This window comes from Rothia sp. HMSC036D11 (assembly GCF_001814205.1).
GTDB classification, from domain to species: Bacteria; Actinomycetota; Actinomycetes; order Actinomycetales; family Micrococcaceae; genus Rothia; species Rothia dentocariosa.
The window spans coordinates 217,554-274,224 of sequence record NZ_KV815278.1 but is presented as its reverse complement, the minus strand read 5'-3'; the positions used below and the strand labels follow the sequence as shown (position 1 = coordinate 274,224).

General features: G+C 57.9%; 57 protein-coding genes (1 of these 57 running past the window's edge). 10 read left to right on the top strand and 47 right to left on the bottom strand.

The annotated features are described in order from the left end of the window. Positions 1 to 434, bottom strand: the beginning of a protein-coding gene (locus HMPREF2958_RS03425) for a ribonuclease H family protein (protein ID WP_070696622.1). The gene continues 898 nt to the left of window position 1, outside the view; only the first 434 of its 1,332 coding nucleotides appear in the window; the start codon lies at positions 432 to 434; the stop codon falls past the left edge of the window. 114 nt (positions 435 to 548) lie between these two features. Here HMPREF2958_RS03425 and HMPREF2958_RS03420 point away from each other — a divergent pair, with 114 nt between their 5' ends. Further along, positions 549 to 1,607: a 4'-phosphopantetheinyl transferase family protein gene (locus tag HMPREF2958_RS03420; RefSeq protein ID WP_070696619.1), complete on the top strand. Its 1,059-nt coding sequence runs from the start codon at positions 549 to 551 to the stop codon at positions 1,605 to 1,607. Here HMPREF2958_RS03420 and HMPREF2958_RS03415 read toward each other — a convergent pair. The 5 genes from HMPREF2958_RS03415 to HMPREF2958_RS03395 form a co-directional block, all read right to left on the bottom strand. Then, on the bottom strand, positions 1,570 to 2,700 hold the full coding sequence (locus tag HMPREF2958_RS03415) for an isochorismate synthase (protein ID WP_070696616.1): 1,131 nt from the start codon (positions 2,698 to 2,700) through the stop codon (positions 1,570 to 1,572). The genes HMPREF2958_RS03420 and HMPREF2958_RS03415 overlap by 38 nt on opposite strands. Before the next feature lie 21 nt (positions 2,701 to 2,721). Beyond that, the gene (locus HMPREF2958_RS03410) at positions 2,722 to 3,489 is read right to left on the bottom strand and encodes an SDR family oxidoreductase (RefSeq protein WP_070696612.1); all 768 of its coding nucleotides are present in this window, start codon (positions 3,487 to 3,489) and stop codon (positions 2,722 to 2,724) included. Continuing rightward, positions 3,486 to 4,184 carry an isochorismatase family protein gene (locus tag HMPREF2958_RS03405; protein ID WP_070696609.1) on the bottom strand — a complete coding sequence of 233 codons (699 nt, stop codon included), beginning with the start codon at positions 4,182 to 4,184 and terminating at the stop codon, positions 3,486 to 3,488. The genes HMPREF2958_RS03410 and HMPREF2958_RS03405 overlap by 4 nt, the downstream gene beginning before the upstream one ends. A gap of 210 nt (positions 4,185 to 4,394) precedes the next feature. Then, entirely contained in the window at positions 4,395 to 5,801 is a 1,407-nt protein-coding gene (locus HMPREF2958_RS03400; protein WP_070696605.1) for an FAD-dependent oxidoreductase, read from the bottom strand. Between the two features lie 245 nt (positions 5,802 to 6,046). Beyond that, the gene (locus tag HMPREF2958_RS03395) at positions 6,047 to 6,676 is read right to left on the bottom strand and encodes an NAD(P)-dependent oxidoreductase (protein ID WP_070696602.1); all 630 of its coding nucleotides are present in this window, start codon (positions 6,674 to 6,676) and stop codon (positions 6,047 to 6,049) included. A gap of 111 nt (positions 6,677 to 6,787) precedes the next feature. On the opposite strand from HMPREF2958_RS03395, the gene HMPREF2958_RS03390 reads away from it, so the two are divergent. Continuing rightward, positions 6,788 to 7,135 (top strand): winged helix-turn-helix transcriptional regulator, encoded by a 348-nt coding sequence (locus HMPREF2958_RS03390; RefSeq protein WP_070696599.1) that lies wholly within the window; start codon positions 6,788 to 6,790, stop codon positions 7,133 to 7,135. Positions 7,136 to 7,217: 82 nt separating this feature from the next. On the opposite strand, the gene HMPREF2958_RS03385 is transcribed toward HMPREF2958_RS03390, so the two are convergent. Then, positions 7,218 to 7,520, bottom strand: a complete 303-nt coding sequence (locus HMPREF2958_RS03385; RefSeq protein WP_070696596.1) for a HigA family addiction module antitoxin — start codon at positions 7,518 to 7,520, stop codon at positions 7,218 to 7,220. 228 nt (positions 7,521 to 7,748) lie between these two features. Here HMPREF2958_RS03385 and HMPREF2958_RS03380 point away from each other — a divergent pair, with 228 nt between their 5' ends. Both HMPREF2958_RS03380 and HMPREF2958_RS10970 read left to right on the top strand, forming a co-directional pair. Continuing rightward, positions 7,749 to 8,279, top strand: a complete 531-nt coding sequence (locus HMPREF2958_RS03380) for a mycothiol transferase (RefSeq protein WP_070696593.1) — start codon at positions 7,749 to 7,751, stop codon at positions 8,277 to 8,279. A gap of 91 nt (positions 8,280 to 8,370) precedes the next feature. Next, positions 8,371 to 8,511, top strand: a complete 141-nt coding sequence (locus HMPREF2958_RS10970) for a hypothetical protein (protein ID WP_168165961.1) — start codon at positions 8,371 to 8,373, stop codon at positions 8,509 to 8,511. Here the strand turns inward: HMPREF2958_RS10970 and HMPREF2958_RS03375 are convergent, their stop codons facing one another. The 4 genes from HMPREF2958_RS03375 to HMPREF2958_RS03360 form a co-directional block, all read right to left on the bottom strand. Beyond that, positions 8,512 to 9,510, bottom strand: coding sequence for an AbiH family protein (locus HMPREF2958_RS03375; protein ID WP_070696589.1), 999 nt, complete (start codon positions 9,508 to 9,510; stop codon positions 8,512 to 8,514). A gap of 162 nt (positions 9,511 to 9,672) precedes the next feature. Continuing rightward, positions 9,673 to 11,175, bottom strand: a complete 1,503-nt coding sequence (locus HMPREF2958_RS03370; RefSeq protein ID WP_070696586.1) for a hypothetical protein — start codon at positions 11,173 to 11,175, stop codon at positions 9,673 to 9,675. Positions 11,176 to 11,562: 387 nt separating this feature from the next. After that, positions 11,563 to 11,982 (bottom strand): cupin domain-containing protein, encoded by a 420-nt coding sequence (locus HMPREF2958_RS03365; RefSeq protein ID WP_070696583.1) that lies wholly within the window; start codon positions 11,980 to 11,982, stop codon positions 11,563 to 11,565. Positions 11,983 to 12,367: 385 nt separating this feature from the next. Further along, the gene (locus HMPREF2958_RS03360; protein ID WP_004005581.1) at positions 12,368 to 12,787 is read right to left on the bottom strand and encodes a cupin domain-containing protein; all 420 of its coding nucleotides are present in this window, start codon (positions 12,785 to 12,787) and stop codon (positions 12,368 to 12,370) included. A gap of 273 nt (positions 12,788 to 13,060) precedes the next feature. Between HMPREF2958_RS03360 and HMPREF2958_RS03355 the strand changes: the two genes are divergently transcribed. Continuing rightward, entirely contained in the window at positions 13,061 to 14,443 is a 1,383-nt protein-coding gene (locus tag HMPREF2958_RS03355) for an MFS transporter (protein WP_246828007.1), read from the top strand. A gap of 171 nt (positions 14,444 to 14,614) precedes the next feature. Here HMPREF2958_RS03355 and rlmC read toward each other — a convergent pair whose 3' ends face one another. From rlmC to HMPREF2958_RS03330, 5 genes are all read right to left on the bottom strand, one after another. Next, positions 14,615 to 15,745: a 23S rRNA (uracil(747)-C(5))-methyltransferase RlmC gene (gene rlmC / locus HMPREF2958_RS03350; protein ID WP_070696578.1), complete on the bottom strand. Its 1,131-nt coding sequence runs from the start codon at positions 15,743 to 15,745 to the stop codon at positions 14,615 to 14,617. A gap of 61 nt (positions 15,746 to 15,806) precedes the next feature. Beyond that, positions 15,807 to 16,187 carry a hypothetical protein gene (locus tag HMPREF2958_RS10965; RefSeq protein ID WP_168165960.1) on the bottom strand — a complete coding sequence of 127 codons (381 nt, stop codon included), beginning with the start codon at positions 16,185 to 16,187 and terminating at the stop codon, positions 15,807 to 15,809. A 253-nt stretch (positions 16,188 to 16,440) separates the two neighbouring features. After that, positions 16,441 to 18,063 carry a chaperonin GroEL gene (groL, locus tag HMPREF2958_RS03340; protein ID WP_048754150.1) on the bottom strand — a complete coding sequence of 541 codons (1,623 nt, stop codon included), beginning with the start codon at positions 18,061 to 18,063 and terminating at the stop codon, positions 16,441 to 16,443. Positions 18,064 to 18,435: 372 nt separating this feature from the next. Then, complete coding sequence (locus tag HMPREF2958_RS03335) at positions 18,436 to 18,987, bottom strand: LytR C-terminal domain-containing protein (RefSeq protein WP_004005590.1); 552 nt, start codon at positions 18,985 to 18,987, stop codon at positions 18,436 to 18,438. Positions 18,988 to 19,128: 141 nt separating this feature from the next. After that, entirely contained in the window at positions 19,129 to 19,521 is a 393-nt protein-coding gene (locus tag HMPREF2958_RS03330; protein WP_070696570.1) for a DUF3263 domain-containing protein, read from the bottom strand. 101 nt (positions 19,522 to 19,622) lie between these two features. Between HMPREF2958_RS03330 and HMPREF2958_RS03325 the strand changes: the two genes are divergently transcribed. Continuing rightward, on the top strand, positions 19,623 to 20,297 hold the full coding sequence (locus HMPREF2958_RS03325; protein WP_070696567.1) for a uracil-DNA glycosylase: 675 nt from the start codon (positions 19,623 to 19,625) through the stop codon (positions 20,295 to 20,297). Positions 20,298 to 20,404: 107 nt separating this feature from the next. Here the strand turns inward: HMPREF2958_RS03325 and HMPREF2958_RS03320 are convergent, their stop codons facing one another. The 9 genes from HMPREF2958_RS03320 to HMPREF2958_RS03280 form a co-directional block, all read right to left on the bottom strand. Further along, positions 20,405 to 22,489 carry a threonine/serine exporter family protein gene (locus HMPREF2958_RS03320; RefSeq protein ID WP_070448850.1) on the bottom strand — a complete coding sequence of 695 codons (2,085 nt, stop codon included), beginning with the start codon at positions 22,487 to 22,489 and terminating at the stop codon, positions 20,405 to 20,407. A gap of 71 nt (positions 22,490 to 22,560) precedes the next feature. Then, positions 22,561 to 23,661, bottom strand: coding sequence for a lipid II:glycine glycyltransferase FemX (locus HMPREF2958_RS03315; protein WP_070448847.1), 1,101 nt, complete (start codon positions 23,659 to 23,661; stop codon positions 22,561 to 22,563). Positions 23,662 to 24,012: 351 nt separating this feature from the next. Then, complete coding sequence (locus HMPREF2958_RS03310; RefSeq protein ID WP_013397859.1) at positions 24,013 to 24,291, bottom strand: HPr family phosphocarrier protein; 279 nt, start codon at positions 24,289 to 24,291, stop codon at positions 24,013 to 24,015. A gap of 189 nt (positions 24,292 to 24,480) precedes the next feature. Next, complete coding sequence (gene ptsP, locus HMPREF2958_RS03305; protein WP_004005598.1) at positions 24,481 to 26,175, bottom strand: phosphoenolpyruvate--protein phosphotransferase; 1,695 nt, start codon at positions 26,173 to 26,175, stop codon at positions 24,481 to 24,483. 41 nt (positions 26,176 to 26,216) lie between these two features. After that, complete coding sequence (locus tag HMPREF2958_RS03300; RefSeq protein ID WP_070696562.1) at positions 26,217 to 28,289, bottom strand: PTS fructose transporter subunit IIABC; 2,073 nt, start codon at positions 28,287 to 28,289, stop codon at positions 26,217 to 26,219. A 139-nt stretch (positions 28,290 to 28,428) separates the two neighbouring features. Next, on the bottom strand, positions 28,429 to 29,379 hold the full coding sequence (locus tag HMPREF2958_RS03295; protein ID WP_070696559.1) for a 1-phosphofructokinase family hexose kinase: 951 nt from the start codon (positions 29,377 to 29,379) through the stop codon (positions 28,429 to 28,431). Next, positions 29,376 to 30,167 carry a DeoR/GlpR family DNA-binding transcription regulator gene (locus HMPREF2958_RS03290; protein WP_070696556.1) on the bottom strand — a complete coding sequence of 264 codons (792 nt, stop codon included), beginning with the start codon at positions 30,165 to 30,167 and terminating at the stop codon, positions 29,376 to 29,378. Before HMPREF2958_RS03290 ends, HMPREF2958_RS03295 begins: the two co-directional genes overlap by 4 nt. A gap of 434 nt (positions 30,168 to 30,601) precedes the next feature. Beyond that, positions 30,602 to 31,042, bottom strand: coding sequence for a VanZ family protein (locus tag HMPREF2958_RS03285; protein ID WP_371441427.1), 441 nt, complete (start codon positions 31,040 to 31,042; stop codon positions 30,602 to 30,604). A gap of 10 nt (positions 31,043 to 31,052) precedes the next feature. Continuing rightward, entirely contained in the window at positions 31,053 to 32,369 is a 1,317-nt protein-coding gene (locus tag HMPREF2958_RS03280; RefSeq protein ID WP_083313693.1) for a histidine phosphatase family protein, read from the bottom strand. A 112-nt stretch (positions 32,370 to 32,481) separates the two neighbouring features. Between HMPREF2958_RS03280 and HMPREF2958_RS03275 the strand changes: the two genes are divergently transcribed. Together HMPREF2958_RS03275 and HMPREF2958_RS03270 are read left to right on the top strand one after the other, a co-directional pair. Beyond that, on the top strand, positions 32,482 to 33,528 hold the full coding sequence (locus HMPREF2958_RS03275; RefSeq protein WP_070696550.1) for an ABC transporter ATP-binding protein: 1,047 nt from the start codon (positions 32,482 to 32,484) through the stop codon (positions 33,526 to 33,528). 2 nt (positions 33,529 to 33,530) lie between these two features. Next, positions 33,531 to 34,958, top strand: a complete 1,428-nt coding sequence (locus HMPREF2958_RS03270; protein WP_070696547.1) for an FtsX-like permease family protein — start codon at positions 33,531 to 33,533, stop codon at positions 34,956 to 34,958. A gap of 70 nt (positions 34,959 to 35,028) precedes the next feature. On the opposite strand, the gene HMPREF2958_RS03265 is transcribed toward HMPREF2958_RS03270, so the two are convergent. Together HMPREF2958_RS03265 and HMPREF2958_RS03260 are read right to left on the bottom strand one after the other, a co-directional pair. Then, the gene (locus HMPREF2958_RS03265; protein ID WP_070696544.1) at positions 35,029 to 35,448 is read right to left on the bottom strand and encodes a type II toxin-antitoxin system VapC family toxin; all 420 of its coding nucleotides are present in this window, start codon (positions 35,446 to 35,448) and stop codon (positions 35,029 to 35,031) included. Between the two features lie 3 nt (positions 35,449 to 35,451). Then, on the bottom strand, positions 35,452 to 35,757 hold the full coding sequence (locus HMPREF2958_RS03260; protein WP_070696541.1) for a type II toxin-antitoxin system Phd/YefM family antitoxin: 306 nt from the start codon (positions 35,755 to 35,757) through the stop codon (positions 35,452 to 35,454). Positions 35,758 to 35,922: 165 nt separating this feature from the next. Here HMPREF2958_RS03260 and HMPREF2958_RS03255 point away from each other — a divergent pair, with 165 nt between their 5' ends. Beyond that, on the top strand, positions 35,923 to 36,681 hold the full coding sequence (locus HMPREF2958_RS03255; protein ID WP_070696538.1) for an HAD family hydrolase: 759 nt from the start codon (positions 35,923 to 35,925) through the stop codon (positions 36,679 to 36,681). Between the two features lies 1 nt (position 36,682). After that, the gene (locus HMPREF2958_RS03250; protein WP_070696534.1) at positions 36,683 to 37,510 is read left to right on the top strand and encodes a DUF1109 domain-containing protein; all 828 of its coding nucleotides are present in this window, start codon (positions 36,683 to 36,685) and stop codon (positions 37,508 to 37,510) included. A 138-nt stretch (positions 37,511 to 37,648) separates the two neighbouring features. Here HMPREF2958_RS03250 and HMPREF2958_RS03245 read toward each other — a convergent pair whose 3' ends face one another. The 20 genes from HMPREF2958_RS03245 to HMPREF2958_RS11045 all read right to left on the bottom strand — a co-directional run. After that, the gene (locus HMPREF2958_RS03245; RefSeq protein ID WP_013397874.1) at positions 37,649 to 38,356 is read right to left on the bottom strand and encodes a methionine ABC transporter permease; all 708 of its coding nucleotides are present in this window, start codon (positions 38,354 to 38,356) and stop codon (positions 37,649 to 37,651) included. Continuing rightward, complete coding sequence (locus tag HMPREF2958_RS03240; protein WP_013397875.1) at positions 38,356 to 39,480, bottom strand: methionine ABC transporter ATP-binding protein; 1,125 nt, start codon at positions 39,478 to 39,480, stop codon at positions 38,356 to 38,358. Before HMPREF2958_RS03240 ends, HMPREF2958_RS03245 begins: the two co-directional genes overlap by 1 nt. Positions 39,481 to 39,669: 189 nt before the next feature. Continuing rightward, positions 39,670 to 40,536, bottom strand: a complete 867-nt coding sequence (locus HMPREF2958_RS03235; RefSeq protein WP_013397877.1) for a MetQ/NlpA family ABC transporter substrate-binding protein — start codon at positions 40,534 to 40,536, stop codon at positions 39,670 to 39,672. Positions 40,537 to 40,816: 280 nt separating this feature from the next. Beyond that, positions 40,817 to 41,608: a 4'-phosphopantetheinyl transferase family protein gene (locus tag HMPREF2958_RS03230; RefSeq protein ID WP_141755786.1), complete on the bottom strand. Its 792-nt coding sequence runs from the start codon at positions 41,606 to 41,608 to the stop codon at positions 40,817 to 40,819. Positions 41,609 to 41,653: 45 nt separating this feature from the next. Next, on the bottom strand, positions 41,654 to 42,463 hold the full coding sequence (locus tag HMPREF2958_RS03225) for an enoyl-CoA hydratase/isomerase family protein (RefSeq protein ID WP_070696531.1): 810 nt from the start codon (positions 42,461 to 42,463) through the stop codon (positions 41,654 to 41,656). Beyond that, positions 42,456 to 42,905: a MaoC/PaaZ C-terminal domain-containing protein gene (locus HMPREF2958_RS03220; protein ID WP_070696528.1), complete on the bottom strand. Its 450-nt coding sequence runs from the start codon at positions 42,903 to 42,905 to the stop codon at positions 42,456 to 42,458. Before HMPREF2958_RS03220 ends, HMPREF2958_RS03225 begins: the two co-directional genes overlap by 8 nt. After that, positions 42,902 to 43,555, bottom strand: a complete 654-nt coding sequence (locus HMPREF2958_RS03215; RefSeq protein ID WP_070696525.1) for a biotin/lipoyl-containing protein — start codon at positions 43,553 to 43,555, stop codon at positions 42,902 to 42,904. The genes HMPREF2958_RS03220 and HMPREF2958_RS03215 overlap by 4 nt, the downstream gene beginning before the upstream one ends. Positions 43,556 to 43,566: 11 nt before the next feature. Further along, positions 43,567 to 44,646 (bottom strand): alpha-ketoacid dehydrogenase subunit beta, encoded by a 1,080-nt coding sequence (locus HMPREF2958_RS03210; RefSeq protein ID WP_070696522.1) that lies wholly within the window; start codon positions 44,644 to 44,646, stop codon positions 43,567 to 43,569. Beyond that, a complete protein-coding gene (locus HMPREF2958_RS03205; RefSeq protein ID WP_070696519.1) occupies positions 44,643 to 45,689 on the bottom strand; it encodes a thiamine pyrophosphate-dependent enzyme in 1,047 nt (348 codons plus the stop codon). Before HMPREF2958_RS03205 ends, HMPREF2958_RS03210 begins: the two co-directional genes overlap by 4 nt. Positions 45,690 to 45,815: 126 nt before the next feature. Beyond that, positions 45,816 to 46,769 (bottom strand): 3-oxoacyl-ACP synthase III family protein, encoded by a 954-nt coding sequence (locus HMPREF2958_RS03200; protein ID WP_070696516.1) that lies wholly within the window; start codon positions 46,767 to 46,769, stop codon positions 45,816 to 45,818. An 18-nt stretch (positions 46,770 to 46,787) separates the two neighbouring features. Beyond that, a complete protein-coding gene (locus HMPREF2958_RS03195; RefSeq protein ID WP_070696513.1) occupies positions 46,788 to 47,969 on the bottom strand; it encodes an AfsA-related hotdog domain-containing protein in 1,182 nt (393 codons plus the stop codon). After that, a complete protein-coding gene (locus tag HMPREF2958_RS03190) occupies positions 47,966 to 49,207 on the bottom strand; it encodes a beta-ketoacyl-[acyl-carrier-protein] synthase family protein (RefSeq protein ID WP_070696511.1) in 1,242 nt (413 codons plus the stop codon). The genes HMPREF2958_RS03195 and HMPREF2958_RS03190 overlap by 4 nt, the downstream gene beginning before the upstream one ends. Next, positions 49,204 to 49,461: an acyl carrier protein gene (locus HMPREF2958_RS03185; protein ID WP_004005620.1), complete on the bottom strand. Its 258-nt coding sequence runs from the start codon at positions 49,459 to 49,461 to the stop codon at positions 49,204 to 49,206. The genes HMPREF2958_RS03190 and HMPREF2958_RS03185 overlap by 4 nt, the downstream gene beginning before the upstream one ends. A 116-nt stretch (positions 49,462 to 49,577) precedes the next feature. After that, on the bottom strand, positions 49,578 to 50,342 hold the full coding sequence (locus HMPREF2958_RS03180) for an SDR family oxidoreductase (RefSeq protein ID WP_048754943.1): 765 nt from the start codon (positions 50,340 to 50,342) through the stop codon (positions 49,578 to 49,580). A gap of 124 nt (positions 50,343 to 50,466) precedes the next feature. Beyond that, the gene (locus HMPREF2958_RS03175; protein WP_013397889.1) at positions 50,467 to 50,967 is read right to left on the bottom strand and encodes an ester cyclase; all 501 of its coding nucleotides are present in this window, start codon (positions 50,965 to 50,967) and stop codon (positions 50,467 to 50,469) included. 39 nt (positions 50,968 to 51,006) lie between these two features. Next, positions 51,007 to 51,660: an HAD family hydrolase gene (locus HMPREF2958_RS03170; protein ID WP_246828006.1), complete on the bottom strand. Its 654-nt coding sequence runs from the start codon at positions 51,658 to 51,660 to the stop codon at positions 51,007 to 51,009. 15 nt (positions 51,661 to 51,675) lie between these two features. Further along, on the bottom strand, positions 51,676 to 52,650 hold the full coding sequence (locus tag HMPREF2958_RS03165) for an AfsA-related hotdog domain-containing protein (RefSeq protein ID WP_070696505.1): 975 nt from the start codon (positions 52,648 to 52,650) through the stop codon (positions 51,676 to 51,678). A 541-nt stretch (positions 52,651 to 53,191) separates the two neighbouring features. Then, positions 53,192 to 54,607 carry an MFS transporter gene (locus tag HMPREF2958_RS03160; protein WP_070696502.1) on the bottom strand — a complete coding sequence of 472 codons (1,416 nt, stop codon included), beginning with the start codon at positions 54,605 to 54,607 and terminating at the stop codon, positions 53,192 to 53,194. A 1,097-nt stretch (positions 54,608 to 55,704) separates the two neighbouring features. Next, entirely contained in the window at positions 55,705 to 56,064 is a 360-nt protein-coding gene (locus HMPREF2958_RS03155) for a nuclear transport factor 2 family protein (RefSeq protein WP_048754948.1), read from the bottom strand. Positions 56,065 to 56,406: 342 nt separating this feature from the next. Next, positions 56,407 to 56,671, bottom strand: a 265-nt coding sequence (locus tag HMPREF2958_RS11045) for a hypothetical protein (protein ID WP_210400878.1), incomplete at its 5' end; no start/stop codon positions are given.

Genomic DNA, 56,671 nt, shown 5'->3' with positions numbered 1-56,671 from the left:
TCTTTGAAGGCCTGTGCGGCTGCGTTCGCGCGGGAGTCTGCGGCCTCGTTCAGCTCGTGCCCAGCATGCCCTTTAACCCAGACCATCTCGTAGTCCCTGCCGGTGCTTGCGGCATCGAGCGCTTCGAGCAGGTCACGATTCTGCACGGGTTTACCGTCGGCCTTTTTCCAGCCGCGTTTCTTCCACCCGGGCATCCACTGGGTGAGGGAGTTAATCACGTACTGGCTGTCGCAGTAGATCAGAAGTTTGCTCTCGGCGCGGTGTGCGGTCGCCTCAAACAGGTCGAGAACTGCCTTGATCTCGCCCATATTGTTGGTACCGTGCTCCCAGCCCCCTGCCGCCCAGTGGTTCTCGTCAATGTACCATGCCCATCCGGCAGGCCCGGGATTACCAAGCGCGGAGCCGTCAGCCGCCGCAATAATCTGATTCTGCATGCTCTCGACTTTACCTTACACGCTCGTAAAGCGCAGAGTGTGGCGTCAGTTCATGAAGCTCTAGGTTTCGTAACGTCGCTCAGGTTCCAGGCGGCGGGCAGGTAGACTTAGGGTATGACCATCCACTCTATGTCTTCCGGGGATGCGGATGTTTCACGCACGCACATCAGTGTATTTACCCTGCCCACCCGCACCTTTACCGGTGGGTTAAGGTTCACGTGGCTTGACTATGTAGGCGAGGAAGCTCGGCGCAAGGCGGCGTCGATACACAGCCCGTCGGCCTCGGTGAGTTACCTGGCGACTGAAGCCCTCATGCGGGCCTTGGCTGCGCCTCGGCTGGGTATTTCGGGGCGGAGCGCACGCACGATCACGGTGGATCGGTCATGTCGGCTCTGCACGAGCGGTAAACCGCACGGTAAGCCGCGCATTGCGGGCGTGAATTTCAATATGTCGCAGGTTCCCTCGCTGGCGGCAGGCGGTTTTTGTGCCCAGCAGCAGGTTGTTCTCGGCATTGATCTTGAGGCGGTTCAGGCCTCACTTTTCCCGGGTTTCGCGCGGGTTGCGCTCACCGTCGATGAACGTGCCGCCTATGAGTCTCTGCCGCCAGGCCAACAGCAGGCGGCGGGAGTTGCCATCTGGACCGCGAAGGAGGCAGTACTCAAGGCAACCGGGCACGGACTAAGTGTTTCACCGCAGACGGTGCAGATTGAGTGCGATGATGCGACCTTGGCGATGGTCAGCGCATTGTGCGAACCGGCAAACCCGCTGGATGCGCCGGGCAGACAGGATCGCCCCTGCGAGCATGAGCTTTCGGTAAGTCCGCGGGTAAGTGTGCGTGCCACGCTCACTCTGCCCGAAGACTCAGATACGTCAGCAGAGGAAACGTCGGCGGGCGGTGAGGACGCCGATAAGCATCAGACCCCGAAAACCCGCGATATATCGGGCGAAAACGCCCGCGAGGGCGACGAGCGCTCGTTCTTTATCACCTGGTCGGTGCTGACGCTCAGCCCGGTAGCGCATCCAACGGCGGATACGGCGGGGCGGGCGGCGCATCCCGAACGGTTCCTTCTGGCGGTGGCAACCGAAGACACCGTTCCCGTGGTGGATGTGCACTCGGTCGCCACACCGCTGGATGTTAAGCGTCTGCTGGAACCGCCTGCGGCAGCGTATTAATACCCAGCGCGCGCCCGAAACTACCCAGTTTCGTGCCGGTTTCGGTGTGTTCCAGCACCGGGTCTGACTCAGCCACAATGCCCGCGCCCGCATAGAGGATGGCGGTTTGCGCATCAACCTCAGCACAGCGCAGCACGAGCGCCCACTGACCGCTTCCGTCTGCGTTCATATAGCCGACAAGCCCGCCAAAATAGTCGCGGCTAAACGGCTCAAGTTCGGCGATCATACGCCGCGCAGCCTCGGTGGGGGCGCCGCAAATCGCAGGGGTCGGGTGAATGGCGCGCGCACCATCCAGGCAGGTCATACCCTGCTTAAGCACGCCCGAGATGGGGGTGCCCAAATGCCACAGCTGCGGGGTCTGCAGAAGCGAAGGCACCTCAGGAATAGTGAGCTGGCGGGTCATGGGTTCCAGCTGCGCCCGAATATCAGCGATAACGGTCGCATGCTCGCCACGGTCCTTACGCGAAGCCATAAGCCGCTGCCCAAGAGCCTCATCCTCGGCGCTTCCATGCTCGGCGATGCGCGGCGCACTGCCCGCCAACGGGTGCGTTTTGAAGGCGCTGCCTTCCCCGGTATCGGGGTCCGTACTGAAAATCAGCTCCGGCGAGGCACCCATCAGATATGGATGCTCCAACCCGCGGTGACCCTGCGGCAGCTTAACGCTAAAAACAAACGTGTTGGGCTGCTGGGCGCGCAGGTTGTTATACACCCCGGCAAGGTCGAGGGCACCCGGCGCATAATCGGCGCGCAGCAGGCGAGAGAGCACGACCTTATCCAGCTGATGCGCCTTCATACGCTCAACGGCGGTCGCCACCGCCTGCCGGTATCCGGGGTTTTCGCGGCCCTCAATCTGCGTTGGTTCGGCGAGTGTAACCTCGTGCTCGGGCACCGGAATGTCGTCGATCTGCAGGCGTTCGGGCACAAAGAGATGCGCGGGGGCGTTCGGGTCGAAAGGAATTAGACCGACCACGGCGGTACCGGCGGATTCGGCGGCGGCGCGCGCATCCTCAAGGGCGACCTGGCGCAGGGAACCGGCGGTACGCATCACGCGGGTTCCGGTGGCAAACATAAAATCAGGAAGATTATTGCTCACTGATAACGCCTTTCGGGTCTGTTAGAAGGTTGCGCCGCCATCGGCAACAATATTTTGCATGGTGATATGCCGTGAGGCATCGCTGATGAGGAAGGCATTCACCGCCGCAATATCGGCGGGTTCGGCGATGCGCCCGAGCGGAATTCCCAGGCGGAAGGTCTCAGGGCTGCCCGCCACGGGTAGGGCGCTGAGGTCTTCGCCGTTCCAGGCGTCGGTCACCATGGGGGTGCGGGTGGTGCCGGGGTAGACCGTGTTCACGCGAATGCCATGGCGCGCCAGCTGCAGCCCAAAGCTTGACGATACCCGCGCCGCTGAGGCTTTCGAGGCCCCGTAAGCACCGAACTCGGCGCGGGGCACGCGGGCGGCGTTGGAGGCGACCGTCACCAGCGAGCGCGTGTTCTCGGGTGATGTCTGCACCTGCTCAATCATAACGCGCGCGAACTCACGCAGGCACAGGAAAACGCCGTCAGCATTGACCGCATGCAGCCGTTTCCAGTCTTCAAAAGAGGTGTCTAAGAGCGGTTTGCTGTGCACGATTCCCGCCGCCAAGACGGCGCCTTGGATAGGTTCATCCACTTCAGCGGCGGCATGCGCGAGCGCCCGCACCGATTCTTCATCACCCACATTAACGGGGCTGTAGCGGAAGATGGCGTCGCCGTAGGCGGCGAATGATTCGTGCGGTTTGTCCGCCAGATCGGCGGCATACACCGAATAGTTATTCTTGATGAGTTCGTGCACGGTTGCCGCGCCGATTCCGCCGTTTGCGCCGGTCACGATAACCCAGCTCATGCGCATACCTTTAGGAGTTCCGGTTCGTCTGCTGTGACGAGAGCACCGGTGTTGATGTTCTCCAGCACCTCGGCGGTGTTAAGCACGCGGGCGCATCGACCCGAGGCGTATTCGCAGGCCATACGGTGCTCTTTTTCGGTGAAGTCGGCGAGCGCATCCGTGACCATGAAGGGCTGAATATCACGCATGAACGCTTCAAGGGCGGTGGTCAGGCAGCCGATATGTGCGTATATGCCGCCGATAATGAGCTGATCGAGCCCGAGGTCTTTGAGCTGTTCTTCGAGCGGGGAACGCACGAAGGCGGAGTAGCGCCATTTGGTGAGCACGGTATCGGCTTCGGTGGGGGCGAGTTCGTCGAGGATCCGGGCGCTTTCGTCGTCCTGCAGGCCGTCGCCCCAGAAGTCGGTCAGCAGGCGCCTGTCGGCGGGGTTCTGGCGGGGTGGTTGGGCGGTGTAGTAGACCGGGATGTTCGCCGCGTGTGCCGCATCTAGTAGGCGGCGAATATTGGCAATGGCAATGTTGATTTGAGCGTCTGGGAGGGGTTGTCCGTCGCGTTCCAGCTCAAAGGCGCGCACGAAATAGCGCTGCATATCGTGCACGAGAAGCGCGGCACGCGCGGGATCGACCCGCCAGTTTACACGGTTTTGATGTTCCTGTTCGCGGTACGAATAGGGGGCAATCTTGGGTAGCGCCATATGATCTTCTCCTGCCATTGAGTTACAACAGCTTAGGGGGTTCTTAATAGAACGTTTGTCTGTCTGCAAGTACTATATTAGGTCATCCTTAGCTAATAGATATAGACGCCCCGTAACTAAACGAGCTTCCCAACCCGCCGCCGCATCACGACAGCACGGGTTGGGAAGCTCGCAGGCACCCAAAGTCTCCTGTTATTTCAAGGACAAAGTTTAATTCACAGGCACCGCATTCGCCAAAACCTCATTCAGGCCTTCAGTAATTGAAGGGTGGGTGTAAATTTCATCACGTAGCTGCGATGCCGTAATATTGTGGCGCATTGCCAACGCCACAAGGTTGATAACCTCCATAGACTCGACCACCAACAGCTGAGCACCAAGAATCTGGTCAGTCTCGGCATCAATCACAAACTTCATGATGCCGCGCGGGTTTTCCAGGGTCTTCGCACGGGGCATGGCGGCGATAGCGGCAACAGGCTTGGCGGCAACCTTGATGGTGTGACCGGCGGCGAGCGCATCACGCTCAGTGAGGCCGACGGACGAGAGCGGCGGGTTCATGTAGATGGTTGCGGCAACCGCCTGGCGGTCCTTCGTGGAGCGGGAACCGTCACCGAGCAGCTGCGAGAGCACCACGCGGTAGTCATCCAGCGAAATGTAGGTGAACTGCGGGCCGCCGTTAACGTCGCCGAGCGCAAAAATATTCGGTGCCGTAGTGCGCAGGTGCTCGTCGACAACGATTGCGCCATGCTCGGTGGTTTCGATGCTCGTGTTCTCAAGCCCCAGCCCCTCGGTGGCGGGTTTACGCCCGGTTGCGACCATCACGTAATCCACCTCAAGGTGCTTGGACGCACCCTCGGAATCCAGGTAGTTCACGGTTACGGAGTCGGCGTTATCGGTAACGGTCTCTATGCGAACGCCCGCGTGAGCGGTAATGCCCTGGTCGGCGATAATCTCGCGTGCTGCCTGGGCGACGTCATCATCGTAACGCCCGAAAAGCGTGGGAGCGCCTTCAAGCAGGGTTACTTCGGTGCCGTAGGAGGAGAAAATACCGGCGAACTCGACGCCAATGGGGCCGCCGCCGATAATGCCCAGGCGCTTCGGGCGCGGGGTGAGCTTCTGCAACTCGGTGGAGGTGAGCACGCGCTTCGATTCGCGGGCGCCCGGGATAGGCGGGATAGTCGCCACGGCACCGGTGTTGATGATAAAGCAGTCGGCGGTGACGACCAGTTTGTCCTCGCCCGCGGTGACCTCAACCTCGGTATCTGAGAGGAACCGTGCGTGACCGTCAATGAGCTTGGCGGTGGCGTTCGATTCGAGAATCTCGCGGTTCTTCGCGCGCATGGCACCGGTGAGTTTGTCACGGAAAATCACGGCGCTCTCGTAGGCGGCGTTCGCAGCGTCGGCATTGTGTTCGCCGCTGGCACGGAATTCGTCAGCCCGGTGCACAAGCGCCTTGGTGGGCACGCACCCAATATTGATGCAGGTGCCGCCGTACATGTTCGAGGACTGCTCGATCAGGGCAACGTTCTTGCCGGTTTTCGCGTAGGCGCCAGCGAGGGTTTTGCCGCCCTTGCCGAAGCCGATAACGACCATATCGAAGTGAAGGCGCGCGGTAGTCATAGTGTTCTCCCGGTGAAGTTTGAGGTGTTTATAATTTGTGTCTGGTGTTCCGGTGAACTTCAACGGGCGGCGTGTGGCATTTATTCCTGGTTTTTGCAAGAAAACATTAAGTTTTTTGACGCTACGCTGGCGGGCCGTCTACCTTATCTTACGCAGCCTAAAAAGAGCCTTGATGTGAATAAAGCGTTGGAAATCCCGCTTTATTCATATCAAGGCTCTTTTACGCCCAGCAGCGGGGGCACAAGCTACCGCGACACTACGCTTACGCGCTCGCGCTGATGCTCCCCCGACTCAATAAGGTCAATCACGGCGACCGCAAAATCCGCATAGCTAATTTCGCTCTGCCCGGCAGCATTCATCGTTAGCACATCGCCTGCCAGCTGGTATTCGCCCGTGCGCTCACCCTCGGGGTTAAACACCAGGGCCGGGCTCAGGTACGTCCAGGCAACATCGTCGCGGATGCGCAGCGCATCATACGCCTGTGTTTTCGCGATTGACAGCGACTTGAACTCTTCCGGCATAGCGGGCGAGTCTACAAGCCGCTTAGTCTTTGTGTCGTCAGTGTACAGGCTACCGGCACCGCCTATAACGAGCAGGTGGGTTTGGGTGCCGCTGAGCCCATCTGCAAGATGTACTAAATGATCCTTATGCTGGTGGAAGTTTTCAGGAGTCTGTGTGCCGAATGCATCCACCACTGCATCGAACCCCAACAGGTCGTTGCGAGTGAGCGCGAAAACGTCCTTAATAAGTGTGTGCTGCGCCGGGGTGGGGTGTTCGGAACGCATGATAGCGGTAATTTCATGCCCGCGTTCGGTGGCCTCTCGCACGACGAGAGTACCGGCTTTACCGTTTGCACCGATGACTGCGATTTTCATGTTTCCTCCGCGATAAACGTTGTATTCTTAGGACGTATTCAACGCTACCGACGCGATAAACACCTGTGAAGACGGCACTTTAACGTGCCTCAGTTACTTTAAGGAACTAAAGTGTTTAATCAAGACTCCTACACAGATCCTGAGTTACCGCAGTGCCCCGTCGAAGCCACACTGGAGGTTATTTCAACGCGCTGGGGCGCTCTCATTGTGCACTATTTATTGAACGGGCCCCTGCGATATAAAGAGCTTCAGCGCTCGCTCGGCAATATTTCGCAGAAGGTACTCACCGAAAATCTACGCCAGCTTGAGGCTCGCGGAATCCTCACCCGCACTGTCTACGAGCAGGTGCCGCCGCGCGTGGAGTATAAGCTGACCGAGCTGGGGCAGAGCATGCGCACCCTGTTCGATGCACTGTGGGCGTGGGGCGAACGCTATCAGAAGACCGTCGCGCAGCGTTAGTTGTGAAAGAACGGCAGCGGTGAGCGTTATTGCGCCGGCTGGCCTTGGTGTGCCTCAAAATAGACAAGGGCAGTACTGGCTGTTACGCCACCTTGAGCGGTTGGATTGCCGCTATCTGCTCACCCTTGAGGTCTTCCACCATATCGAGCTCATACGTGGTTTGCAGGTTCAGCCAAAACTGCGGTGTTGTGCCGAAGTAGCGGGCAAGGCGCGCAGCTGTATCGGCTGTGATTCCTCGTTTGCCGTGCACGATCTCATTGATGCGCCGGGGCGGCACGCCGATTGCCACCGCCACCTTATTCTGGGTAATCCCAAACCCTTCAATAAAGTCTTCCAGCAGGACTTCTCCGGGATGAATTGGCGCAATTTTGTCAGTGATAGTCAACGATCTCTACCTCCTCAGGTCCTAAGTCGGTCCACCTAAAACATATTCTCCACTGATTATATTGTCTGCATATGACGTGTGGGGCGGCGCGGTAACTGGCAGAAGTACATCCCATCCTGCGGGTTGCTTTGCGTTTCGCAGCTTAAATAGCCTCAAAATAGGTGTGCCTCTGCGCTTTGAAATCTAGACTGGTGGTAGACGTTTTTCTCCCCAAACAAAGGAGCTGTTATGGATGCTCGCGATGTTCTGTGCGAAGCCGCAAGCCGACCCGCCACCGAAGCGAAAGCCCTTGTAAACACTCTGCCCGAAGGGGCGTTGAACGCGCACGCGGGTGGGCATACGAATTCGATCGCCTGGCTGCTGTGGCATTCGGGGCGGCAGATGGATGCGCAGCTCGCGCAGCTGAATGGCGAGCCGCAGGTGTGGCATAATCAGGGGTTCGATGCCCGCTTCAACTTGGGTGAGCTGGGCGATACGGTGGGCTACGGCCACACCGCCGAACAGGCGTGTGCCGTCGTGGTGGAGGATGCCGCGCTGCTGGTTGAATATTTGGGTGCGGCTACCGCGGCGTTGAGCGAGTATATTGCGGGTTTGAGCGAGGCTGATTTGGATGACGTGATTGATACGTCGTGGACTCCGCATGTGACGCGCGGGGTGCGGCTGGTGAGTATGATCGACGATGCCGCCCAGCACGTGGGGCAGGCGGCGTATGCGGCGGGTATTCTCGCGGATGCGGCTGGCTCGGGCGGGGCGGCGTAATGACAGTGAGCACGAACAGAAACGATTGGCGTGACGGCGCGACCGCTAAACAGGTGGCGGCGCTTAGGCGGTTAAGAAAAAGGCTGAGCTGATGAGGCTCGCGCAGGAACACCTCTCCCTCATTCAACTTAAGGATGCGGTTCCCGCTCGGTCTTATAAACTCACCGCCGCAGGACGGGCACTCCTTGACCCCCACCCCGAGGTGGTGGCTAAGCATTCGAAGAAGGATTGATTACAGAATCTTTTCAGAGATAATTTTCGATGGATCTACACCAAGCCTCTGTAGTTTCCTGGATTGCTCGGCTACTTCATCCTTATTGTATTCATTGAGCAACCAGGCTGCGTGCGAGGTTTTAGGGTGATCGATAAGGGCACGGATGTATTCATCGTCAGAATCACCAAAACTAAAACCAATGCATATTATATTGGTTATATCTTCAGGAGTATCCAGGAAATTCTTTAGGGTATCTAATTGTAGGTTCTTTGCAAGTTCTGTATGTAAAGAACGAACGTTATCATCATAGCCTAACATAGAACTCTCATACTTAATTTCTCCAGCATTGTGCCCTACAATAAGACTACCTTCTTTACAACCTCTAAAACCATGAATATACAATATATCCTGATTCTGTATATTATATAGTTCTTGAAGAGTTTCAGTATAATTAAAGCTAACAAAATATCCCTTATGCTCTTTTACATATTTGGAAAATTTTTCTTTCTTTTTATATTTTTCAATTACAATCGTATCCACCCATTCTTGAAAAACTGACTTAAATTCATATGCAGCTCTAGACCAAGCTTGACTTCCATCTTCTAAAATATATCCAGTCTTTCGAATATCAAAATCTCCTTCTTTATCAACAACATCCTCAATTTCATCCCTAATTGACCGGTAATCGATTTTCCCCAAAGCACTTTCCAAATCTGACCATAAATCCTTAATTTCAGAATACCCAAGAATTCCCAAAAAACCTACGATCAGCCCCTCTATATAAGACCACGGTTGTATATCTGCTATTTCCTCAGGAGGAAAATCCCAAACATTATCATTAAAAGATATTAAAATATTCTCAGACTCTTTCAGAAATTCTTCATACATTAAATACTTATATTCAGGTTGTGTATCAGCAATATAATTTTTATAAATGAAATAAGCGAAATGCATATAAGATGTTGGAAGTCCATGTGCAAGATCAAAACCGTTACCAACAATGTAAAGGTTCTTCAATTCTTCACCCCTATATTAGTATTCAGATAATTTTGCTGTATTCAATTACAGCCTAAGCAACATCAACCAGAAGAGTGGAAAAGAAAAGATTTTCATTTTTAATCTTGAGAGTTATCTATATAATATGAAATATACTAAAACAATTTTTTGTAATACCAAATATTATTTCACATTTTTCTTTGCAAGTTTATACGCTTTCTTTAGATCTTTATCCAGATTTTTAGTACTTTTTCCCGAAAATCGCATATATTCCTCATAGGATTTACGAGACTCCAACTGAAGATAAACAGAAAATGCAATTTTAAAAACGTTTAAATCACTACTCTTATCATTTAATTTTTTTATCTTTTTCATCTTCTTAGTACTTCTGGAATCTTTGTTAAAAATATCAATACAATAGTTTATATTTTTTGCAGCATTATTATTAATGTCTACGAATGCTTTAGTTACCTTATTTAGATAAAACCAGACTTCTATAATAGGTATAATAATAAATGCTATAAATATTACAATATCTACTAGCCAATTAGCACTGTAACTAAAAGTAGAAGAATTTATAAGCGCAATAATTATTAAAAAATGCGCATATAATAATGAAAAAACCAAAATAACAACAGCCCCGAAATGGGTTATTGTTTTAAAACCGCGAGGATATATCCTAGAAAAAATACACCAATTAAGTACACTATTATGTAACGCAGCAGAGTAGTAAAACGAAAAAACTATCCCGTAACAAATTGCTCCCAACCATGGGAGGATTGATTTATTGTCTAAACGCAACTCAACCCCATATACAAAACCGCCGATGCCCCAAAGAATGAGAAATTGAAAAATACCGCCTACTGCGACAAAAATAATACCCATCGCATTCCTATTCATGATCAGTTTATTGTTTTCTTTAACCACATCTTTTACCCATGAATTATAGTCTAGTTGAGATGGTAATCTACCCCTTTCTTTCGCCCCGATTACTATATCTTTTAATATCTTGTTATAATGATTTAAATTCTTGCTCTTTTTACTTTTCTTACCCTTCTGTAAGTATAATTTATAAATATAATCGGAAACTCTATGTAAATTTTTATCGCCTCCTTCCACTTTAATTACATTACGATACGAGGACATAATTCGATCGTGTGCTGAAAAATCCTCATTCTTGATATAATTTAAAATAGATAAAACAAACCATGATAAAAATAAAAATACCCATGGTGGTATTTCCGGATCTATTTTAAAATCTTCTTGCATAAAGCCATCCTCTATATTTAAAACTTTACATAAAAATAAAATAAACCAGATAACTCCCAAAAAATTTACAATCATTTCTACATATAATTTATAAGAAAATTTTCTAATAAACTCTTCTGGCGATTTCCAGCTATTCTCATTTTCGTTTCTAAAATTCAAGAAAAGAGCCAATATTAATGTTGCAAAGGACGTAATTATAGATACTTTGAAATTAAATAAAAGTGGCACGATTGATATAGTATTTTTAAATACTTCCAGATAATTGCTAGTTCTTGAATTTTCTGGATAGGTAATAATCATATGGGAGAAACCAAGCACAATACATATAACTATAAACCAAACCCATATTGGATAGAAAATAGAATTAAGAAATTTTTTCCTACCTTCTTTCTGATCTTCTTCGCTTATCCAATTCATGATTCCTTCTCCATTAATCCTATTACAAAAATGGTACGCTGTTGTGTTTTACTGTTTAAACCACTTTTAATTCTTCCTCTTGACTGGCTCAAGTCATTAGACGCTGCGTCGACAGAGCGAATATCTGTTGGTTTTCCAGTAGAGTTTGTAGCCCACCATATTTCTGTCCTCATACTTCAAAATTCAATCACCACCTTAATGTTAAGTTTCTCTCACGCGCTGGATTTTCTGATAGAAACGCCCAAAAATTGTTTGCGACATTTTATGACGCGAAGCCCACGCCAGCGCGTCACCTCGACACACTTCCGCCTCAGACCCGCCACGCTGCGGTCTCATTCGATAAAAACTTGGGAAAACCCACCCGCACGCATCCGGTCGGGGCCGCGTTTACCTATACTCATGAATCTCTGTATACTCATCATCTCCCACCGGTTCCAGCCATTCTGCCATACCTGCCGTGATAACAAGGTGGGAGAACCATGAGTCTGCCGTAGCTCCGTGCCAGTGCTTCACGCCGTCTTTGGCGAGAGCCACATCCCCAGCATGGAGTTTGACGGGTGGCTGGCCTTCTTCCTGGTACCAACCCTCCCCCGCCGTCGCCAGGATGATCTGGAACCCGCCATTATGCTTATGCCAGTTATTACGAACACCCGGCTCGAAACTCACATTCGCCACGGTGACAGGCACATCCGGATCATTCACCAGCGTATTCATGTAGCTAGTGCCGCTGAAATACTGGGCGAGCGCATCGTTCACACCGCCGAGCGGGAACACACCCTCGGTCACTTCAGTCTCGTATTGACTCATGGATTCCTCCGTTTGCCCTTGAAACGTCGTTCAGGCATTAGATTACCCTTAACGTTTCCTTAAACCTAGGATTTTCGGAGAGAAACACCCAAAAATTTTGTTTGTGGCGCTTTATGACGCGAAACCCACAGCGACACGCCGCATCCGCGCGTGCCACCGCCTCACACCCGCCACTCTGCGGGATACCCTAAGAGCACCGCGCGAGCAGATAGGATTTCGACGAAAAGATAGCGAAATGTTATCTTTTCGTCGAAATCCTATCTGCTCGCACGCTTACACTAGTGTTATGTGCCTGATCGCGATGCTGTGGCTAAGTTAGCTGGCTCGATGAAGACCCCAGAAAAACACGAAGCCCTGCCCACGCATCCGGCCTTCGAGACCGCGTTTACCTATATTTCTCGGAGTCCGGGTATTCCTCATCAGTCACCGGGTCGCCCCAAACAGCCTCACCCGCGTTCACCACGATATGCGAAAGCCACGAATCGGCAGCGGCACCGTGCCAGTGCTTCACCCCATTACGGGCGACCGCCACATCCCCGGCGTGAAGTTTGCGGGGCTCCTCGCCCTCCTGCTGATACCAGCCCTCACCGGCGGTCACCAACAAAATCTGGTACCCACCCACATGCTTATGCCATTTAGTACGGGCACCGGGCTCAAAACTCACGTTCGCCACCTTGGCGCTCACCTCCGGGTCAAACACCAGCGGGTAGTTGTAGCTTGACGGCATATCCGGCGCTGTCGATACCGGGTTCACCTCACCCAGCGGGAAAATACCTTCGGTTACTTCGGTCTTAAACTTTGACATCATCTGTTCCTTTCGGCATAGGTTTCATCTAAGAAACCTTCCGTATCTTTAATCTACTCTCGCTGACAACTTCGTGAGAAGCGGTGGGAGGGAGAATGTTGAGGCGGCGACGGGACGTGATGGCAGGGTGATGGTTTTTATTTGAAGCGGCTTGCCCTCATCTCAGGTCCACTGTATCTATCAGTTTGTCATCCCGTGGGTTCCACACCTATTCAGCGAACCTTCCACACCCCACCCACCAGCGTTCTCACCCGTGATAGAATCCACAGTATTATGAGACGCACCACAGACCCTTCGCCTGAGCTCCCTGAACCACCTAAGCCGCGCACCCCAACAAACACACCAGACTCAACCGCAAATCCCACATCCACAGCATCAAAACCAACATCAGCAGCGCCGCTGAACGCACGCGGACAGCTCACGCTCCTGACCGCGCAGGTTTCTGATGCTCTGGCCTCCAGCATCCAAGCTATCGCCATGCCCCTGCTCACCTACGGCGCCACCGGCGACCTCACCCACTCCGCTATCGTCATGGTCGTAGAAGCAGTCCCCGTCATCCTCTTCGCGCCCTTCGCAGGCACCATCGCCGACAAATTCAACCGCAAAACCCTCACCGTCAGCTTCAGAACCGCCAGCGCCGCCCTACTCATCGCATCCCCAGCACTCTACGCCGCCGCAGGACTACCCGCCTTCCTCACCATCGCATTCCTCGTCTCAACCTTCGGCACCTTCTCATCCCCCGCAGCCTCAGCCGCCATGCCTTCTCTGCTCGGCGACGACTACCAAAAATACATGGCACGCCGCGGCAGCCTCATCTTCCTCGCCCAAACCCTCGGCCCCACCATCGCAGCCGCCGTCGCATCCTTCACCACACCAGCCCTCGCCGTCGGATTCGCAGGAACCCTCAACCTGCTCGCTGCCCTCACCGTCGCCACCATACGCAACTACGACCTCACCCACGCCGAACGCACCGCCACCGTACAGGAACACCACACCGGCAGACTCCTGCGCGAAGGCGCCGCCTACACCGCACACAACCCGGTCGTGCGCGGCATGCTCGCCTTCTGGTTCCTCTCTATCGCCGCCGTACCCATCACCACCCTGCCCATGCTCGAATACCTCACCCGCGACCTCGGGCACGACTACACCGCCTTCGGAATCGCAACCTCCGTCTACGCCGCCGGATGCGTGATCAGCTCCTGGCTCTCAGCCAAACTCGGCGTCGGCACAGGCACCGGGCGGGTACGCATAACCAAACGCGGGTGGATGTGCATCTCCGGACTCGGCTACGGCGCCGTCTGCCTGAGCATGGGACTGCACCCGGCACTGTGGGCGGTACTCGTGCTCTGGTTCATCTGGGGCATGTTCTACGGACCCGAAGAAGTGCTCGGGCAAGTCCTCTTCGCAGACGCTATCGACGAGCACATGCGCGGGCGCGTCTACAGCTTCATGGGCGTGATTTTCTCCCTAGCGGGCATGGTCGGGTACCTCATCACCGGATGGGCCGTGCCAGCATTCGGGGCGATCAACACCATTGTTGCCGGAGGGGCACTCTTCATCATCGCCACCGTATTCACATTCATTCTCGGCCCGACCGCACGAGCCATTCGGGTGCAGGAAGCGCGGAATGAGACAAAGGGCCGTGCGGGCGCATGACTTGCTCTGCGTAGCGCATCGACGTATTACCGACTCAAACCCACTACGCTGCGGACTGCCCCGACAGCACCGCGAGCAGATAGGATTTCGACGAAAAGATAACGGATTGCTATCTGCTCGGCGAAATCCTATCTGCTCGCGGAATTGGGTTGAGCGCTTGACCCGAGAAACCTACCCGAGCCTCAGCAACGTTATAACCTCATAGTGGTTCGTATGCGGGAACATATCCAGCACGCGCACGGCGACCGGTTTATAGGAAGGCATGCGCGCCAGGTCAGCGGCAAGGGTTTTTGCGTTGCAGCTCGAATAAATCATGTGCTCAATCCCGGAGCCCTCAACCCAAGCGCACAGCCTCTCACCAATACCTCGCCGGGGCGGGTTCACCACCAGCATTTCGGGGGTTTCGCGGGCGTTCACGGCGAACTCGGTCGCATTCCCCGCAGCAAATTTCACGCCCTCAAGCCCCTGCTCGACAACGGTACGCTGGGCGCTGCGAATCGCCTCCGCACTGATCTCGATCCCGGTGACCTCACCGTGCATCACCTGCGCCGCGTGCAGGGCAAAACCGCCCACACCGCAATACAAATCCCAGAGCGTACGCGGCTGCACCTGCCCCACCCACTCGCGACCCTGCGCGTACATCGCCTGCGCAATCTGCGTGTTCGTCTGAAAGAAACTCTGCGGTCGCAGGTGCAGGCTCATGCCGTTCACGCGCATCGGCAGGGTTTGCCGCTCGGTCAGAATAATCTCTTCGTCGCCCTCAATCAGCGCCACATGCTCGCGCAGCAGGTTCACCGACAGCACCGCCAACTTCGGCAGACGCTCCTGCAGCCACCCCAGCTGGCGGCGAATAGGCACCAGCAGCTTTTTCGAGCGGAGCACAAACCGCACCATCAGCTCGCCCGTCTCGGATGCGGTCACCAGAATATTCTTGAGCTCACCACGCCGGGCCGGAATGTCATACGGGGTCAAATCGGCACGCTGAATAAGCTCATGCAGCACCGGAATGGCACGCTCAATCGGCTCAATATAGAGCGGGCATTCGCTTAAATCGGTGGCGTTTCCCGAACGATAATCCACGATGCCCAGGGATGGATTCTGCGCCGAACCGCCCACCACCAGCTTCGCCTTATTCCGAAAATGCGCCTCGTTGCTGGCAACAGGTTCCAGCCAGGCCAGGTGAGGGTACGCCGCAAGAAGCCTGCGCGCATCGGCCTGTTTCGCCGCGAGCTGGGCGGGGTACGGGGTTTCGATGCTGGTGCAGGAGCGGCAAAGACTCTCACGGTAATAGGCGCATTCCATAGCCCCACTATTCTACCCTGTGGATGCGCGGGCACGGGTAACCCGCCAGGTGGCACTGCCGCTATGCTGTTCTCCCCTGCACCATCGCAGGCAAGGCGGCGGAAAGGCTACGGTTTCTTTGCCGTCTTCTGCTGACCGCCTTAAGCACCGACCTGTACGACCGTGCCGAGAGCACAGATGATTCCGATAAAACCGATAACACGCTCATGAAGCTCAGGCACGAGGCAATGGACAGCGAAGAAAAAGCCGAGCCGATAGATCCGAACGAGAAAACCGAGCCGATCGAAAACGCCGAATTGACGGAGCCAATGCTGCACACCGAGTTCACCGACCCGATGCTCAGAAATGAATTTCGCGAGCCAATGCTCTTTGCGTTTCGGTCGGAACGGGCGGGGGCATCGGGGGCGTTGTTTTCGGAAGATTTGGAGGTGGTGTTAGACATCATAAATCCAGCATACCGCGCGGCTCGCCCATCCCGAACGAATCACGGCGCACGTCGCGAGCAATCGTGCATACGCGCGAGCAGGTAGTATCTCGCCGAAAAGGTAGGATTTTCCTACCTGCTCGGGCCAAAAACCACCTGCTCGCGGTTCTGAGATAGACAAAAACTCTCCGGGGCGAGCTCCGTACCCGGCATTGTGCCGGTCAGGAACCCACCCCGGAGAGCTTCAACATACTCCCTCAGTCGGGAAACGTTACATCATGCCGCCCATCGGGTCAGCAGCCGGTGCCGCAGCGGATGCAGGCTCAGGCTTGTTCGCCACCACAGCCTCGGTGGTCAGGAACAGACCGGCGATCGATGCAGCGTTCTGCAGAGCGGAACGGGTCACCTTCACGGGGTCGTTAATACCCGCAGCCATGAGGTCTTCGTACTCGCCGGTTGCAGCGTTCAGGCCGGTGCCCTCGGGCAGAGAACGAACCTTATCGACCACCACGCCGGGCTCAAGACCAGCGTTCGTTGCGATCTGCTTCAGCGGCGCATCGATAGCCACGCGCACGATGTTTGCGCCGGTTGCCTCGTCACCCTTCAGGTCGAGCTTATCGAAGACCTTCGCGCCCGCCTGAATCAGTGCCACGCCGCCGCCGGGGACGATACCCTCTTCAACGGCTGCCTTTGCGTTGCGCACAGCATCCTCAATGCGGTGCTTGCGTTCCTTCAGCTCAACCTCGGTTGCCGCGCCAGCCTTGAGCACAGCCACACCACCGGCGAGCTTTGCTAGGCGCTCCTGCAGCTTCTCGCGGTCGTAGTCGGAATCGGAGTTTGCGATCTCGGCGCGAATCTGTGCCACGCGGCCCTCAAGTGCGGCGGCGTCGCCAGCGCCCTCAATAATGGTGGTCTCATCCTTGGTGACAACAACCTTGCGTGCCTTACCCAGCATCTCAAGGGTTGCAGTATCCAGAGACAGGCCAACCTCTTCGGTAATAACCTGGCCGCCGGTGAGGATCGCAATATCAGCCATCATAGCCTTGCGACGGTCACCGAAACCGGGTGCCTTCACGGCAACGGACTTGATGGAGCCGCGCATCTTGTTCAGCACGAGCAGTGCCAGAGCCTCGCCCTCAACATCCTCGGCGATAATCAGCAGCGGCTTGCCGGACTGCATGACCTTCTCAAGAACGGGAACCAGATCTTTCACGTTCGAGATCTTCTGGTTGACCACCAGGATGTAGGGGTCTTCCAGCACGGCTTCCTGACGCTCGGGGTCGGTCACGAAGTAGCCGGAGAGGAAGCCCTTATCGAAGCGCATACCCTCGGTGAGTTCCAGATGCAGGCCGAAGGTGTTGGATTCCTCAACGGTAATCACGCCTTCCTTGCCGACCTTCTCCATAGCCTGAGCAATCAGCTTACCGATCTCCTGATCGCCCGCAGAGATGGATGCGGTTGCCGCGATCTCTTCCTCAGTCTCAACCTCTTTCGCGGAGTCGAGCAGAGTCTTGGTGACCTCCTCAACAGCCTTCTCAATACCGCGCTTGAGGCTCAGCGGGTCAGCACCAGCAGCCACGTTGCGCAGGCCCTCACGCACGAGCGCCTGAGCGAGCACGGTTGCGGTGGTGGTACCGTCACCTGCGATATCGTCGGTCTTCTTGGCTACCTCTTTGACGAGTTCGGCGCCAATCTTTTCATAGGGGTCTTCAAGCTCGATCTCTTTGGCGATGGAAACACCGTCGTTGGTGATCGTGGGTGCGCCCCACGACTTCTCAAGCACGACGTTGCGGCCACGGGGGCCAAGAGTTACCTTAACGGCATCGGCTAGAGTGTTCAGTCCGCGCTCTAGACCGCGGCGAGCTTCTTCATCAAAAGCAATAAGTTTTGCCATGTGGCGATATCCCTCCTGGACGTATCGAATGGAGCGCTCAGGTTTTCCGGTCTGCCGAAGCAGATTTCGACACCGGTTTTAGCACCTGAAGGCGCCGAGTGCTAAAAACAATTTTGGCACTTGGTGCGCCCGAGGGCAAACATTTTGAGCACCGAATTTAGCTTAATCGCCCTCAGCGCATTCTTGAGGCGCGCGAAAAGCCGCGATGGGGTGAACGGGTACGGCTTCGCGTGCGAATGCCCAGAGCGGAAACACCAGTTTCGAGCACCAGGCGATGTTATGTGCGAGCGCATAAGGCTCATAGAACGTGTCCGAAACTAGCGGGGATGATAAGCGGCACCGCAAACCGCGGTCTCAAGCCGATTGATACCGTTAGCTGTAGTCGGTGGCGAGCACCACCACAATATCGTTCTCGCCCAGAATCGAGGTGTCTGAACTCTCCTGAACCGTCGTGATGTTCAGGGTTTTCGCAATAGCTTCGGCCTGCGACTTCTTAGCCTCGTCCTTGTAGTAGACCGTGCTGGACTGCGGCGGGGTGCCCGACCAGTTTGCGGTTTCGGTAATCGTGTAACCCTCAAGCGCGGCGCTTGCCTTGGCCGCAGACCCGCCGGGTGCGGATGCATTATAGACCGCCACGTTCGCATCCTTAGCCTGCTCGGATGCCGAGGCAGAGGGCGACGATGATTCCGAAGGCGAGGCGGGGGCACTGTAGCTCTTGGCACGTGCGGCGGCCTCGGGCGAGCTGCTGCGCGGGTGGTTAATGTACATGGCGCCGCCAATCACGAGCGATAAAATACCGGCGACGACAACGGGAATAATGCCTTTGGGGCTCTTGGAAGGGTCGTCAATCACACCGCGGTATGTTCCACGGCGGGCGGTATTCTCGTCGATGTCGTCGAATTCATCGTGCGGGTATTGGCTCATGACTTCCCTAGGTTGAGTAATAGATGTACCGCTCTGCGCGGTGGAGCCCTGCCAAAGCTCTCTCTTACAGGGTACCGTATGGGGCTTTATCCGTCCTGTTCAGAACAGCGTGCGCTCATGCACACATCAGTGCGGCTGCCTCTAGCTGCGGTCGCGAACCTCGCGCAGGCGGTGCATCAGGATGGGTTCGGCGGCGATCACACGCTGGCTATCGATCATCGTGTTGAGCTTCTGGTAGTAGGCGATCGGGGTGAGCCCGAGCGCGGTAATCGCCTTCTCTTTGGTGCCCTGATACTTCCAGTGCCGTTTTTCCAGGGCGATCATGGCACGCTCTAAATCGGTGAGGGCGGATTTTCGCGTGTTCTCAGTTTTTCCGCCGGTTTCGCGGGTCTCAGAAGTGCCGGGGGCAGAAGACGCAGGCTGTGTTGTGGGGCCGGTTTCAGAGCTATCGGCGGGGACTGCCGCTGCGGGTTCGGCTGCTTCGGAGCCGCCAGCAGGCGAAGGTTCGGGGGTTTCCGAAGAAGGTATCGGCATCTGGATTCCTGACGAACATAGGTGGTCTACATGAACACTTTAGAGTATGTTGGTTGAAGTCACCGTGTTATTAGAGTCAAATTTTCTCAGGGAGTATTTTCATGACGAACCCGCCGCTGACCGACATTATGAGCGAAGACTGGGCGCAGGCCCTCGCGCCCGTCGAAGATAAAATCCACGCCATGGGCGAGTTTTTACGCACCGAACACGCGGCGGGACACCGAACTTTTCCCACAGGTCAGAATATTTTCCGCACATTCTCACGCCCCATGAACGAGGTCAAGGTGCTGATCGTGGGGCAAGACCCCTACCCCACCCCCGGGAACGCGATGGGGCTTTCGTTCTCGGTGCAGCGGGATATGCCCCTGCCGAAATCGCTCATCAATATTTACCGGGAACTTTCCGACGATTTGGGGATTGAGCCCGCGCAGCACGGCGATCTAAGCTCGTGGTCCGATGAGGGCATCATGCTCATGAACCGCGTGCTCAGCGTGCGTGAAGGGGCGCCGGGGTCGCATCGCAATAAAGGGTGGGAAGAGGTGACCGAGTGCGCTATTCGGGCGCTGGCGGCTCGCAATAAACCCCTGGTCGGGTTGCTGTGGGGTGCGGATGCGCGGCGTACCGCCCCGATGCTGGAACCGTATCCGTGTGTGGAGTCGGCGCATCCCTCGCCGCTGTCGGCGCATCGCGGGTTCTTCGGTTCGCGCCCGTTCTCGCGGGTGAATACGCTGCTGGTGCGGCAGGGTGCGGAACCGGTGGACTGGACGGTCAAATAGCGCGCATCTGCCCACTCATACCTACATACAAAGGCTCTTTATTCCAATGTGGAATAAAGAGCCTTTGTAGCATCCCGCATCAGAGGAACGTGAGAGCCGCGGATGCGCTACTCGGCAGCCTCCGCGGGCACATTGCGCGGAACCGCGAAACGCTGCAACAGATACTGCATCAGGTAGTTTCCCAACGTCACGCCCGCCGCCATCGCAATCACAATCGAAACCGCCGAAATCATGCTCTGGATACCCCAGACCACGTTCGTCTCCACCGTCAGCAGGTACATGCCGCGGAAGAACGACAAACCAGGCAGCAGGAAGGTCAGCGCAGGAATCGAAAAAACCGCCTGCGGGGCATGCAACCGGTACGCCACGTAGGTGCTCAGCATGCCAATCACGAGGGCAGCAAGCGCCGTATTCGCACGCCCCGAATCTACCCCCACCAGGTAGGTATACAGGTGATAGGTCACCAAGGCGCTACAGGTAATGAGCACCAGCCACCCCAGCTTCACAAGCTTCGTATGTAGGGTAATCGCAAACGTAACCGTCGCAGCCAGCATGAACACCGAGAACGTGAGCGGCGAAGGAAGCTCAAACCGGCTCTGCTCAATATCCAGAATCGGGCCGCCAAACAGGCTAATCGCATTCACCGCCGAGGCAATGCCGATCACCAGGCCCAAAAAGCTCATGCCCGTCGAAACGAATCTTCCCGCCGCCGTCACCGGGAAACCGTTAATCGCATCCTGAACCGCGCCCACCAGACGCGAGGTCGGCAGGAACATGATCAGCCCGGCGGCAACCACCAGAGGCGCCGAAATCGACTCCCCCGGGCGGCGAATCATGGAATGATCCCCTCCCAGCCAAATCGCCAGGAAGGTCAGCAGACCCGCGCTCGCCGCCATGCGGAAAAACGTGGGCATACCAATCTTATTGAGCCACTGAATCAGCAGGTACACGGGAATAAACACGATCGCCGCAGCGGTTGCGGTAGACCAGCTCGCCCCCAGCGCCGCCGTCAGCGTGGTTGCGCAGCCAATATTCGCCAGCCAGGTAATCAGCGGCGGATACGGTTTAGGATGGTTCGTAATCTCGCTCAGGCGAAGGTCGGCATCCTCCAAGGTCATGCCGCCCTCGGTAATATCGTGAATCAGCCCGTAGGTAGAAGCGAGCGCCTCATAATTCTCGGTAGAGGTACGCACCACGCGCACGAGCGTATGGGTGAACCGGGAGTCGGCACTCATGCTGCGAGAGCTGATGCGCGACTCCATGTAAATATCAGGGTCGGAGGTGTAGTTGATGGTCACCGACTGGTTGGTGATATTAACATCCACCGAATCGAGCCCATACGCCGAAGACACCGCAATAATCGCCGAGTCTACGTCCATCGCGTCCGCGCCATAGTAGAACATGGCCTCCGCCAGGCGTAGCGTGAAATTGAGGGTGTCGCGGGCGTATTCTTTCTCACGGTACAGGGCCTCACGCCGGGCGCGTTCTTCGCGTTTGGCGCGCGGGGTGAACTGCCGTTGGGCGATGCGCGCCGCACCGCGCGGTGCCGCGTGCGCCGCCGCCTGACTGCCTGCACGCACGAAGGACCGCAGGGTGGTTCGCACGCCCCACCGTCCGCCCGTACCGCGCCCGGCGGGTACGGTCGTAGTGGGTACGGATACCGGGGGTGCGCTCGCCGTGGGCTCTACACCACCGAACCGCTGTGCCGCATGCGAATTGGGCACCTGCGGAATCATGCCCGTCATAGGAACGGGCTGGGACTGGCGGTATTTAGCAACCTCCGTGACGATATTACTGGAGGTCTGCGCGGGCGGCTCCTGCGGATGCGGTATCTCAGGCGGCACGCTCTGCACCGCCTGGATTACGGGTTCTTCGGGGATTTCCTCGTAGGGTATTTCCGGCTCGTAGGACATCTGTGGAGCCTCGTCGAGAGGCATCCCCGATTCGTCGACGGGAAGAAGCTGGGTATCGTCCGTATCAGTTTCCACGCCGTGCGCCGCCGCAACCTCGTAAAGCGCCTCACGCGCCTGCTCAGCCTGCTCAACCTCCTTGCCGCTGTGGGCAAGCGCCTCACGCAGCTTGGAGTCGTGCACTTCGGAGAGAGGCACGGCGAAGAAATATCCCGGGCGGCGAATACTCCTCGCGTTCTCATCGGCTGGGTTGTAGCTGTGCTCCTCGGGGTTCTTCGCCATAGTATCCCTTGATCGTGTTACGTGCTGGTGCGCTGTGTGTACCGGTGAGTGGCGTGGCGGTGCGGCGTTTCCTAGTAGAAGGAATAGTGGTGTTTCTTCACCCACAGGCGAAGCATCAGCCGCTCCACACCGGCGTTCCAGAGTTTATATTTGAGCTCTGAAATAGGCTGATCGTAAACGCCCACGAAGTCGGTCACGTTCTTCGTGAACGAGGTTTTGAACAGACCCAGACCGTAGTAAGGGTGTTCCTTATTCTTGAGTTCGGCGGCGGGCGGGGTGCCGCAGAAGTCATAGGTGCTGATCCCGTGCTCCTTCATGAGGTCGGTAATCGCAGTCCACTGTACCAGATGAGAGTCACCGTACTGTTTACGGCGCGGCTTAGAACCGCCGTCTTTATAGGTGCCCTTCGTGCCGTAGTTAATCACGTAGGCGCCCACGGAAGGTTTGCCGTCTTCATAGGTGAAGTAGAGCCTGCCCTGCCCGGCGTTCTCGAAGGCCTTCCAGAAGTCGCGGTAATACTCGTAGGGGCGCAGCAGAAGCGAAACTTTGCCCTGGCCCACGGTATCCATAAGGGCATACATGGCGCGCATATTTTCGTCGGTGAGCTCAACCCGTTTGACCTCGCAGCCTTCACGGGTGGCGCGGCGTACAGCGTTACGTCCGCGCGAAGACAACGACTTGAGCACCTCTTCCTCGGTGCCTTCGGTGGAGAGGATGGCGGTGTAGTCATTCGGCTGAATATCGGCGGTACGAACCAGCTCGGTGCCCGCAATAACCTGCTGGGCGTGCTCATCCGCCACGATTTCAGGTTCGATCTTAACGGCAAAAACACCCAATTTCTGCTCGGTAATCAGGCGGCGGTTCGCCTGCAGCAGGGCGGGCAGCTCATCGGCATCATGCACCGCCGGGCCTTTGATGAAGTACCAGAGTTTGCCCAGCAACGGAATATTCTTCTCGAACGCCAGGCTGTAGCTGGCGAAAGGCTGCTTCTCGCCGTCACGATCGACGGTGCCTTCGTACACGATATAGCGGGGTTTCCACCCGTAGTCGGCTTTGACTTTTGCGAATGATGCGGACTGCAGCAGATTTCCGCCGTCCGGGTTGGCGATCACGTGGGTATCCCACTCCTGAATTTCTGCTGGGGTTGCAAAACGTGCCGTAATTTCGTGCAAGGGTCTCTATCTCTCGTGGGGTGGTGGGTGTTCCGAACGTCTATCGCCCGCGAACCTTGTGCGGTCTTTTTGATGCGCTCGCGGCGCACGCACGCCTTAAGTCTAACAAGAGGCGCGGCGATTGGTGCATCGGCGGGGTTCGCCTCGCCTGAAAAGAGCTTTGCTGTGAATAAAGAGTTAAAAACGCCGCTTTATCCGTATCAAGAGCCTTTTTATGCCCCTTCCGACCTGATCGGGCTGGCTGAGGCATGAGGCGGAAAACAGCCGGATGCGCGCCCGAGCCTTAAAGCAGGTATCCCGCCGCACGTGAAGCGACGGGATACCGATAAGCTGGCGAGAGTCGCGGAAGGATTACTCTGCGTCGTGGTCGGTTTCGAGAATCTTCTTCAGGGTCTCTAGAGCTTCGTCTGCGCCTTCACCTTCTGCTCGGAGCACCACACGGTCACCGTGCTTAGCGCCCAAGGACATCAGGGATAGGATCGAAGCCGCATCCATTGCCTCGTCTGCGGGCTCGCCTTCGGCTGCAATGGTGACCTCAACGGGGAGGTCGCCAGCTGCCTCAGCAAAAATTGCTGCGGGACGTGCGTGCAGACCAACGCGGCTTGCAATGGTGGCAATAACCTCTGCCATGGTTTTTCTCCTTTGTGAAGGAATCGTCTGTTATCGACTCCATGTTTATCAAACAGAAGGATGCACCCCCTGTTTTCCTGCCTCAATTGTACAGTTTTACTCACCGTTTGGGGACCAATGCCTCACCCGATCTTGAAATAAACTTTCAACACCGGGTTAGCCTTTTCTCCACCGGGTTTGAGGCGTCTTCTAGAGGCCGAGCTCATCCAGAATCGGCAGCTCAGCGCGGGCGGCAGCCTTCGCCTCGGCAGAGGAAATCTGTTCCAAAGCCTTGTTGGCAATATGGCGTGCCTGCTCCAGGGTCACCGACTTGAGCACCGCCGCAACTGCGGGGATAGCACCGGCGTTCATCGAGAGGGTATCAACCCCCAGGCCGACCAGCACCACGGCCAGCGCCGGATCGGCGGCGGCCTCACCGCAGACGCTCACATACTTCTTCTCGCCGGCGTTCACCGAAGCTCGCTTAGCGCCCTTAACGGTCAGCTTAATCATCTTCAGCACCGCAGGCTGCCACGGGTTGTTCAAGTGAGCCAGATCGCCCAGCAGACGGTCTGCAGCCATCGTGTACTGGGTCAGGTCGTTGGTACCGATCGACACGAAATCGACCTCGCCCAAAATCGCCTCGGCGTTCACGGCGGCGGCGGGTGTCTCAACCATCACGCCGTGTACCGGCAGGCCGACCTCCTTGAGCATTTTCGCAAAGTTGCGCGCCTCGGAGGTGGTCGAAATCATCGGTGCCATCACCCAGATATCGGCGTCAGAATCCTCGGACGCCTGCTTGATAGCCTCCAGCTGGCGGGTCAGCACGCCCGGTACGGTCCAGTCGGTGCGGAAACCGCGCACGCCCAGCGCCGGGTTTTCCTCGGGATTCACGTTCAGGAAGGGCAGGGGCTTGTCGGCGCCCGCATCCAGGGTGCGAACCACGATGTGCTTGCCGGGGAAGGCATCAAACACAGACTTGTAAGTTGCTGCCTGGGCCTCAATAGACGGCTCGGCGTCGTGCCCCAAGAAACCAAACTCGGTGCGCAGCAGACCCACGCCTTCGGCGTTCAGGCTGGCAGCCTTCTCAGCGGATTTGCCGTCGCCCACATTCGCGTAGAGTGGCACGCGGGTGCCGTCGGCGAGCACGCCTTTACCGTCGAAGTCGGCGATAGGTTTGCGGTTAGCGTATTTTTCGGCAGCTTCGCGGTCTTCATCGGTCGGCTCGGTATTGACGATACCCGCGTTCGAGTCCACATAGACCTCGGTGCCGTCGGGAATATCGGTAACGCCCTTCGCCGCCACAATAGCGGGAAGACCCAGACCGCGCGCCAAAATCGCGGTATGCGCCTGCGGGCCGCCGTCTGAAGTGATCAGGGCGATCACGTTCTTCGGGTCAAGGGTCGCAGTATCTGCGGGGGCAAGATCAACTGCGGCGAGCACGAAAGGCTCCTCCGCGAAGGGGATGCCCGGCGCCTGCTGACCGGTCAGTTCCGCCACAATACGGGCGCGCACATCGTGAATATCGGTGACGCGCTCAGCCATGTAACCGCCAAGGGCCGCCATCTGGTCGGCGAACGAGGTTGCTGCCTCCCAAATCGCGCGTTCAGGTGCCATCTGCTGGGTCTCAACCAGCTTCACGGCGCTCTTAATCAGGGCTCGGTCGGTCGCCATCTGCGAGGTCGATTTGAGCACGGCCTTGCCGTCACGACCCGCATTCTCGGCGCGTGCGAGCAGATCCTCTTTCACGCGAACCGACGCATCTTGAATACGTTGACCGGCCTCTTCGGGGCTTTCACCGTCTAGGCGTAGACCTGCTTTAGGCTCTTGAATAGGCTCGGGCATCTGTAGCACGGGACCAATAACGCGTCCGGCATAAACACCGACGCCTTTATATGTAGTCATGAAGATATATCCTTCGTGTTGGGTTCTCTACAGTGTAACGCTTATGCGGCGGTCTTCGCTGGGGTCTCGGTCGCAGTCTGCCGCGACTTCGCGCCAATCGACTTCAGCAGCACATAGGTGATAGCGGATACGACGGTACCGGCGACAACAGCGAGCAGGAACATCGGAATATTATTGCTCAAACCAATAATCCAGATACCGCCGTGCGGTGCCGGGGATGCCACATGCGCATTCATCGAAATAGCACCGGCAATCGCGCCGCCTACGATGGAGGACGGGATCACGCGCGCCGGGTCTGCCGAGGCGAACGGAATAGCACCCTCAGAGATGAAGGATGCGCCCAGCAGCCACGCGGCCTTGCCGTTCTCACGCTCGGGCTCGGTGAAGAGCTTGGGGCGCAGGGTGGTGGCAAGCGCCATAGCCAGCGGCGGAACCATGCCGGAGATAATAACGGCTGCCATGATTTCCTTGTTCACATCGGCACCCGAAGAAAGCCCGGCGGTTGCGAACAGGTAAGCCGCCTTGTTGATGGGACCACCCAGATCGGATGCCATCATGGCACCCAGAATCAGACCGAGGACAAGAGCGGATGCGCCAGACATGGAGGTCAGCCAGTTCTGCAGGGATTCGAGAACCCACGCCAGCGGCGCGCCCAACAGCAGGTACATGATGCCGCCCGCAACGAGTGAGGTTATGAGCGGGGTAATGACCACGGGCATCATCGAGCCGAGCCAGCGCGGCAGTTTGAGGGTGCCTAAACCGTAGGCAATCAGACCGGCGAGCAGACCGCCGACGATGCCGCCGAGGAAGCCAGCCTTCACGGCGACCGCGACGGAACCGGCAATAAAGCCGGGCGCAATACCGGGACGCTGCGCCAGCCCGTAGGCGATAAAGGCAGCGAGCGCGGGAACCATCAGGTCAAGACCGAACTTACCGATGGTCTGCAGGACCGCACCCAGGTAGAGGGTCCAGTGGGTGTCTCCCAGGTTGTAGATTGTGGCGTTGGCGAGGATTTTTTCGGTATCGACATCGCCCAGGTTCGGCATGGTGATTGCTTCGAGGATGAAGCCCAGAGCCACGATAATGCCACCGGCGGCGACGAACGGGATCATGTACGAAACACCGGTCATCACGGCCTTGTAGATGCGCGAGCCCCACGAACCTTCGGCAGCCGAGGATGTGTCTTCCCCGGTGGATGCGGCAGCACTCACGCGCTTGCCGTTGGGGTTTTCGGCTTCGGCGAGGGCCTCCTCAATCATGGCCTGCGGTTCGTCGATGCCGCGCTTCACGGGGGATTCCACATAGGGCTTACCGGCGAAGCGGCTGCGGTCGCGCACGTTCACCGAGACCGCGAAGATAACGGCGTCGGCTTCATCAATATCGGCCTGGGTGAGAGTTTCATTCCCGGAGGACCCCTGAGTCTCGACCTTGAAGTCGTAGCCGAGGTCTTCCGCCGCGTATTTGAGGGCATCCGCCGCCATATAGGTGTGCGCGATGCCGGTGGGGCATGCGGTGACCGCCACGATTTTCTTGGTGGCTGGCTTCTCGGATGCAGTCGCTTCTGCGGAGTCGGTCTGTGCCGCTGCGGCTTGAGCGGATGCGCCTGCACCCGCCTTTTGCGCGTTCGATGCTGCCGAGTCGGCGGGAGCCTTCTTCGGGGCGCCGGTGCCGAGCGCATCGTTCACGAGGTCTACGATTTCTTCGGGGGTTTGTGCCTCACGCAGGGATGCGGTGAAGCTCTTCTTCATGAGCGAACGCGCCAGCGTGGAGAGCAGTTTCAGGTGTTCCTGGTCGGCACCATCGGGGGCGGCGATGAAGAAGATCAGATCGGCCGCACCGTCTTTCGCGCCGAAGCTCACGCCGGGCTTGGGGCGTGCCATCGCGAGGGTGGGTTCAGTGACAGCCGCGCTTCGGCAGTGAGGAATGGCGATGCCGCCCGGGATGCCGGTGTCGGTTTTGGACTCGCGGGCTTCAGCAGCGGCGTACAGCTGATCGTAGTCGGTGGCACGTGAGGCATCGACGACGGCGTGCGCGAGCTTGCTGATGACGTCGAATTTAGTCTCTCCCAGATTCCGGTCTAGGAGCACCAGCTCTGGGGTGATGAGCTCAGACATAATACCCTCCTCGGGGCGTATGATGCGGTGCGCCATGATGCCTGTGTGGGCGTTTTCAGTACGCACTCAAGTGTCCGTAAATATGTTGTTTTTAGTGGTTGACCAGGCTATATGCTATATGCCTGATATGGAATATAAGCTAACTGGAAAGCTGCCTTAGGGTTACTTTCTCGGGGGTTGTCATGGCTGCCGAAGGCATTTGTGTTCCGGGCAAGGATGCTGCCGCCGAGCCGTGCGCAACCGCCTGCACGAGGCATTGCTGCGGCGACTCTCCTCGCTCATAAGCATAGAGGAAGCCGGAGAGCGACGAATCCCCTGCGCCCACCGTGCTGCGCACCTTCACGGGTTCATGCTGTGCATGCCAGGCACCTTCGGCGGTCACGAGAACCGCGCCGGACCCGCCAAGGGTTGCCAGCACATAGGGAATGCCGTCATTCACCAAGGTTCGTGCGGTACGTGCGGTCAGCTCGGGGCTCGACTCCAGCTCTTCCCAGTTCTCGGCGCCGGTCAGCTGTGCCAGCTCCTCAGAATTCGGCTTAATCAGCGTAGGCTTTATCTGCCCCGCAACGGTAGCGATCAGCGGCGCCTCAGAAGTATCGACGGCGATCTTGCCTTCATATCCGCTGGCGCGCAGCTTCGCACACAGCTCGGCATAATACGTTGCCTCTAGTCCGCCAGGCAGCGAACCGGCGAGCACCACCCAATCTGCGTTTTCTGATTGGGCGATTACGAGCGCATCCAGGGCGTCGCGCAACTTAGGGGTGAACTCGGTGCCGGGGGCGTTAAGCTTAGTAGTCGTGCCGTCCGGATCAACCACGGTGATATTCGAGCGGATAGGCTCACCCGTGGGCAGATTCGCAAACTGCACGCCGCTCGCCGCAAGGGCGGTCAGCACGGGGTCGGTAGCCTCTCCCGGAACCACCGCAACAGTGGGCACCTGAGAAGTATGTAAGGCACGCGAAATATTGACCCCCTTACCGCCGGGGTCTTGAACCGCGCCTACCGCACGCTGAACGGCGCCATGCGCTAGAGGGGAACCCAGTTCGATCGTGCGATCCAAACTAGGGTTAGCGGTGAGAGTCAAAATCATGCGATGAGCACCTCCACATGAGCGGCTTCAAGAGCCTGAGCAAGCGCACCATCGGGGGCGCGGTCGGTGATCACGGTATCGATATTCTCGAAATCAGCGAAGCGCACGAGCGATTCCTGCCCAAACTTCGCCGAATCGCACAGAAGCACCACGCGCCGCGCTGACTTGCAGATCGCGGTCTTCACGATGGCCTCATTCATGCCGGGGGTGGAAACACCAAATTCGGCATCTATGCCGTTAGCGCCAAGAAACGCAATATCGGGGCGTACCGTAGCGAAATATTCGGCGGCACGAGCACCAATCGCGGCCCAGGTCATCTTGCGCAGCTGACCACCCACAAGTTCGAGGGTGACCCCCTCTGCCTCAGCAAGTTTGACCGCAATGTGCAGGGCATGGGTAATAATGATGCGGTCGCTGCCGGTCTTGAGGCTAAAGTTTTCTGACCCAATGTAGTCCGCCAAAATCTCAATGGTCGAGCCGGCGTCAAGAACAATCGAGCCCACATCAGAGTCACGCAGATACTCATAAGCCTTCGCGGCGATGCGGCGCTTCTCGGGAGTATTCATGCCCTGGCGTGAGGCAATAGAGGACTCTAGGGAGGTAGACTGCTCAACGGTAACGGCGCCGCCATGCACGCGGCGCAGCTTACCCGCTTCTTCGAGGGCGGCAAGGTCTCGTCGCACAGTCTCCATGGTGACGTCATAGCGTCGAGCGAGATCAGCACCGTTAACGCGGCGTGCAGAAGATACCAGCTTCGCAATTTCGGCACGACGTTCTTCAGCAAACATATGCGCACATCACTTTCAAGGTATGGGTGTGGAGCGAACGAACCGTTCCACGCGAATTCTTAGGTCTGTGTATCATGGCGGAACGGCGAATGCGTATCACCACTCAAGACAACAGTCTTGCCCTTGATTTTATGTGGGTTTATGTGGGTGCGTCAAGATAACCCACGGATAAATCATCGATTTTTTGTGAATTTACCCTAGAAACCACACTTAAGGTCAAATAATCCACAACAGACACACACTGTTCACCCCACAACGCATCTAAACCCACACCGGATGCGCGGATCCTGAAAGCTCGGGCGCGAGTAGTTTTGATCTGCCTTGAACCACAAAGGTTTTCTAGTGCGTGACGCGTCCAGGATGCGCAGGCTTACAGCGAGCGCCTAGTGCTGTCGCCATCACCGGAGCGAAGCGGAAGCATCCATATCCGTGAACTACCTCTTAACCCAGCGCAGCCAGAGGCTATGCACACCCCAGGCAGTCAGGGAACCAACAAATGCACCCGTCCCGTTCATGAGCACGTCTAGAGGGTCGCCGGTGCGTTCGGGCATGGCCGTTTGAATGAGTTCGATTCCGGCACTGACCGCTACCGCGCCCAGGGTGATCGCCCCTACCCTGCGCCACGGGCGGGCACGGCAGAACAGCAACAGCATGAGCAAAAACCCACCGGGGGCAAACATGATGACATTCGAGAGCTGTTCGATGCTCGCATAAGTGATGAACCCGGGCAGCCAACCCTGTGCGTGACCGGTATCGAGAAGAGAAGCCAGACGAGATCCCGCCTCGTTATCGTCCACATGCTGCGGGGCGAACACGATTGTTGCAACGGCGGCGCAATACAGGGCAAAAAGCGCCCATCCGATTACCCGGAACACTCTGCCAGATCTACCAGACAAGACGACCCCGTTCATCGAAAACCGTGCTCTCATCAAAGGCGAAAAGCCCCTTAAGATCGACTTCTAAAGGCTCAGCGTTCGGCACAGTCTGCGTATGCTCGTACCCTTGCGCCGCCGAAATAGCGCGGCGAATCAGGCTCCCGTGGCTCACCGCGATGATGTGCTCCCCAGGATACTGGCGCACAATCTCACGCAGAACACGCACGGCACGCACATACACATCGCGTTCGGTCTCTACCTGCGGATAGTAGCGGTCGGGGGCGCGCCGCTCGGGAACGGGAATATTCACACCCTCGGCGGCACCATAATTACGTTCCACCAAGTCGGGATAGGTCTCACTGACCGGCAGCCCGAAATCCTCACCCACCAGCTGCGCGGTCTCATAGGCCCGCGAGAGCGGTGAAGAAATAACACGGTCATAGCTCAAACCCAGGCTACGCAGTTTCGCCCCGGTTTCACGCGCCTGCGCGCGACCGGTGTCGTTCAGCGGAATATCGCTGATTCCCTGCATGAGCTGGTTCTTATTCCACTCAGTCTGTCCGTGGCGAATTAGCGTAAGCGAACCGCCCGCCAGGTTCTTAGGGAAAGGTTCGGCGTGCAGCTTAGGCTGGCGGCTGACCAGCACGTGGGCATCAATCGCATCGTCAAGATAATTAATAGGAAGCTCGGTGAGCGAAGCATTCGGAGGAATCGGGAACATGCCGTCAATCGTCTCGTAACCCTCATGCTCGCGGCCTTCCAGAAGCACGGTCATCGTCACCGCAATCAGCATGCCGTGGGTAGCCACCACAATGTTCTTGCCCTCATGCTCGCGGCGCACCCGGTTCAGAGCGGTCAGGGCGCGGCTCACCAGGGCCTCGCGCTCCTCAACCCCGTATTTATGCCCATCTGTGCGGGATGCGGCCACCAGCTCAGGGGTTGCACTCTCACCCTCCAAATCACCGAATGAGCGTTCTTCTAGCCCCGCGTATGCGCCCAGATACGGCACCCCTAGTGCCCGGGCAACAATCTGCCCGCTCTCCGCCGCACGCTCAAGCGGGGACGAAACCACACCGTCAATCTGCACGCCGCGCTGAGCCATCTCACGCAGCTGCGGCACGGCACCCCGAATCTGTTCACGCCCCGTATCGTTCAGCGGAATATCGGTTCTGCCCTGAAACCGGTGATTAATATTCCAGTCGGTCTGCCCGTGCCGAAGCAGAAAAATCTTACCGGGCGTTTCAGCATGTTCATGGTGGGTCTGTGCGTCAGTCATGGTCTTAAGTATGGCATCATCCTCACGATTTAGAGCCGTATCCCATAACACGCCCCGCTCATCCTTAGGGATGAAAACCCGCGAAAAACCCGGCATTATCGCCGCATTTTTTCACCCCGCAGACGGATAAAAACGCCCCGTCTCCCTTGGAAAAATAGATGCTATGAATACTTCTTACACCTCATACGCACCCGTTATCTCGGTGCGCAACCTTACCAAATCCTACGGACAGCACACAGTACTGCGCGATATTTCGCTCGATATTTATCCCGGCGAATCCGTGGCCGTCATGGGACCCTCCGGTTCCGGAAAAACCACGCTTCTGCACGCGCTCTCCGGCATTATTCGTATAGACTCGGGCACCATCCAGGTGCTCGGCGGCGGGCCCGAGATACCGGGCGGGCGCGTTGAACTCGGCGCCCTAAGCGAAAAACAGCGCACGAGCCTGCGTGCAAACTCCTTCGGATTCATCTTCCAGCAAGGGCTTCTCATCCCCGAACTCACCGCAGAAGAAAACGTCTCGCTCGCCGCCATGATCTCCGGGATGTCGCGCGAGCAGGCACGCGGCGCATCCGCAAACCTGCTCGCCCGGCTGGGGCTAGGCGACATGTGCGAGAAACGCATCGGCGAGCTTTCCGGCGGGCAGGCGCAGCGCGTGGCGATTGCGCGCTCGCAGATCACCGGTGCACCGATTACCTTTGCGGATGAACCCACCGGCGCACTCGACAGCGTGACCGCCCAAGAGGTCATGGATCTTCTGCTCACACTCGTACCGCAGCAGGGTAAAACCCTCGTGATCGTTACCCACGATCCGCAGGTTGCGGCGCAATGCTCCCGCACAATCCATCTGCACGACGGGCAGATTGTGCAGGATAACCGGCAGGATCCCACCGCGCCCGGTCAGCAGGGCGGGGATTCGGTACAGTATCGAGTGCCCACACCGCCGAGCCAGCCGGTACCCCCTCAGGATGCGGCACCCGCTCCTTCCGCGCAGCCGGGCGTCTTCCAGCCGGGGAACCCCGCGGTAAACCCGCCCCAAACATACAACCGGGTTTCCGCACAAACGCAGCCGCCCGCGAACGTTCGCTACTCCCCCGCCTATGCTCCGGGCACGGCGCACACCGCGGCCTCACGCAACCATGCACCAGCGCCGTATAAACCCGCCCGGCGTCCCTTCTGGATGCGCGGCCTCCTGGGGAAAGGCGCCTAAGAATGCAGACCTTCAAACTTCTCGCGCGCCGCACCCTGCCCACCTCACAGGCGGTTCTTCCGGTGCTTGCGTTTGCCGCATCTGCGGCGCTCTTTTTGCTGATCGCCGGAGGTATTCACGCCTTCTACACCTGGCTGGGCGGGGACGCCAGCACGGCCACCTCGGTCGAGGCGGGATCCGGCACCAAAAACACGGCGCACACGATGCAGCCGCTATACCTGATGCTCGCCTGGATTAGCGGGTTCCTGCTGCTCACCCCGCTCTTCACGCTCGGCGCATCCGCGGCACGGCTCAGCGCACGCCGCCGCGACGACCGCCTGGCAACCCTGCGGCTGCTGGGTGCCTCCACTCGACGGCTTACCCTCTACACCATGCTCGATTCCGTAATCTACGCTGCGGTTGGGTTCGTGCTCGGGTTTATCGTGTACCTGGTTCTGGTGCTGCCCTTCGGGATGCTGCGCTTCCAGAACATCCCGCTGGGTCCCGAAAATATGCTTCTGCCCCTGCCCATCGTGCTGGTCTGTGGGTTTGTGAGCCTGATCATCGCCGCAACCAGTTCGCTCTTTGGGCTCTCGAAAGTGACCATCAGCCCGCTGGGGGTACGCACCCGTTCGGATAAGCCGTCCCTGGGAAAACGCGCCCTCATTCTGGGCTGTGCGCTTCTAGTGGTGGGTTTCGTCGGGGCGATTGCCTCCCACATTATGAATCTCGCCGCCGATTCAATGGACTCGAACGGATTCGTGCTGGTGCTAGTAACCACCATCATGTTTGGGCTGCCGATCCTGCTCACGATGCTCGCCATAGACCTGATCGGCGGGTTCGTGGTGGGCCTGTACGCCCGCATTCGGGTTCGCGCCGCCCGCACCCCCGCAACCCTGCTGGCATATCGCTCTATTATGGAATCGCCGCGCGCCGCCTGGCGGCAGGTCTCCGGGGTTGCCATGACCACGTTTATTGCCGCTTTCCTGGGGCCGATTCTGGGCATGGTCAATTCCGCGCCGGGTGTGGAAGAAGGCTCGGCGGAGTCCTATCTTATTGGGGATATACTGCAGGGTCTGGTGCTGGTGCTGTTCCTCTCCTACCTGCTGGTGGCGCTTTCGGCGCTGCTAAACCAGTCCGCCGCTATCTATGAGCGCGGTTCATTGTATTCTTCTCTGCGGATGATGGGTACCGAAGCTACGGTTTTGAAGCGTTCGAGGCGCATCGTAGTGTTTGGCCCACTGCTGCTGGTGAGCTGTATGTCTGCGGTGGTGGCACTGCCGCTATTCGTGCTGCTGCTTGGTTCGGCGCTCACCGAGACGGGGCTGCTGTACACCGCGGCGCTGGTATTCGGTTCGATTGCGATGGGGCTGGGATTGGTGTTTGCGGCGCTGGCGGCAACCGGGCCCGTCATGGAACAGGTCAGCCGCAAACCGGTCTCGGCAGTGTAGCGTTCCCCTCCCCTTGTTCGCGAGCAGGTAGGATTTTCCTACCTGCTCGCGGCATGCCTAAGCGTTAAGACTAAAACTCGAACGGGTTGAGAATATCGAGGTCCATGCCCTGAAAATCTGCAACGTTACGAGTCACCAGCATCAGATGGTGTTCTCGGGCGGTGGCGCCGATCAGCGCATCGTATTCTGATTTCTTATGCGGCACGTAGAGTTCAGCGCAGGTGAGAGCAACCTCTAAAGAAACCGGCAGAATGCGCCCCGCAAACTCCGGCGCAAACTCATGAGAAAACCATTGCTGCAGAACCTGAGCCTGAGCCGCATCTTTACGGGCATGCCGCAGAATTCCTGTGCGAATCTCCATCATGCTAATCACGCTGATATACACGTCGTTCACGTCTACGTGTTCCACCCAACGGCGCACCGAAGGATGAATTCTGCCCGAGCGGTATTTACGCAGTTCAGAGATCACGTTTGTATCGGCAAGGTACACGGATTAGTTCTCCTCGCTGCCGAAAAAGTCACCATCGCCAGCGAAGTCTACCTCACGGTGAGGATTTGGGATGCTCGGTTCGCGGTCAATATCAAAATCAATCTCGCCCGCCTCTGCCGACATGGTGGAAAGCGCATCCGCCAAGGAACGCCGAGGTTGCGGTTCGGCCAGTCGTTGATAGTCTTCAATACTCAAAATAACGTTGGTCGGTGTGCCGCGTTTGGTAATAAAGACGGGTTCTTCTGCGGCGAGGCGCAGGGCGGCACTGGCATTCTGGTTAAATTCACGTGCTGATACTGTAGTCGTCATGATTTACTCCCCCAAGATCCAGTTGTAGTAATGTTACTATATTTCAGAATATCGCGAGCAGGTAGGATTTTGCCGACAAAGTAGGATTTTCCCACCTGCTCGGACCAAAAACCACCTGCTCGCGGAATAGGAGTAATAGGAGGGCGGGTGTGAGAAGATGGAGACATGTTTGAACACACCGTGCCCGCATCCTGGTTCCCCCGCTGCGCAATCTTCGACTGCGACGGGGTTCTTCTCGATTCCGAGACCGCCTGGAACCGCGTGCAGCGCGAACTCTTCAACCGCTGGAACATCCCCTTCAGCGACGACCTCGAAGAACAGTTAACCGGGCTTTCCGCGCATCAGGTTGCCGAAACGCTCGCGCGTCTCTCATACACCGGCGACCCTAACAACACCCAGGAATACGCCCAGCATCAGCACAATACGCTCACTGAACTTGCGCGCATCGAAGCAGATATTATCAACGCCGGTGTGGACCTCGTACCCGGTGCCCAAGAATTCCTCAGCTACCTGGGCGAGCATATGCCCGTGGCCGTCGCATCCAACTCCACGGCAGGCATTCTCGATACCAAAATGCACACCTACGGGTACGCCCCGCTCGTGCGCACCTGGGTCAGCTGCGACGACGTTCCCCACGGCAAACCCGCACCCGATATATACCGGGAGGCGGCACGTCGCCTAGGCTTCGCCGGGCCGGATGCGCTCACGATCGAGGACTCACCGGCAGGCGCGCAGGCGGCACGAGACGCCGGGACTAAGGTTCTTATTTACGTGCCCCACGGTAACTTTGCGGAGGCACCGCGCGGGTTTGGGCACTTCGACACGTTTACCGACCCGCAGCTTTGGCGCACGGCGCGCGACTGGGTGGCACGGCTGGAGGATTCGGCGGTGAAAGCATCCACAACCCTGATGGCGGAGAGCTAAAATGACACCTCAGAACCCGGGTAAAGATGCCCGCAACGAGCAGAATTTTGGCGACCAACCCGAGAAGAACTCGGCGCGAAATCGGGATGAACAGGCTCGCCCGAATCAGCATGAACAAACCCCGCGCGGGCAGTATCAGAGCGGGCAGGGGCGCTATGGTCTGCGCTTTGAAAACATGAGCGCCGAAGAACTCGAATACTACCGCCCATTCTGGGAAGAAAAACCCGACCCGGATGCGGTTCCTCCCGAACTTATCGACCACCTGAAGGTGCGGGCGCGCCGCCGCCTGGTGAACGCCCTCAGCCTGATTGCCGTGGCAGTCGGGGTAACCCTCACGCTCTCGGGCATGCTCTCAAGTGCCCTGTACCTTTCGCTCCCCGGGGCTCTCGCCTTCGGGGCAGGCATCTTCGGCTGGGTCGCGGTGCGCCGTCGCCTCTTCGCCTGGCTGCGCCTGCCCGGGGAGAGCGCGCTCAAACGCGGCGAACGAAGCCGCTGGTGGATACTACCGCATGTGCTGGCGGCGGCGGGAACCGCATCCATTCTGGGGTGTTTCTCGGTGGTGCCGATTATTTACGCGCATGTGGACGATACGCTCAGGCGCAATCACATCGTCATGTGGGGCGAGATCGGCACGACCCTGCTGATTTTCGCGGCGCTCATCTACGGCATGATGGCGCTCGGCGAATACACGCAGCAGGACGACGACGAACGGGTGCTGCGCCCCACCGATTACGCCCAGCAGAAGGGCACATCCGGCGATGCACCGCAGATTCCGCGGTACCGCCCGGGGATGCTCAACCCCCGCAATAAAGACGACTCCTCGTCGTAGCGGATGCGGTTACGGATGTTGTACTGGGCATGGGCGGCTGCACTATACATTCACAAGCCCAAATATAACTCAAGGGGTTTCCCACGAAGCGCGATTGCTTCACAGGAAACCCCTTGAGTGTGCCTGATCCGGCGAATCCTAGCGGCGCAGAGCCTTCTTCGCCAGCATATTGCCGATGAGCTGCACGAGCTGCACCAGCACGATAATGACCGCAACCACGGCCCAGGTGATCTGGTCCTGGAACCTCTGGTAGCCGTCAACGATAGCGACCTTACCCAGGCCGCCGCCGCCCACATACCCGGCCATGGCCGACATATCGACCACACCGATCACGATGAAGGTGTAGCCCAGGATCAGCGGTCCGAGCGATTCGGGAATCATCACGGTGAAGAGAATCCGCAACTTAGAGGCACCCATCGCGCGGGCAGCCTCAATCACGCCCGGATCAATCGAGACCATGTTCTGCTCCACGATGCGCGCGATAGCGAAGGATGCGCCGAAGGTCATCGCGAAGATCGCCGCGTTTATGCCTAAACGGGTCTGTACTACCGCACTGGTGAGCGGGCCTAAAGCCGCGATCAGAATAATGAACGGGATAGGCCGCACGATATTCACCAGAACGTTCAGCACCGTATAAGCAAACCGGTTCTGGAAGATATTTCCGGTGCGCGTGGTGTACAGCAAGGCGCCCATGATCAGACCGAGAAGACCGGCGATCACCATCGTGACAGAGACCATGTACAGGGTATCGAAGATGGCGGGAACCAGCTTATCGGGAATGAAGGTATCCCAATTCACCGACCGGGTTGATGCCGCTAACGGCAGAGTAGTCACAAGTGCAGACATTAGCGCACCTCCTGTACGCGGGTTACGGTCTTCAGCTCGGCAACCGCGGCATCAATACTCGTCACATCGCCAAGAAGTTCAAGGGTGAGGGTTCCGTAGGCTTTCCCCTGCAAGGTCTCAATACCGCCGTGCACAATATTGAAGCGCACGTTCCGCGAGCCCAGGTACGCCAGGATTTTGCCGAGTTCCTGATTGCCTTCCACGATCTCGACGTTCACCAGGTAGCCCTTGTGGTTCTTGCGCAGCGCGGCAGCCGCATCGCCGGTGGGACTCTGCTTGACGGTGGTCGCCACGAATCGTTGCGCAACCTCGGTCTGCGGATTCGAGAAAACCTCGTAAACGCTTCCGGTCTCGACCACACGGCCCTCTTCCATGACCGCCACACGATCGGCGATCGAGGAAACAACATCCATTTCGTGGGTAATCACGATAACCGTAATCCCAAGCTCACGATTGACCTCTTTGAGCAGCTCAAGCACCTCATGCGTGGTTTCCGGGTCAAGGGCGCTGGTTGCCTCATCCGCCAACAGCAGGGAAGGTTTCGTAGCAAGCGCACGGGCGATACCCACGCGCTGTTTCTGCCCGCCGGAAAGCTGGCTCGGGTAGTATTTCGCGCGGTCTGCCAAGCCCACGAATTCGAGCATCTCCTGCACGCGTTTGGTGCGTTCTCCTTTGCTCCATCCGGCAACCTTGAGCGGGAACTCCACGTTTTGGGCTACAGTGCGCGAGTTCATGAGGTTGAACTGCTGGAAGATCATGCCGATATTGGTACGGACTTTTTGCAGCTCAAGGTCACGTTTACCGGAAATCTCGAAGCCGTCCACAGTCAGGGTGCCGCTGGTGGTGCTCTCCAGCCCGTTGATCAGGCGCACCAGGGTGGATTTGCCTGCGCCCGAGTAGCCGATAATCGCGAAGATCTCGCCCTTCTTGACGGTGAGGGAAACGTTTTTGACGGCGGCAACTTCTTTCTTGCCCTTGCCGAAAATTTTGGAGACGTTATCGATCGTGACCATGGGCTCGGCGCCGGTGTCCGCTGCGCCGGGGCTGATGAGGGTGTTGGTGCCCTTCGGTGTGGTGGCGCCGGGCTCTGGGTTCTTCGCCCACGGGGCTGCCTGTTCGCTCACTGTACGCTCTCTTTGCTCTCGTGTGATTTAGGGCTGGGGCAAAATACGCCGGATGCGCTCGTTCTCGGCGGCGCGCATCCGCATGTATTCACCCCAGGGACGGCAAAGGCGGTAAGCCGGTTTTCGCCTGGTTTTCAGGGAAATGCCGGGTTACCGCATTTACCGTGTGCACTCATGCACGTGTCTGTTTTACTTGCGAAGCGCCGATTCTTCTTTCTGCAGCGCCTGCTTCAGTTCGTCCTGGGAGAGGTTCACCTCAACTGCAGTGTTCTTGGAGTCTTCCTTCACGGCGTCCTGCACGGGCTGGGTGTGGAAGATTTCGACGACCTTCTTGTAGGTTTCGTCGTCTACCTTATCCTTCTGCGCCACGAACAGGTTCACGTAGCGGCGGGCGTCGGGGTTGTTGGGGTCGTCCTGCGCGAGGGCGTCCGAGGGGTTCAGTCCCGCATCCGCCAAGAAGGTGTTGTTGATGACGGAGGCGTCCACGGAGTCCAGGGATACCACGGTCTGCGATGCGTCCACGGGGGTAACCTTGACCTTGGACTTCTCGGTGTCAATATCGTCGTGGGTGGGGCTGTGTACGTCAGACTTGAGGGTTACCAGGTTCTGAGCCTTCAGCAGCAGAATGGCGCGTGCCTCGTTCACGGGGTCATTCGGGACAGCAATGGTACCGTCCTGGGGAATTTCGTCTACCTTCTTGTGCTTCTGTGAGAAGAGAGCCATGGGGTAAATATTGGTTGAACCGACGATCTGCAGATCTTTACCCGAGTTCACGTTGTAGCTCGCCAGGTATGCGATGTGCTGGAAGCGGTTCAGGTCGGTATCACCCGATTCCACGGAGGGGTTGGGCTGGTTGTAGTCGGTAAATTCCTGGTATTCGATGTCGATACCCTGCTTGGCGGCTTCTTCCTTGAGCACGTCGTTAGCTTTCTCGGTGCCGACCACGCCGATGGTGACCTTCTTGTTGTTACCGTTACCGTTGTTCGAGGAGGAACCGCAGGCGGCGAGGCTGAAGACGAGAGGTACAACTGCCAGTGCAGCAACAAATTTTTTCACGGCTATGAAACTTTCTGTTGTTTGGGTTTACGATGCGCCACCACATGCACGATTTAACTCCTGTGCGGGTGGTTCCCGGGTTTCCGGGGGTGTTTACCCATTAGAGCATGCCCCCGGCTGTGGATGGTAGTTATTTGGCCCCACCGTGACACACTCCGTCAACCTCGTCATATTTCTTAACATTTCGGAGAGCTGGGACGCTGCTGGGACGTTAAAGTTTCGGCGAGCAGGTGGTTTTTGGTACGAGCAGGTAGGATTTTCCGACCTGTTCGGCCATATCCTACCTGCTCGCGGGTAGGTTTGATGCCGGCAGGGATGCAGCAGTCGCCACAAGCCCGCCCCCGATAGCCCAGCCGCCGGGCAGAACCGGAGCATCCGGCATAGTCGGGATGCGCGCCGTGAAGGTGCCGCGCGCGTCCTCTCCCCTGCGCCCCGCCCCAGATTCGACGTCGCAGGCTACGGAAATATCGCTCACGTCAAACCCTCGAAAACCCAGGGGGTACCAGGTTTTGAGCGCCGCCTCTTTCACAGAAAACAGCACTTTCGAGTAGACCCCAAAGGCAAACCGCCGTTCTTCTTCGCGCACAATAAGCTCTTGCACGGCGGCAGAGAGCGACACCGCGGGTTCAACATCGATCCCGACGCCCGCATAGCGCTTTGCCGAGCCAACCGCCGCCGCACGATACCCGGCGCAGTGGGTCATGCTCCCCACAACCCCCGCGGGCCAGGTGGGCGAACCATCGGCGCGCGGCACGAAGATGGGCTCAGTCGGCGGTTCGGTGAGCTCAGGCTCCCGCAGGTACAGCCGCTTGAGCGCCAGCCGAGCGCAGGAGCGCGCCGTAGTCGCCTCGCGCACGCGCTTGGGGACGGCGCTGGCGAAATACTCCCGTTCAGCATCGTGAAGGTGCCCGAAATCGCCGGTGGTCTCTGCCACGCATATATCCGGTGGAAGCAGGTTGCGCATCAGCGATTCGCCCGTGTTCTCGGCGGTGCTCATATGCTCAAGCCCCCGCGAATTTTCGGTGCCGCCCGTGTTCTCGGAGCCCTTCATATCGTCAAACGCTGCATTCACGCGGTTCACCATAGCATCACCGCCGCATCCGCTGAGGTATTGTGCCTAGTCAAAGGACGGAATTTCGCCCCGCTGCATGGCGTGCACCGCATTGCGGAAATCCTCGGTGAGCACGCCGCGGGCGAAGAATTCGTGCTCGGCATGCATATGCTCTTCGAGCTCCACAACATAGCGTGCGGCCAGCATAGACTTGGCGGCGCGCACCGTATGAGAGGCCGAACCGGCAATCTGCTCCGCGAGCTGTTCGGCGCATGCGTTCAGCTCACCCGGCTCCGACACCCGATGCACCAGCGAAAGCTCCTGCGCACGCGCGGCACGCAGAATCGGCTGGGTGTATAACAGTTCGGTGGCGGCGCTGAACCCGGCGTAGCGCGGTAAGAACCAGCTCATCCCGCCGTCCGTGGATGCCCCAATCATGCCGTAGGCAATATTGAGTTTGGTGCGCGGTTCGGCAACGCGCAGATCGCATGCGAGCGCCAGGGACATGCCTGCACCCGCCGCCTGCCCGTTAATGGCGGCGATAAAGGGGATGGGCGCAGCAACGATCCCAAGAATAATGTCTTCGAGCAGGCGCGCGAGTTCGCGGCTGTACGCTAAGGATTCTTCCTTTTCGCGCGACATGCCTTCGGCGAAGTCGTCGTAGCTGCCGCCTAGACTAAAATCCTGCCCGGCTCCGGTGAGCACGGCAGCTTTGAGCGTATCGTCCTCGTGCAGCCGGTTGAGCACCTCGCGCAGCTCGGTCGCCAGGTGGCGGCTGAGAGTGTTGCGGTTTTCGGGCTGATTCAGGGTCACATACGCGATGCTGCCGCGGCGTTCGAGGAGTACGGCTGGGCTATCTGCGGTGTTGTTAGTCATGAAGTACCATCCGAACTGTGGCTGTTGTGGCGGGTTTGCTCTGGCCTTTAACATGCACGGCAACACGAATTTCGGCGAGGGTGGCATCCCCAAAATCTTCGGCGCTCACGATTGATGCGCTGCCGCATACCTGCGAGTCCACCGGCACGGCGCTGCGGAACCTGGCGGCACTCACCCCGGCGTTCACAAGCATAGAGGTGCCCTCTGCGGGGAGCAGCTGCCCGGCGAAGGTGATGGCGAGGCTCAGCAGATAAGCCCCGTGTACGATGGTGCCACCGAAGGGGGTGTGCGCCGCGCGGTACGGGTCTGTGTGAATCCACTGGGTGTCGCCGGTGAGCTCGCCGAAGCGGTTGATGTTCTGCTGGCTGATGCACATCCAGGGGGTTTCACCCAGGGGTTCACCGATGCGCGCGCTCAGATCGACGGTGCGTTCCGCGGTCATGATGCGCCTCCGGCGGCGTGATCGGCAGCAGTTTGTACGTCTTCGGGGGTAATAGCGCCGCCTGCGCCGGTTCCGGTGACGGTTTTCAGATCGACCCCGAGGGAGCGGGCGAGCCTGCGCACGGCGGGCGAAACTTTGGCACCCGAACGGGCCTTGCCACCCTGAATTTTGGCGGATTTTGGCGGCAGCGCGGTACCGGTTCCGCCGGGTTTGATGGGCATTTTGCCCCTGCCCACCAGGTGTTTGCTCTCTCCCGCGCCGGGTTTTGCGGGGAGCTTATCGGCTGAATCATTCGCGGGGGTTTCTGCACCAGTCGTGGGCGCCTGGGCCTGCGGGGTGGGGGTGCGCAGCTCGATGAGAGGCGCATCCACGTCGACAACCTGACCGACCGGTTCGAGCAGACGCACCACGGTGCCTGCAACCGGCGAAGGGATTTCGACCGTGGATTTAGCGGTTTCGACCACCACGAGCACCTGATCCAGCTCAACCTGCTGCCCTTCGCTGATGAGCCACTCGATAATCTCGCCCGAGCGAAGCCCCTCCCCTAAATCCGGCAGGTAAAAGGTGAAGGGGTAGCCGGAAGCGTCGGAACCCTCGGGCGGTAAGGGCTCGGGGCTTGGGGCGGATGAAGCGTGCGGTGTATCAGTCATGCGTGTTTCTCCTAGTCATTCTCGGCGTAGAGGGTTGCGATAGCGCCCAGAATCTTCTCTTCGTTCGGCAAATACAGGTGTTCCAGCCCGGGCGGCGGATAGGGCACGTCCAGACCGGTCACGCGCTCTACTGGGCGTTCTAAGTAGTCGAAACAGCGTGAGGTAATGCGCGCCACCACCTCGGCGCCGAATCCGCCGGTCTGCGGGGCCTCGTGCACCATGACGGCGCGGCCGGTGCGCATCACGCTTTCGCATACGGTGTGTTCGTCGAACGGGGTGAGGGTGCGCAGGTCGATCACCTCAACGCTGTACCCGTATTCGGCGGCGGTTTCGGCGGCGGCAAGCGCCATCGGTACCGTCGGCCCGTAGCTGATAAGGGTTACGTCCTCGCCGGGGCGGCAAATTCGTGCCTGCCCAATCGGCAGAGGATCCGCCGAGGTATCCAGGTCGCCCTCTTCCCAGTACAGACGCTTGGGTTCATAGAAAATCACCGGGTCGTCACTGCGAATTGCCTGGCGCAGCATATGGTAGGCATCCGAAGGGTTGGAGGGGGTGTACACGTGCAGCCCGGGGGTATGCGCAGCGTAGCCCTCCGAACTGTCGCTGTGATGCTCCACGGCACCCACCCCGCCGCCGTAGGGCATGCGCACCACCACGGGCATGGAGAGGTCGCCGCGCGTGCGATTGCGCATTTTCGCCAGGTTGCTCACCATCTGTTCAAAAGCGGGGTAACCGAAGGCGTCAAACTGCATCTCGATCACGGGACGGAACCCGTACATTGCCATGCCGATCGCGGCCCCCATAATCCCTGCCTCAGAAATGGGGGTGTCGAAGCAGCGTTCCTCACCAAACCGTTCGGTCAGCCCGTCGGTCACACGGAAAACACCGCCGAGGGTTCCTACGTCCACGCCGAACATCACCACGCGGTCGTTATGCTGCATTTCGTGGCCCAAGGCCAGGTTGAGGGCGCCCACCATTGAGGTTCGCTGCACCGCATCTGAGCGGGATTGGGTCGATTCCGGTGCCTGAGGTGCGGCGTCGGATGCGGTCTTCGCGCCGCGTACCTGAGTATCTGCTGCCTGCTGGCTCATGCGTTTTCTCCATTCTGCGCGGCGTGCTGTTGTGCGTACTGTTCGGCGACGGTGCTCAGGGTTGCCGGCGGGTTCGCATATACGTGGGCGAAAAGGTCCTGCGGGTTGGGCATCTGCAGCTGCATCATGCTGGTGCGAGCCTCGGAGGCGATCTTTTCTGCGGCCAGGATTGCGTTTTCGATATGGGTCTTCGCGTTCGGCAGGCGCTGGTACATCTGATGCTGAATGCGGGTGAGCGGGTCACGCCCGCGCCACTGCTCGACTTCTTCGCGGCTGCGGTACCGATCGGGGTTGTCGGAGGTCGTATGCGGCCCCATGCGGTAGGTCATCGCCTCAATCAGGGTGGGGCCGCCACCGGCACGGGCACGCTCGACGGCTTCGTGCAGCCGGGGGTACACCTGCTCAAAATCATTGCCGTCAACCCGGTAGGCGGGCATGCCGTACCCTTCACCCTTCGCGGCGATACTTGCCGCGCGCATCTGCCGGGATACGGGGGTTGAGATAGCGTACCCGTTATTCTGCACGAGGAAGACAACGGGTGCCTCGAAGACGGCGGCGAGGTTAAGCGCCTCATGAAAGTCGCCTTCGCTTGTGGAACCGTCGCCGCACATCGCGAGAGCTACCGTGGAATCACCGGCGAACTTTGCCGCCATCGCCAGCCCGACCGCGTGGGCGGTATGCGTGGCGAGCGGTGTTGCCTCCGGGGCGGTATGCGTTTTCGTGGGGGCATACCCGCAGTGCGAAGACCCGTGGAAGGGCGAGAGAACTTCGGCAAGGTCGATACCCCGGCTCATGACGGCGACCGAATCGCGGTAGGTAGGGAAAAGCCAGTCGGCGGGTTCTAAGGCGAGGGCGGCGGCAACTTGGCATGCCTCCTGCCCCAGGGACGAGGGGTACGCCCCCATATATCCCTGTTTGGCGAGGTTGCTCGCCTGCTGGTTGAAGTGCCTGCCCGCGAGCATGGCGGCGTGGGCGGTGATGAGCAGGTCATCGCTCACGCCGTTCTGCACCTGCTGCGGCGAGGATTGTAGTGTGTTGGGCATGTTAACGCCTATCTGTCGGTCCCCTCATAAAAGGCTCTTTTTATGAGGGGTGTGGGTGGCATAAGAGTGAAATACGGTGAGGGATTCTGGCTGCGCGCAACCGGGATGCGCCCTGACCGCCAGCGCCTAGGTAGTGGTTTTGAACCCGATCACGCCCGCGCCCCAGGTGAATCCCGCCCCGAAGGCGGTCAGCGCCAACAAGTCTCCCGGTTTCACGTGCCCCTCCTGCTGCCCGACGGCTAGGGTAATCGGGATGGAGGCGGCAGAGGTGTTCCCGTACCGGTCGATATATGAGAGCACTTTGGAGGAATCCCAGCGCAGCCGCCGTGCGACCGCCGCCATAATCCTGCCGTTAGCCTGGTGGCAGACCAGCTGGTCGATCCTCTCCGGGTCTATACCGCATGAGTCGAGTACATAGGTGATTTCCTCGGACATCGCATCCACCGCCGCCATATAGACCTCGGCGCCGTCCATCACTACCTGCTGCGTGGAATCAGAAATATACAGCGCCTGCGCCTGGCTGCCGTCGGAACCGAACGAACACATATAGGGGTATTCGTCCTCGCTCACCTCGGGGGCCGCCTGTACGATAGCGGCACCGGCACCGTCGGCGAAGAGTACCGCCGTGCCCGCATCCTCGGGGTTGGTCAGGCGTGACATTGCATCGGCACCGATGACGAGCGCCCGGTCGATACTGCCCTGCTCGATTTTTGAGGCAGCGTAGTCGAGGGCGTACAGGAACCCGGAACATGCGGCGTTCAAATCGACCGCGCCCACCTGCGGGGCGCCTAAACCTGCGGCGACGACGGGCGCAAGCCCCGGCGAAACCTGGTCGGCGGTTGTGGTTGCGGCAAGCACAAAGTCGATTTCTTCGGCGCTTATACCGGCATCCGCAAGCGCCTTCTCGCTCGCTTCAAGCGCCAGCTCGGCGAGAGTCTGCTCCTGGCGCAGGTGGTGGCGCTGGCGCACTCCGGTGCGACTGGCAATCCATTCGTCGTCCACGCCGAGCGCGGCGAATTCGCTGTTTGGAATGGGGTCATTGGGCACGGCGGCGCCAACGCCCGAAATTGTCACACTCATGGTGCCTTTCTTGAATTTCTACATAAAGGTGAATCGGCTGCGTGCCTTAACGGCGCCGTCCTGATTCACGGTGATCTCTGTCTGATAGGTGTCGCGGTGTTTCTCGCACCGCAGCAGGTTGAGGGTTGGAATCTCGGTGAGTTCCACGAACTCGAAAAATTCGTGGGATTCTTCCGCCACGCGCAAGCCTGCGGGGTCTGCCCCGGTACGATGCGCGAGAGCCGCCACCGCGAACTGCCGGGCTGCGCTTGCCATCATGAGCCCCGGATAGTGGTCCAGCGGGCGGTCGAAATGCCGTGGCGGGGCTGTTGGCACGATGCGGCATTGGGCTAGTGCGGGGGTTCCCGGCGGGTTCTGAAGAGGCCGTTCCGAGGTTTTCTCCTGCGGATCTTCCGCCTGTTCCTGAGTGGTTTCGGTACCGTGGGTTGTATCGTCATGGCGCACGTCTCCGATCAAAACCTGGGATGCGTCGCTCACCCCGCACAGGTGCGCGGGAACAGCCTGCACGTGTCCGTACGGTGTTCCCCACACGCGCACGGCCTTCGGGGGTTCGGCGGATGCACCACTGGCGGAAGCCGCATCCTGGATTTCTGCGGTGTTCCCGAGTTCACCGCGCAGTTCCTCGAAGGTATCGGCGGTGAGGAAGAGCGCCGCACCGTCGCTTTCGGCCAGGCAGGTATCGCCCGCCCAGAGGGTGACCGCCCCGCTGATCGCATAGCACGGCTGCCCGCGCCTGCGGCGGATGGTGCTCACGGGAACGTGCAGGCTCAGCTCGATCGGCTCGTCTGCGCCGGTTGTGTCGGAGCCGCGAACATAGCCGCCCAGAACATGCGGGGTGAACGTGAGCCCTGCGCCGCGAAGCACGAAATGGTCGGCGGATTTCACGCCGAGCGCCTCACGCCCGAGCGCCTCGATCCCCTGGCGGTGCAGGTCTTGCAGGTATTCCACATCGGTCACGCTCAGCGTGACCGGCTCCCTCACATCGGGGGCGATGCGCGTATCGTACCGCAGGAACACGCGGTATTCCCCGTCGTTCGCCGAGTCTTCGGCGGCGGGTTTTTCCGCTCGCGTGAAGTCCACATCGGGTACCGTGCCGGGGGCAGGGTGATAGGCGCATCCAAGAAACGCCGCGTATCGCGGGTCTGCGGATGCACGTCCCGCCGTCAGCGGCGCATCCTCGGGAGGCTGCCGGGTACTCATGCGCGTATCGCCAGGGTCACGTTGTGCCCGCCGAAGCCCAGAGAGTTTGAGAGCCCCAGCCTTTTAGGCGTACCGTTGGCCGCGCTGAACGTGCCGGGTGCTAAATCCTGCGGTTCGCCGCTGATGCGCACCCGCCCCAGCCGCTTATCCAGGTTTTTCAGCCCCAGAGTGGGCGGTGCCTGCCCGTGCCGAAGCGCCTGAAGCGTGGCGATGGTCTCGACGGCGCCCGCAGCCCCGAAGAGGTGCCCGATCGCCGATTTCGTGGAGGAAACTGGGATGTCCTCAAGAGCATCCCCGAGCGCCTGCCGCAGCACGTTCGCTTCGGTCGTATCGTTCAGCTCGGTTCCGGTGCCGTGGGCGTTCACGTACGATACCTGTTCGGGGGTTGCCCCCGCGGTTTCAAGCGCGCGGTTGAGGGCGTAGGCCGCATACATGCCGTCCGGGTTCGGCGCCGTAATGTGGTGGGCGTCCGAGGAGAGCCCGTACCCTGCGATTTCGCCCAGTATCTCGGCGCCCCGGGCGCGGGCGTTCTCGGCTGATTCGAGCACGAGAATACCGGCACCCTCCCCCAGGTTGAAGCCGTTGCGCTCCTCATCGAAGGGGGTCGAGTTCCCGTCGGGCGAGATCGCCCCGGCGGCGTTGAAGATAGCGCGGGTGAACCGGGTGGTCCCCGCCTCTGCGCCGCCTACGACGGCCGCATCCGCCTCGCCCAGCAGAATACTGCGCACACCGGCAACAATCGCCTGCGCCCCCGAGGAGCACGCCGTGACGATTGCGGTTGTTTCGCCGTGCAGCCCGTGGCGCATGGAAATATGCGCGGGCGCGGCGTTCGCCATCATCATGGGCACGGTCAGCGGCGAGACTTCCTCGGCACCCTCGGTGTGCATCACTAAATGCTGCGTTTCGAGGGTGTCCAGCCCGCCGATAGCGGTACCGATATAGCAGGTGATGCGCCGCGCATCGCACGGCAGCCCGCCGCCCCAGCCCGCCTGCGCGATAGCCTCATCGGCCGCCGCCACGGCAAGCTGGGTGTACCGGTCCATGCGGCGCATCTCGCGGCGACTGAGCGGGTTCTTTGCGTCAAAGTCGAGGCATCGCCCAACTTTGCCGCCCAGCCCGTTCTCGTTTTCGTCGTTCAGCCCGCTCAGGCCCGCCACGGCACGCTCATGCAGCGTCTCGGCGCCAACACCCAGCGGGGTGACGGCACCGATTCCCGTGATGACTACTCTCGTACTCACTTCTCCTGTGCCTTTTCACGAATAATATCTACGGCATCCTGCAGGGTGGCGGCGTTTTCAAAATCCTTGGGCTTGACGGGAATCATCAGCTGCTTCTTGACCGCCTGGGTGAGCTCAACAACGTCTAGGGAGTCGAGCCCCATCGAATCGATTTTGGCGTCGAGTTTGACGGTGCTGGCGGGCACGCCCATGTCGATCACCTGCTGGGTCACGAATTCTTCCAGGGATGCGGTGTTAACGGGGGTCTCAGTCATGGTTCTCTCCTGATCTGATTATCTGGTGTTTCTCTGTGGTTGGTTATCTGTTGTTCACGGCGGGTACCCGTGAACTTATCCGGCAAACGGCGGGCTTGCTCGGGGCGAGCGCGAACCTAGTTCAGCGAAAACGCCTGAGCACTCAGCCCGCCATCTACCGCAATGCTCTGCCCGGTAATGTAGTCGGCGCGGTCGCTGGCGAGGAACGCCACGCACTCGGCAATATCGCGTGCCTGCGCGGGGCGAGCCATTGGCACGGCGCGCTGCACCGACTGGGTGAAGGTTTCAACTTCTTCGGTCATTGAGGTTTCAACGAGTCCGGGGCATACCGCGTTCACGGTCACCCCGCGGCGCGCCACCTCGATAGCCATCGCGCGGGTTATTCCCAAAATTCCGCTTTTCGCGGCGGAATAGCTGCCGGTTCCGGCGATTGTCCTCCCGGCGAGAATCGAGGAAATATTGATGATTCGCCCAAAACGTGCGCGAATCATCGGCCCCAATGCCCGCCGAGAGGTACGAAAAACCGAGCTTAAGTTTGTCGAAATCGCCGCATCCCATTCGTCGTCGCTGAGCCCCGCAACCAGCCCGTCGGAACGAATTCCGGCGTTATTGACCAGCACGGTGACCTGCCCTAACGAGTCTTCGAGTGCATCAAAGGCGTCATCAACTGAGGTGGTGCTGGTGACGTCAATTTTGATGGGCATCGCTGACACGCCGCACTCGCGGATGCGCCCGGCAACCTCTTCGGCACGCTCGATTCCGGTGGCGTAGCCGACGGCTATATTCCATCCGTCCTGCGCCAGTCTGAGCGCAATTTGTGCGCCAATATCTCCCGACGCTCCGGTGACGAGGGCGCATCCTGGACGCTTCTGGTGTGTCATCTGACTCCTTAGGTTTGGTTCTTATGCGGCGGCGGGTTCACGGCGTATCGCGTGCCGTAGTAGTTCGCCGCGCGGTGCTCAATAGCGTTACGTGGGATGCGTGAATGCGTGTTTCGCCCGTGTTTTAGGCGAAGGCGGCCTGTCCGGCGTCTGCGGGAGTGGGGTACTCGGAATTGAGAACACCGATCTGGCGCAGCAGGCCGAGCTCATCGCGCCCGCCCCAGTGCTCTATAGCCTTGCCGTCTTCAACACGGAAAAGGTGCAGGTGGTGAATCTCGAAGGGCTTGCCGGTGGCGGGAACCCCCATGAACTCGCCGGTGTGAACGCCGCTGAACTTGATCGCCATGGTGTAGTGCTTACCATCCGCGCTTGCCACGATCTTCTGGGGCTTCCACGAGGCATCGGAGAACGCCTGGTTCATGTATTTCGCGGTTGCCAGGTACCCTTCGGGACCGCCGCCAACGCCTTCGCTCGCCTCATGATCGACGAAGTCGGGGTGAATGTACTTGCGGGCGGTTTCGATATCCATGTTCGTGAAAATCTCAGCCACGCCGAGGGCGACGGTGCGCAGGTCTTCGGGCATCTGCGCCATCATGTCTTCGATAATATTTCCCCACTTACCCATGGGTTTTCCTTTCGTTGGGTGACCTTCCGGTCACGGGGTTTAAACTGTTTCCTCTGCCGGTGAGAGCAGGGGGTGCAGCTGTTTCACACACTCTTCGGTTGTGGTGAATTCGATGGCATCCCACCCGGCTGCACGGGCGCCTTCGCAGTTACGCGCAAGGTCGTCAATGAGGATGCACTGCGCCGGGTTCACCCCGGCAAGTTCTGCGGCGTACTCGTAGATACCGCGCTGCGGTTTGCGGTATCCGACCTCGAAGGAGAGCACAATATCGTCGAAAAGATCGGGTTCGTTGAGCATGGCGCGCCAGTGGTTATCCCAGGTGGGCACCATATTTGAGATCAGCCCTACCTTCACGCCGTGCGCCTTGATCTCGTGCAGGTACGCTACCCAGGATGCGTTAGGCTCGCGGTCGCGGAACCAGTCGTCGGCGAGGGTGTCGAGCTGGAACGCCCCGCCGACCTGCTCGGAAATTTCGCTCAGCCACTCTTTTTCGCTCATCAGGGGCGTATCGACGAGTTCCAGCGGGTCGGTGAGGTTGTGGTTGCGGGCGACCGCTTCAAATCCCGCGCGCAGCTGGGACTCGGTGAGCCCGTATTTCTGGCAGAAGACGCGCATCGTGTGGCTGACCGGCGGGGTGAGTACTCCGCCGAAGTCCGTCCACACATATTTCGTGGTGTCGTATTCGGGCGACATAAAGGTCCTTGTCATCTAGCTTTTGAGCGCGAAATCCGCGATCTGCCGGTTATCTTGTTCAACCACGAATTCCCCGGGTGCCGTTGCACGGATCTGCACGGGTGAATCGAGTTCTGCGAACGCCAGGAAGTTCCCGCGTATTGAGGAAATTTCGGGGGCGCGCTCGCTATCCGGGCGGGTTGCCAGGTAGAGCTGCCGTGCCGCCTCGGTCAGAATCTGCATGGTGATGTGGTCGTAGGCGTGGTCGAAAAGTGCCTTATTCGCCACGTTCGGGGTCACCTGCGCACTCGGGGTTTCGGTGGTGTTCAGTTGCGAGATCACCACGTTGAGGGGGTTTCGCCTGCCCACACGCTCGGGGGCGATGGGATCCTGCACGTCTGTGAAGGTCAGCTCGTGCAGGTTCGCGGTCGTGGGCGGCGGGGTGCCGCGGTATTCGCTGCGCAGCGCCTGCAATTGGTTTTTGGTGAGGATGCGCCCGCCGCTGAAGTGCTCGGCGATCACCCGGTTGCCCATGATGAGCTGCTGGTAGCACCGACCGGAGCGCGGGGCGCCGCGCCGAATGGAGGTCCAGTCGAAGTAGTTGCGAATCAGCAGGTTGGTGTCTTCGGGGTTTAGCGCGGCGATTTCGTGCGGATAAATCGTGAGCCCAAACTCGTTGGAGATTAGGGTGTTTCCGGCGTCTACACCGACTTCGTGGGCGCTGGCGATTGTCGCCTGCCGCGCAATTTCGAGCAGCAGGAGCGCATCGGGGGTTCCTTCGGCATCGTTGTAGATGCTGTCGTGAAAGAAGCTGTGCGATGAGGGCAGCTGCGCCGCTACAAGCACGTGCTGCGCGCTCTGCCGGCGAATATCCGTGAGGAAAACTTCGGAAACCGCTGCACGGTGTACCTTATGACGATCGACAGTACGGTCATAGTGCAGATCTTCTATATCCGGGTCTATCGTGATAGTTTCGTCGAGCTCTGGTGCCGACTCGTATATGAGGGTCATATGCCCTCCTCCTTTGGCTGTGGTTGGTGTATGTTGCACGTGGTTACGGGATCCCGTGGGGCTTACCGTGTGCGGGTGAGTAAGCTCCTTGGGTGTGCGTTATCGGTGTTGTTATGCCCTGCCGCTGGATACGGGTAATATGGTGAAGATTCTCAATATCAAAAAGATATAAGTACGGTCACTATGATGTGAAGGTGTGATGATCCCTTGATATTCCTGCGGATTCACGATGGATGCGGGCTGCGAAAGACCGAAAGCGCAGCGCTTGTCTATCCCGGCATATACCTGGGGGTGCACCGCTGCCCGTGAGGTTGGGTCAGCGAGGATCCGAATGTCGGAAGGCTTCGAGTGCTCAGGCAGCGCACCGCATCGTGCGTTATCTGGCGTCTGTTATGAATTCTGCTGATTTCGTCGGTGTTCATAGCGTTCATTCCTTTTTCATCCCTACCGTGTGGGTAGGAGATACCATCGGAACGTTTCGGAAGTTTGAGTTAGGTTCTGATGGTTGTCTGTGGTTGGTTGAAAAATATGTGCAGCTGGCCTAGGGCAGCTTAGCTGCGGGTTCTGGTTCTGGCGCGACCGCTCGTTCGACGGCGGGTGCGCCAGTTTTGGGAAGCACGGTGAAGACGGCAACAGCACCCAAAAGACCGACTGCCGCACCTACCCAGCACGCAGCGGCTACGCCTCGGGGCGATTGTGCCGTTGCGGTGGCGATTCCAATACTTCCCATCAGCGCGATACCCAGGGCGCCGCCGAGCTGCATAGCAACATCGGCAACCGCCGAGCCCGCGCCGGTTTGTTTCTTGGGGGTCGATTCAATGATCGAGTTCACGGAGGCCGGGGCGCCAAAACCTACGCCCAGACCGAACGTGAAGAGCGCTATCATAACCTGCCCGCTCTTGGGCGAGGGGCTGATAGCCAGAAGCACCATGCCGAGGGCGACCATGAGAGGACCGGTGGCTGAGACGGGACCCAGCCCGAACTTCTCGACGAGTTTGGGCGAGATCGGTGCCACGAGAACCGCCGAACACATGGCGAGCATATGCAGACCGGAAATAAAAGGGTCAAGCCCTAGGACGAACTGCAAATGCTGAGTCATGATGAACAGCCCGCCGAAGACCCCGAAAAATACCGAAGAGATCGTCAGCAGCGGCCCGCCGAACCGGCGGTTACGGAAGACCTCATGGCTGAGCATGGGCGATGCGCTGCGGCGCTCCCATACGATGAAGATGAGGCTCAGTACCACACCCGCAATCAGCAGGGTCAGCGTCAAGCCTGAGGTCCAGCCTGCTTCCGGGGCGGCGATAATGCCGTACACCAGCAGGGCGGGCCCGAAAATTGAGAGGATCAGCCCGAAGAAGTCCAGGCGGGAAGAGTGCTTTTTTGAGGATTCTGGGGCGAGCATCAGGCATGCCAGGAATGCCACGGCAATAATAGGCACGTTGACCAGGAAAATTGATCCCCACGAAAAACTTTTGAGCAGCAGTCCGCCCACGATGGGACCGAGCGGAATACCCAGCGAGGACATTCCTACCCAAATTCCGAGAGCTTTAGCACGTTCATGGTCTGGAAAAATATCACGAATAAGTGCTAGGGTCGAAGGCATAATAAATGCTGATCCGAGACCCATAATTACTCGTGAAAAAATAAGTACTTCTGCATTAATAGAGAAAGCCGCCAGTATTGAACCAAGCAGCAAAATAAACATACCGGCTAGAAAACTTAGTTTATGTCCGATTCTGTCGGCAAGACCGCCAAAGAAAAGTAGCGGTGCGGCAAATGCAAGTGAATAGGCTGCAACAACCCATTGCAATTGTTCGCCCGTTGCCTGTAGTCCAGTCTCCATAGACGGTATAGCGACCGCAACAATGAGCGAATCCAGCCCGGTCACAACCAGCGCTAGGCACATAAACCCGAGGATGGCCCAGCGCTTGGGGTGGGGTGTAGTCACGCTCATTTTTGGTCCTTGAAGTGGTTGGAAGACATAGCTATATGTAACAGTGATGTCTCAAGTATACAGTTCAAATTTGGTCTGTCAATCGTTTATTTTCTCTATTTACATGTCAATTATTCACATATATTTATTGCCACCCAAGAAACAAAATTAGTGTCGCTGTAAATTATTAAAAGAATTGAGAGAGTGAAGGTTTAATTTTTATATTTTCCTTGTAAATACTTTCATCAAAATTCCCCGGTAATTATCGCATAAACCTATCGTGCTGTGTTGAGCGTGTAGCATAATCCCATCCCGGTCATCACGGCATGACCGTCGTTTCGGGCGAAAGCTAGTGAATCTTGAGAAGCCCCTTGTGTGGGATGCGTTACGCCCCAAAATTTTCGGTGTGCCCGCCTGCTATGCACCACGAAACGAGGGAGAAACAGACCGAAATCTGTTCCTCCCTCGCTAGAATCTATGAGCTCATAGTGAGTGTTTCTGGAACCTCGTAGTCTTGTAGAGCGTATCCGTTAGACCAAATCACGCACCATCCGATCGCCCCGCTGCCGCTCTCAATGACCACCGGGTGATGGTTGATGTAGCGGTTTAGGCGCTTGTCGGTCTTGGTGCCCCCGAAGTCTTCAGCTCAAATTTCTTCGGTGTGGCTTTACCTCAGATACAGCAGGGTGACTTTCTAAAGTCTTGGTGAGGGTGAGCTTATGGGTTTAGTTCTCAGCCACCCCAACCCTATGCTCGTCAGGGAGGCTAAGAGGGTAACCAATTGTAGGCGGTCCGGTGGTACGGTAAGGAGGCAACGGTTTCTTCTAGGGCGTGTTGATGGGTTAGTTGGTTTTATAGGATCCATCATACGTCGGCTGATGAGGAGCCGTTTGTTTTTCATGTGTGGTTAGAGGTGCTGACTAGCCTTATAAATAACGCTCTTTGAACAGTGGAGAACAGTGCATGTCGGAGTATGTATAATCCACATTATAAATATTAAAATACAAAAGTAGGCTACTCCTACCTAAAAGACTTAGGTGGAGATAACCTACTTTTCAAAAATATTTAACTTATATTAAAAATATTAATACTATATGAAGCACCTGAATATAAATTAATTATTCATCCTTCATGAAGGCCATAAATGCAGGACCATCAAAGAAAATGGTCGACGCTACAATTTTACCATCTTTTACGGTAAAAAATTCAGGAACCTCAAAAATTCGCGTGGCACCGGCAGGAGATTGCGCGGTGTAACATGCTATGACGGCTGCTTTGTCTCCTTCGGTAATAAGCTGAGAAAGCTCAACTTTTGTGGTAGCATCGTAGAAACTTCCCGCACTTTGAAAGTATTCGTCTTTATTGAGTTTTTGTTCTGTAGTGTTGAAGCCGTAGGCCATAGTATCACTAATGTAATCCTGCCAGTTTCCGGCATGGATAGATGCAAAATAATCCAAAATGGTCTGCTTGGTAGTCATTCGTTTAGTCTCCTCACTAAAATGTAACAGACGAAAAGATGTGGTGTGGGCAACCCACCCACTTAACCATAACAGATATATTCCCGTTATTAGGGTAATAACTACATATATAACTCGCCTAAACCTTTATGCACCTAAATCCGGTGCACTTTGCGGCAATCGACCGTACGGTCATAGGCAAGATCCTCTGCAGCATAATCGATAGATAAAGCTGTCGGCTATAAGTGCTTGATCCAGGACTTCTGCGGTGGGGTGAGAGTCACGAACGCTGTCGGCTAATCCTCCAAAGAAAAGCAGCGGTGCCGCGAAAGCGAGTGAATACGCCGCCACAAACCATTGCAGCTACTCACCGGTGGCCTGCAACCCTACCTCCTCATCGGAGGGGGTGGTGACCGCGACAATCAGGGAATCTAGGCCCGTCACCACGAGCGCAAGGCACATAAATCCAAGGATTGCCCACCGTTTGGGATGCGTTACGCCCCAAAATTTTCGGTGTGCCCATCTGCTATGAACCACAGAACGGGGGAGAAACAGACCAAAGTCTGCTTCTCCCCCGCTAGAATCTATGAGCTTATAGTGAGTGTTTCTGGAACCTCGTAGTCTTGTA

Coding starts and splice junctions, on each gene's coding strand:
- HMPREF2958_RS03420 (WP_070696619.1), top strand. CDS start 549: ATGACCATCCACTCTATGTCTTCCGGGGATGCGGATGTTTCACGCACG.
- HMPREF2958_RS03410 (WP_070696612.1), bottom strand. CDS start 3,489: ATGAGCTGGGTTATCGTGACCGGCGCAAACGGCGGAATCGGCGCGGCA.
- HMPREF2958_RS03405 (WP_070696609.1), bottom strand. CDS start 4,184: ATGGCGCTACCCAAGATTGCCCCCTATTCGTACCGCGAACAGGAACAT.
- HMPREF2958_RS03400 (WP_070696605.1), bottom strand. CDS start 5,801: ATGACTACCGCGCGCCTTCACTTCGATATGGTCGTTATCGGCTTCGGC.
- HMPREF2958_RS03395 (WP_070696602.1), bottom strand. CDS start 6,676: ATGAAAATCGCAGTCATCGGTGCAAACGGTAAAGCCGGTACTCTCGTC.
- HMPREF2958_RS03380 (WP_070696593.1), top strand. CDS start 7,749: ATGGATGCTCGCGATGTTCTGTGCGAAGCCGCAAGCCGACCCGCCACC.
- HMPREF2958_RS10970 (WP_168165961.1), top strand. CDS start 8,371: ATGAGGCTCGCGCAGGAACACCTCTCCCTCATTCAACTTAAGGATGCG.
- HMPREF2958_RS03370 (WP_070696586.1), bottom strand. CDS start 11,175: ATGAATTGGATAAGCGAAGAAGATCAGAAAGAAGGTAGGAAAAAATTT.
- HMPREF2958_RS03365 (WP_070696583.1), bottom strand. CDS start 11,982: ATGAGTCAATACGAGACTGAAGTGACCGAGGGTGTGTTCCCGCTCGGC.
- HMPREF2958_RS03360 (WP_004005581.1), bottom strand. CDS start 12,787: ATGTCAAAGTTTAAGACCGAAGTAACCGAAGGTATTTTCCCGCTGGGT.
- HMPREF2958_RS03355 (WP_246828007.1), top strand. CDS start 13,061: ATGAGACGCACCACAGACCCTTCGCCTGAGCTCCCTGAACCACCTAAG.
- rlmC (WP_070696578.1), bottom strand. CDS start 15,745: ATGGAATGCGCCTATTACCGTGAGAGTCTTTGCCGCTCCTGCACCAGC.
- HMPREF2958_RS10965 (WP_168165960.1), bottom strand. CDS start 16,187: ATGTCTAACACCACCTCCAAATCTTCCGAAAACAACGCCCCCGATGCC.
- groL (WP_048754150.1), bottom strand. CDS start 18,063: ATGGCAAAACTTATTGCTTTTGATGAAGAAGCTCGCCGCGGTCTAGAG.
- HMPREF2958_RS03335 (WP_004005590.1), bottom strand. CDS start 18,987: ATGAGCCAATACCCGCACGATGAATTCGACGACATCGACGAGAATACC.
- HMPREF2958_RS03330 (WP_070696570.1), bottom strand. CDS start 19,521: ATGCCGATACCTTCTTCGGAAACCCCCGAACCTTCGCCTGCTGGCGGC.
- HMPREF2958_RS03325 (WP_070696567.1), top strand. CDS start 19,623: ATGACGAACCCGCCGCTGACCGACATTATGAGCGAAGACTGGGCGCAG.
- HMPREF2958_RS03320 (WP_070448850.1), bottom strand. CDS start 22,489: ATGGCGAAGAACCCCGAGGAGCACAGCTACAACCCAGCCGATGAGAAC.
- HMPREF2958_RS03310 (WP_013397859.1), bottom strand. CDS start 24,291: ATGGCAGAGGTTATTGCCACCATTGCAAGCCGCGTTGGTCTGCACGCA.
- ptsP (WP_004005598.1), bottom strand. CDS start 26,175: ATGACTACATATAAAGGCGTCGGTGTTTATGCCGGACGCGTTATTGGT.
- HMPREF2958_RS03300 (WP_070696562.1), bottom strand. CDS start 28,289: ATGTCTGAGCTCATCACCCCAGAGCTGGTGCTCCTAGACCGGAATCTG.
- HMPREF2958_RS03295 (WP_070696559.1), bottom strand. CDS start 29,379: ATGATTTTGACTCTCACCGCTAACCCTAGTTTGGATCGCACGATCGAA.
- HMPREF2958_RS03290 (WP_070696556.1), bottom strand. CDS start 30,167: ATGTTTGCTGAAGAACGTCGTGCCGAAATTGCGAAGCTGGTATCTTCT.
- HMPREF2958_RS03275 (WP_070696550.1), top strand. CDS start 32,482: ATGAATACTTCTTACACCTCATACGCACCCGTTATCTCGGTGCGCAAC.
- HMPREF2958_RS03270 (WP_070696547.1), top strand. CDS start 33,531: ATGCAGACCTTCAAACTTCTCGCGCGCCGCACCCTGCCCACCTCACAG.
- HMPREF2958_RS03260 (WP_070696541.1), bottom strand. CDS start 35,757: ATGACGACTACAGTATCAGCACGTGAATTTAACCAGAATGCCAGTGCC.
- HMPREF2958_RS03255 (WP_070696538.1), top strand. CDS start 35,923: ATGTTTGAACACACCGTGCCCGCATCCTGGTTCCCCCGCTGCGCAATC.
- HMPREF2958_RS03250 (WP_070696534.1), top strand. CDS start 36,683: ATGACACCTCAGAACCCGGGTAAAGATGCCCGCAACGAGCAGAATTTT.
- HMPREF2958_RS03245 (WP_013397874.1), bottom strand. CDS start 38,356: ATGTCTGCACTTGTGACTACTCTGCCGTTAGCGGCATCAACCCGGTCG.
- HMPREF2958_RS03225 (WP_070696531.1), bottom strand. CDS start 42,463: ATGACTAACAACACCGCAGATAGCCCAGCCGTACTCCTCGAACGCCGC.
- HMPREF2958_RS03220 (WP_070696528.1), bottom strand. CDS start 42,905: ATGACCGCGGAACGCACCGTCGATCTGAGCGCGCGCATCGGTGAACCC.
- HMPREF2958_RS03215 (WP_070696525.1), bottom strand. CDS start 43,555: ATGACTGATACACCGCACGCTTCATCCGCCCCAAGCCCCGAGCCCTTA.
- HMPREF2958_RS03210 (WP_070696522.1), bottom strand. CDS start 44,646: ATGAGCCAGCAGGCAGCAGATACTCAGGTACGCGGCGCGAAGACCGCA.
- HMPREF2958_RS03205 (WP_070696519.1), bottom strand. CDS start 45,689: ATGCCCAACACACTACAATCCTCGCCGCAGCAGGTGCAGAACGGCGTG.
- HMPREF2958_RS03200 (WP_070696516.1), bottom strand. CDS start 46,769: ATGAGTGTGACAATTTCGGGCGTTGGCGCCGCCGTGCCCAATGACCCC.
- HMPREF2958_RS03195 (WP_070696513.1), bottom strand. CDS start 47,969: ATGAGTACCCGGCAGCCTCCCGAGGATGCGCCGCTGACGGCGGGACGT.
- HMPREF2958_RS03185 (WP_004005620.1), bottom strand. CDS start 49,461: ATGACTGAGACCCCCGTTAACACCGCATCCCTGGAAGAATTCGTGACC.
- HMPREF2958_RS03180 (WP_048754943.1), bottom strand. CDS start 50,342: ATGACACACCAGAAGCGTCCAGGATGCGCCCTCGTCACCGGAGCGTCG.
- HMPREF2958_RS03175 (WP_013397889.1), bottom strand. CDS start 50,967: ATGGGTAAGTGGGGAAATATTATCGAAGACATGATGGCGCAGATGCCC.
- HMPREF2958_RS03170 (WP_246828006.1), bottom strand. CDS start 51,660: ATGTCGCCCGAATACGACACCACGAAATATGTGTGGACGGACTTCGGC.
- HMPREF2958_RS03165 (WP_070696505.1), bottom strand. CDS start 52,650: ATGACCCTCATATACGAGTCGGCACCAGAGCTCGACGAAACTATCACG.
- HMPREF2958_RS03160 (WP_070696502.1), bottom strand. CDS start 54,607: ATGAGCGTGACTACACCCCACCCCAAGCGCTGGGCCATCCTCGGGTTT.
- HMPREF2958_RS03155 (WP_048754948.1), bottom strand. CDS start 56,064: ATGACTACCAAGCAGACCATTTTGGATTATTTTGCATCTATCCATGCC.